The sequence below is a fragment of the Gabonibacter chumensis genome, from assembly GCF_024741215.1.
GTDB lineage: Bacteria > Bacteroidota > Bacteroidia > Bacteroidales > Marinifilaceae > Gabonibacter > Gabonibacter massiliensis.
Window position 1 is genome coordinate 1,153,426 of sequence record NZ_JANSKB010000001.1, and the last position, 57,671, is coordinate 1,211,096.

The following is a 57,671-nucleotide window of genomic DNA, read 5'->3' on the forward strand; positions in this document are numbered from 1 at the left end:
AACCTGCTTTTCCCCAAGAACTGTGCGAATTGATGTTCCGTGAGGTAAGAGTTAGTGAAGCTCTTCATCAACCGTAAATGCTTTTCAGCATCGTACTGTTGGAATAACTTCATAACCTCTCTAAAGAGATCATGCTGGCTCGTCGCTCTAAGGTCTGTTTTAAAACCGTCAGTAAACGTGCACAAGTTACAACATACCTTATTCTGGAATCCAATAGCGACACTAAACCTTTCTGCCACTTTCTTTGAATAAAGGTTCTCCCTGTTATACGCTCTCACGCCTGTAATACATAAATTCACCCTGTTACCGTCTATCGTTTCATAAATGGTAGGTATCTCAAAAGCGAATGCCATTCTCTCGTAATAGATCGTCTTGTCACTTTCTAACAGTTGAGCTACTGGTTTATGTATAGCTTCTGGTATCCTTCCCTTTATAACGTGACTTACCATTATATCTGGTTCATCTATACTTTCCCCTTTAAACAGCTCACTCGCCACCTTGTGTACCGTTTCAATGAATGCAGGATGAGATATTGTCATCTCGTTGTCCTTGCTGAACACTGGCACGATGCAATCACTTTTTAAACGGATCATGTCAATGGGTTCCGTGTTAGCTTCAATGAAATGTTTTCTCCTTTTGTCCTTCCTAACAGGTTCATTCACTACCTCATAAGGAGTAGGCTCTTCTTGCTTGATATTATTACTGCCAAATAAAACTGGCAATAACCCTTCATTTTGACTTGGAATTAATGTTGACGTGTTCATAATCTAATCTATTTAACGGTGGTGGAAATATTTGAAATTTCAGTTTATATATGGAATTGATAAATTTCCCACCAACCCAAGTTTCTAAAGTTCATAATTACTTTTACTTGTTTTATTCATTTTCTAGCTTCAAGCCAGTTGAAAAATTGAACTGGAAGTATGTTTACTGTTTAATTGCCAATAGTGGTGAAAATTATCTCCCTTGCAAGTTATATATACCAATACAGCCAAAAATTCACCAACTCCAATTTCTAAAGTTTACCGTTATCTGAATAACTGTAATAGTCTTCCTCGTAATACAAGATGTAATCCAGTAAATCTATATCCACATATGAAAATGCAATCTTCACCTGTTCAACCAGTTCATCATCCTGTTTAGTGGGTTCAAGATCACCAGAAGGTTGGTTTATACAAATGATCACTCCTTTACAATTAGAAAGTATTGCCAGTTGCAATATAAACCTTACATCTGTAATATTGTAAGATAAGGCGCCTTCACTTATAGTAGATACTCCCAGTACCCTGTTACCGCCATTTAATAGAATAACTCTTGTAGAGATATGATGCTCTATTGTATCTTTAAACGGGGATACCAGTAACTCGTAAGCGTCCCTTGCGGATTCAACCTTGTACTTTTTAGCGGGATCCCTCTTGTACACCAGTTCTACCACTGGTAATTTCACTTGCTCGTTCATGATCTATTTACACTTTAATCACGTTGTCATTTTAATAATTCAAGCTCACGTTAGCTTGTTGGGTTTGGCAAGGGAAGAGAAACTTCGTGTTCCTATATTACCTGCTTGGAAAGCCTGAATGACTTCCCTCGCTTCAATATCGAAACCTCGTTTCCCTCCCCTGTGCGCTCTCTGTCCCTGTATCTTTAGCTACTCTTCCACTAGAGCGAACTTCTTAACGAGTAATTTTGCCCTTTGACCACGATAAACGGCTGGTGTTTCAACCTGACCGCATAACACGATCTTCTTGTCTTTAAGCGTGGTGATAAGGGCGTCTAGCATCATGTTTCTGGCAAAAGAATAGATGAATTGTAACTTTTTACCGTACTTCTTTTCAACGATAGGATCGCATGGAATATCGTTAGGCGTGACATCTCCCGCTTGGCTAGTTCGTACGAGTTGAGTGTATTTAATCTCCCTCACCTCTTCCTCTCCCAAGGCGCATACAACTTGTAACTGTTGCGGGTTCTCCCCCTTAAAGTCAATGACGGTCATTTCATCGCCTACTTTCATCGGGGGTGGTATTACTGCCACCTGATTTTTAAAATGTTCTAGCAAGGCTGGATTGATCTCGATAGAACTGGAAGGTCTTGTTTCCTCCCTGTTTTGAATGTAAGTTTTTAAGTCCATAATTGAATTGATTTTTAATTAATTAAATTGGTTTTTATCTGGCTTGGGGTAGGGGTATTACGAGGTCACACTACTCTTGTATAGAACACACTTGTATATATTGCCAACCTAAAATTAGAGGGGAGGGGGGAAGGAGAGGTATACATCTGACATTAACAGTCTAGTTGGTGGAGAATTTATGAATAGTATATACTGGTTAGAATTTTGTATTTCTCTACCATGTAATAATAATAATGAAATATTGTTAGATATAATTATTTATATTAATTTGCAGCTATATAATATCAATAACGGTTATGGAGGAAACAACACATTCATTTAGACGTGCATCTGAACTTATAGATAAAAGTCTTCGTGATATAAAAAGAGAGGTAAAATGGATACTTGTGAAATTCCAATTGGTAGAGATTACAAATTATTTTAATGTTTAGATAATGTATTATGGAGCCTGTAAAGAAGTCTTTAGAGGAAAAAATTAAGATGTTACAATGTTCTAGTAATTTCGTTGACCTATCCGATTTAAAGATAGCTATTTTTAAAGAAATGTGCGCTGTCCCAAATGAACCAATAGATAATAAAAGAAGATATTTTGAAAACGAAGAAATTATAACGATTAATCAAATTGATCGTAGGTCTAATGGTAATGGTATTCTTCGTTTTAAGCATGATGATAACCTAGAGATATGGTATTCCCAGTTACATCGAGAACTATGGGATGAACATGGAGCTATCATGCCATGTATTTTGAAAATTAATGGGAAAGAATATAACGTATGTGAGTTACCTATTAGAGAATTTGAAGGACTTGTCTTACATAAACCGCTTAAAGTTAAATATCAAGAAAGATGCTATTATTATATGGGCAAATATGATGAGGAAGAACAACTTCGTATATTGACATGTTTCCGCAACGAGGAATTTAAGAAAATAGCAAAACGTTATAAAGCTCGAAATTTGTATCGTTTTGAAGCTGTAAGTGAATAATCTGGATTAAATGGTTTGAGATTTTCGTGCGTGTAATTTCCTTGTATGGTAAAGTTGGAAATAGAATGCCAAATCAATATATTATTATAGATATAAATATTTGATATTCTGATACATTTACTTGGTGCTATCCTATTCAACAAGTATCTTTGTACATGTGAATGATTGACCTGATGTTCTTTCCTGAATTAGATACTCTTTTGTTTGTTAGAAAAATTTATTCCTATGAAATTACGTAAGAAAGGAAAAACCTCCAATTCAGAATGGTTTGGTGTAGAACATTATCGAATTTTCCATGAAATGGATTTATTCAGGTATGTAAACATGGAGAGATTAAAAATGTTATATCCTGATATTTTTGGAAATCCCAAACCGAAGCTTCTCAAGAAAAGACAGCGCAACTAAATGATTTGAAGCCAGTACCTCATATGTCCTTAAGGTGCTGGCTTTTTTATTTGTTGGTGGAAAATTTATGAATTGTATATAGAGATCAAAATTTTACATTTTTCCACCAAATGGATTTACTGCTTAATATTATTCTTGTAGTAATTGTTCCACTTCATTTTTCAAACAGGGAAGGTGGTTAACAACAATACTCCAAAGAATATCAACCGAAAGACTATCATAACCGTGTATGATATAGTTACGAGCGTCCACGATCTTACGAGCGTTAGTGATGGCTATATCCTTGTTCTCTTTTAGTATCCTGTTCATCGCCTCACCTATAATTTCAATACACCTTTCTATCGCCCTTTGCAAACGTATATCTCGACAAAATTCTTCAAATAATTTCGGTTGTCCCTCGAAGAATGTTTCGATGTCATCAATCGCATTAAGTATATCTTGCAGGTGTTTCTTGGTAAAGTTATCCATATATTAACGCTTTGGTTTGCTCGATATTTTCTTTCAAGTAATGGTTACGAATGGCGTGTTCTTCCAGTAAATCAACTTCTCTTCCCAAAATATCTTCTAAAGCGTATTTCAGATCAAAGAAATTACTAAAATAATCTGTTACTTGTGCTTTGTCGAAATTAACTATAAAATCAACATCACTCTCTTTGTTGAAACGATTCGTGAGGATAGAACCAAACACGAATAATTTACTAACCTTGTACTTCTTGCACAAGGCAATTATTTTATCCATATTTAATTCAACCAGATTCATGTAGTCATTCTTCTTTCTGCAAATATAGTGATTGTTGAAGACAAAACAAAAACGTTGGGGATAACAGCTTGTAAAGTATTGTTGAATCCCGTGATAAAGATTTTATCAAGTGGATTATCGGGATATACACGTAAATAATATAGAAAGACTTAAAGTTTAATAGATAGAAAAGCCTGTACTCTAAGATATATGAGGTACAGACTTTTCTGTTTAATATCCTTTTATTCCTTGTTTTCAGCTTCCCAGATCGTGTTTAATACTTGTTGGAAGTTATCAAGCGAATAGACTTTATTTAGTTCCAAGTCCTCTCCTGTTATCGTGTCTTTTATGTAATAGCGGGGGCAATGCATCTGGTAAGGATTAAACATGTCACCGCCATAAAAACTAATATCTGTTAATTCATACTTTTGGAATCGAATAGTGTTCACTGGTTCTAGCTTGTCATTGAAGAATCCAAGTAATACAGATTTCGTGTTCGTGTAAGTGAAGTTCTGCCACTTGTAAATACCGACTACAATAAAACAGAAAACGTCCGTCATGTCCCACATGGAAAGTCCCCACTTTACGACGCAAGTTTTCAAGTTCTTGCTCAGGTAGATACAGTAACATTGTGGTAGGAATGAATCACTAATTGTCATTCTTAACTCTCTAAGGGATTGGAAAAATTCTGGATACTTCATAATTATATATTGTTTAAAATTTATACCTGGTAGTAAATTTGAAAATTTCACACTCTTATACCTTTTGAAAAATTTTCCACCAACTCTGGTTTCATGGCAACAAGTCTATACGCCCCACCGTTAGCGTTGGAAACCTTGAACTCGGGGTAATAATCCTCTATCGTTTTGTCGGTTAAGGTGAAATATACCTTCTCCAGCCTTGTTTTTACCCCGTACTCTTTAAAAGGAATACCGTGAGCCATGAATATCACTCTTAACCTCTCCCGAATAACTTTATTGGGAATGTACTCTCCATTGTTCATTTCTTGTTCAAACGCCTTGAACACGTCACGCACCACATCGGGAGAGAAACGTTGCTCGTGGGCTTTTTGCTCGTGGAACGCTTTTATCATCTTGTCAATCTCTCCTTTCTTGTAGTCGGCTTGTTCAATGGCAGCCTTCCCGATAGTGTCGTACGCTTTCATGATATATCCAGCGTCCTCGAACTCTCGCAGTATTTCAATGTCGGGAGTGATGTCGTGATCGGGATTTTGTAATACTAGCTGTTTCAATCTATCCAAGTGATTGACAATCTTTTTCCAGAGTTGTTTCTTGCTAGCTTTTCTCATCGGTATGATGTCATCCTCTCCAATTCTACCAGTATCATTGATAAAATTGATATTGAAATGTCCCGTTCCCTCGTACGCCTCGTGCAAGTTTCGGGCAGAAGTGTAATATCCCTTCACTCTTTCCTCGTTATAGAGGTTATCAACGGAGAAATAGTTTATCTCTCCTTCCTCGTCCAGTAACTCCGTGTACCTCACCTTTTCCAAGTCTTTCAATATGGCTTTCTTTTCCACCTCGGTCGTGGATTCTTCTAAACGTTGGTTTAGATTCTGGTACGTGGTTTCAAATTGCTGTATCATGGTGGAAATCTCCTCTCCCGTCATCACTTCCATTTCCTCGTTAATGTTGGATATAACGGTTAGAGAGTTGTAAGTATTCCCGTCACTGTATTTATTCCTGAACCTTCCCTGTGCCTGTATCACTTCCGTGTAGGGATCAACGATAGAGTGGGGAATGTTACAATCGGATAACACTAGAATGTCTGGTTTCGTTACAGTATAAATATCAACGGCAGAGAAGAAACGGCAGGTGAAGAAATTAATCCTCGCTAGGGGTAAATCCAAGTTCTCGTGGCTGTTCTTGAAATTGCACTCTTTCAACGCTTTCACGCTCTTGTTGGAACAATACACCTTGTAATCTTCCTCTTTTATCAAGTTATTATTTAAAAGGTAGGTAATTACCTTGTTTATTCCCATCGTGGAATTGAAGAAGATGCACAGGCATTGACTGTTCTGGATTAGTTCTCTTAAACGTCCCGTCATGGTGCGGTTAAAACTTCTTGTCACTATTAACGTCATGTCCTTCTTGTAATCGAAATTAGGAGTGACTTTCCAAATCTTGAAATTCTGGTGTTCCAACTCTGGATGACGCATTTCTAGTGGTGTGGCGGATACCATGGCTTTTCTCTCGAACTTGAAAAAGTCATTTATCGGTTGTGATATTCTCGGTCTGTAATCAACATCTTGGGTTATCTTCTCGCACTCGTCAAACAGGCAGAAAAATTCTTTATAGATGTCTATTCCCAATTCCCGTGCGGCTTTTCTTATCTTCTCGAATCCCTCTGGCGTGGTTAATAGTTTCTTGTTAGTAATGGACTTGTTCTTTAAGAAATTCTTTACTTGTGTTTTGGTACACAGGGCGTACACCGCTAAAGAATTATCAACCTTTTCGACTTTACCGATAATAACAGGCACGTTAGGCTCTATAATAATAGAGGGACGTTTAGCCAAGTGTAATTCCCAGTAGGTTGCCCCTATACCCGTTAATGTCTTGTCTATAATAACATTGGTTTCAATCTCTTTAATTCCTTCACGGGCGAAAGCCTCCACTAGTGTTTCGTTTCTTTCAATCAGGTAATCTTTAGTTCTCATAACATTATCTGTTTACAAGATACAGGAATCCCGTCTGGTAGTAATTTTGAAAATTTCATCTTGTATATGGTTTTCAAAAATTTTCCACCAACCATGAAAAACAGGCTAGATTATTACCTCTAGTCGCTTTTCAGATTCCAAACTTTGCTTTCAACACTGCTGAAAGCTTGCAGACAATCTTGAATGAGGTGCGCACCGTCAATTGATTGATTTGTCACAAAACTACCGCTCCAAAGAGGGCAAATCCATAAAGAATAAGAGCTGTTTGACGTCCTATTCTTTAGAAAATCATAACCTGTCAGAACTCTCGTTTCGTGTTGCAAACTAACTTCAAATCGAGAGGTTAAACCATAAAGAATGGAGATCATTTAGAGGTCTATTCTTTAGACTTGCTCTCTTTTATCACCTGTTTGCAATGGTAAAAGTGAGGTAATTGAAGAGGGTAATCCATAAAGAATGAAGCCTGTTTGGGATTGTATTCTTTAGATTGCTGTTTAATAATACAATATGACGTTTAATGACAAAAAAATCCCTGTCACGTTGGATTGTAACAGGGAATATAGCTAGTAACAGGATGATCTACCATAGGTGACCCGTGAGGTTATTGGGAGAGGTCTTGTACTCGCTGAACGGTTTCATCTCCCATTTAGGTTGATAACCTTGTTTTTCGAGATAGGCTATTTTGCTCCCAAGGTTGTTCACGTCATCGTTTTCTTCCTTTAATCCTAGCATGAAAAGAAATTCAATGGTTAGTTCCCTTGCCTTGCTTTTAGATTTGAATCCCGCCTGATCAATTAACAGGCGATAAGTACCCATCATGATTAAATCATGCAAGACGGGAGATTTACGTCCCTTGGGATTGGCATATATGGTGTTTAGTTCTTCTTCCGCTTCCTCCTTGGTTTCTATTCCTAGATAAGTGTGCAAGTAATCTTCTAGCAAGCTAGTGAGCCAGAAAGCGGTGTTGTCTATCTCTACCCGTTCCATACCACATTCTATTCTTATTGGTTTCGGAAAAAGGGCTTCTGATTCCTTCGGCAGATCATCCACTCGTGGGCTATCAAGGGCAAGGCTTACTGGTACCTTCTTCTTCTGGCTGATTCGTCCCTTTAACAAGGTTAGTAACTTTAGCATTTCTGGTCTGATATGCTTGAAGTAATTGTTTGCCTCGTCCCAAGATTCCAACTCGTCAATGGTCATGCTGGAAAAATCTTTGGTCACGTTCAGTTTCTCGTGCTTGCGGTATAGTATGGCAAGCATCCAGAGCGTGTGAAATATCTCTCCTTGATTAGTGAAGGGGGCGAAAGGTTTGAACACGGAAACAAGTTCTTTAAGTAAAGTCGTGTTACTCTCTTCAAAGTATATACTTGGTAAATTGTTTAACTCCCATGTAAGCTTGTCCTTCTCGTTATCTTGCCAACCCGTGGTTTTCTTGTAATCTCCCAGCGTCTTGTAGATACTTCCGAAGCTTTTGTCTATATCAGTTTCGATCATGTTTCTGTTGTAGGCGAAATAGGTCGTCAGCCACGGCTCTATCTCTAAAAGAGTTGAAACAGGAAAACGTGTATCAGTTGCGGTTATCATAGTCAGTCGATTTTAACAAGTTCACGAGGATAAAGGTAAAAAAAATACCACCTCCCCGAATCGAGGAAGTGGTGTAAAGTTTCAAAATTTCGAACCTTGTATGGAAACGTGAATATTTCCACCAACTTATAGCAAGTTACTCATGGCTGCGTCCATTTGCTTGTTGTCGAAGCTGTCGAGGTAGATTTGGGTTGTCTTTAAATCGGTATGCCCTAACATCTCGCTGATAAGAGAAATGTTGACACCCGAGTTCTTTAATATCGTGGCGAATGAATGCCTTGCGACGTATGTTGTCATGTCGGCTTCGATTTCGAGTTCAGAAGCGAGAACTTTCAATTCTCGATTGACTTTTGCGAGTACCTTGTGAACCCTGTTCTTTTTCTGCACGGGTGTTTTATGTACCTTGGCGTCGAAAATCGGGAACAAGTAACGAGCCTTTTTCTCGTGATACTTGTTGATGATCTCTCTCGCTTGGTCGCATAGTTTCAATTTTATCTCCCCGTGCGTTTTCTGTCGTGTATACTTTAACTTCCCGTTGCGGATATTATCCACCGTGAGGTTCGCTATATCTACAAACGATATTCCGCCACACAAGTAAGAGAACGTGAAAACATCACGGGTTAAGGTTCTTAATTTCGTTGCGTTTATGGTTTCCGTGTAGATAATTTTCATCACCTCTTCTTTGGAAATGGCTCTTTTCTTGGTCTTCGTGTTAAACTTGCTGACCTTGTACTCGTCGAAAGGGTAAAACTTCTTGTTAGCGACACCCGCATCAATGGCTTTGTTATACGCACTTCGTAACGTTCTGAATTGTAAACTTATGGAGGTTTCTTTATTCCCCTTGTCCTTCTGCCATTGCTCGTACTTTTCTAACCACTTTTTGTCAATGTTACTGAAATAGAAGTCTAACTTGTTCTTGGTAAACGCTTTCAAGGAGTTAAGTGAATCCGTGTATATACTAGTGTTACCCGCCTTTCCATTCTTTTTAAACTCTTCAATTAACTCGGAGTAGAATTCTTTCACCGTTTTAGGTTTAAGTTCCTGTTCCGTGCTTTCCACCAAAGAGGCTGCCGTGTATTCCTTTTGCTCGACCTTTAATTCAAGGATTTGCTTGTTATACTCGGCGATCTTGTCCGCAATGATCTTGTTAATAAGTTCTTTATTCGGGCACGTTTTCTTCGGGCAGTTCTTTGAAACGTCCCACAAGTTCGGGTGAATCGAGATACCGATACTCACGAGTTTACGTTTACCATTTTTGTAAACACGAAGCATTAACGGGTGTTCCCCGTTAGAAAGTGTCTTGTGCTTGTAGTAAACTACTGAAATAGAGGTTTCCATGTCAAATTTTTGGTTGACGCCTCGGTTGACAATTACTGTTGAAAACCCACTAAAACCGCTAGAATGAAAAAAGCACCTACAATCGTAAGTGCTTTAAAATGAGAGCGGAAAACGGGACTCAAACCCGCGACCCCCAGCTTGGAAGGCTAGTGCTCTATCGACTGAGCTATTTCCGCAAATATAAGTTCCTGTCCCGTGTGGATGACCTCACTTTGTTCGGCGATCCTTCAGGGGAGAGACCTTACTGATTTTTGATAGCGAAAGACGAAGTCTTTCTTGTTGATTGAAAAATATTTAACCTTACAAAGGTGGACTTTTGACGGTAAACTTTTTTCAATCACGGATACTTTCAGCATCCGCTATTAAAAATCCGTGGGCAGTGATGGATTCGAACCACCGAAGGCTAAGCCAGCTGAGTTACAGTCAGCCCCATTTGGCCACTCTGGTAACTGCCCTTGTTCAAAGAACGTTTGCTTGTCGTTAGCGGGTACAAAGATAAGTAGTTTTTCGGATAATCCAAATGAATGAAAGGAAAAATTACAAGTGGACGGTCATGAAATATTTCCGAATGGATGGTTTTACGAGTCTTGTAAATGTCGGAATGTCATGTTATTTATTGTAGAGGAGAATAAAAGAGCCGCCCAAAATGTCGGACGGCATATGCACCTTTTCGTCAATTATGAGTTTATTTTCGGGGACGATAGGTTATATCAAAATGTTCTTCTCTGTCAAAACCTTTATACCGTACGCGAAGCTGGACGGAGTCGTCCGTCTCGTTGAAAATTTTGTTTAAGGGGAATGCGACGGCGCTATTGAGTTTATAACGATCCGGATCGTTATTGGCATTGTGATGAAATTCTAACAGTACTTTCCCGTCTTCCGTCAATCCCTGATGTCGCGTTAAATTAATCATGTGTTGCACAAGTCCTCCGGCGAAGAAAAATTCGATCGTGAGAAAATCTTGAGCGATCCAATAATCGTTCACGATAACGGGATCATTTCCCAAGCTATCTAAAATCTCTTCCGAATAGGGAAGTATATTTTTGGTCAAAATCTGTTCAATTCCATTGATCCTTACATAATAATCGAATTTGCTGCCGGGTGTCGCATCCTGAAGAATAGTATAATCAACCAATAGACGCGTGCTGTCCTGTAAATTTTTGGTCGGGACATCGGAGTAGGATGGATATATAACAGAACCGTTATCCAATTTTACGGTATAGTTATCCTCGGTTGATTTATGGATAACTCCGTAACTAACCCAAAACTTGCTCAGGCTGTACCCGTCGTCATCACAAGAAGCAACGACGAGAACGGCAATGATAAATAGTACGGTCAGACGTAATATTCTTTCGATTTTCATATCCTGTTTACTTGTCGGTTTATGTTTAATAGATGAGTGGAAAAATAAAAGGTTGCGTGTGAAAATCTTAAAATATAAAAAGGAAGTCTGAAAAATCAAAACTTCCTTTTTGCTTCGAGGTGCATACGTGGGATTCAGAAAAGTTTTTTCCGTAAGGAGAAGAGGAATTCCAAACCTCCTTCTTTTCTGTTTTTTGCGGATATTTCTCCTTTATGGAATAACACGGCGTTCTTTACGATAGAAAGTCCTAAACCCGATCCTCCCGTTTGGCGGCTTCTTCCTGCGCATACGCGGTAGAAACGTTCGAAGAGTCTGTTCAAGTGCATTTCGTCGACTCCTTGTCCTGTGTCATAATAAGAGAAATAGCAAAATTCCTGATCGTTTGTATAGTTGTCGATAACGATGATAATGTGATCTCCCGCGTAGTTGATGGAGTTGTCCATTAAATTACGGAAAATAGCGTAAATCAAGGTTTTGTTTCCTTCGATAAACAAATCTTCTTTGATATGGTTTTGCACGATGATGCTATGGGAGGTAAGCGCATCGTTCAGGTCTGTGATAACCTCTTGTATGGTCGTGTATATGTTAACTTCTTCTTTTTGGAAAAGCTCCGAAGCTTCTTCCGTTTTGGTGATTAAAGCGATATCTCGGATCAGGTCGGAAAGCCTGACGACTTGGGAATAGGTTCGCTCCAGGAAAAAATGTTGTTTGTCGGGAGTAATATCCGGTTGTTCCAATAAGGTTTCGATATAGCCCCGAATGCTGCTTACGGGAGTTTTCAGTTCGTGTGCGATATTATTTGTCATCTCCTGTTTGAGTAATCTGTTTTTTTCATTGTCGGAGATGTTGTTCAGGGTAATCTCGTAACTGTTATCCGTAAACAAGAGTAATTTGAGGGCAAAGTGTTTTCCTCCTTTGGAAAGTTTGCACTGAAACACGGGTATGGTATGCGCGTTCGGATTGACAGGCGTATTATTTTTTAAGAATTCGTTCAGTTTTATAAAATCGGGTTGCTCCAGAATCCCTTCGAGGCGGAATGTAGGTTCGTCCAATAAGGTGTTCAGGTATTGAATAAAGTGGGTATTGGCGTATATTTTTTCTCCGTTAGCCGCGAATATGGCGATTCCTTCATCCGAGTAATGGAAATGGCGCAGCAGCTTATCCCGTTCGACATTGATTTGGCGGTTACTCTCTTCAAGCAATTGGTAGTTGCGAATGATTTTATTGCCGATCTCTCCGAGTTCCGTATGGGGGAAATGGATATGGTTGTAATCCACCTTGTGATGGTCTGCCGAAACGATGAAATCCTTTAAACCGGAGATGGCTTTTCCGAATCTGTCCGATAGGTAAATGAGGGATATCAGGGCGATGAAAAACAGTAACGTGATGAAATACAGAAAAATATTATCTGTTTTTAGAAAATTTTGAACTTCAATATCATAGGGTAGTGCGACGCGAATAAAAAAATGAGGATACGCTTTTGCATAGTAGTAGTATTCTATACCCAGGGTAGTGGAATGGCGAACAGCTGCTCCCGTGGAGTGTATTAACGCTGTTTGGATCTCGGGACGTTGCAAATGATTTTCGATCTCTTTATCCTGCTCTATGCTATTATCGAATAATACTTTTCCCGTGCGATTAAGCAAGGTTACCCGTAGATTATGGGGAAGAATTTGTAATATATTCTGGATGGAATCGATACGATGATCCCGTACCAGCTGCTTCGTATCGATATATTGGGCAAGAATCGTCGCGTAGTCGTTGAGCGTCGTGCGTAAATTTTCTGTTTTATACGCTTTTTCTCTTTTTTGTTGGAAAAAAATAATTCCTATCGTGAAAATGGAAAATACGACAAAGAAATATAAAAATAATTTTTGTTTATAAGAGAGTTTCATCGAATGATGTTTTTAATGAGTTAAATTTCAATACAATACCCGTAACCGGAACGGTTCACGATATAGTGTCCTTGTTCCCCGAGTTTTTTTCTCAGGCGGGTGATGTGTACATCTACCGTGCGTTCTAAAACATAACCGTCATCGGCCCATACGTTACGAAGGATAGCTTCCCTCGAAAAGATTCGTCCGGGGGCTTTGGCTAACATATACAATATTTCGAACTCTTTTTTGGTAAGAGGAACGGATTGCTTGTTGACAATAACTTGTTTGGTCACCGCGTTGATAAGAATCTCGCCGACCTCTATCTGTTGTTCCGGGGTAGTGGCTACTCGCTTCAGAACGGCTTTTACCCGTGCGCATACCTCTTTGATGGAAAATGGTTTTGCAATGTAATCGTCTCCGCCGATACTGAACCCGGTAAGCATGTCATTTTCCGTATCTTTGGCTGTAAGGAAAATGATAGGTGTCGTGTTGTGAAGTTCTTTGCGAAGCCTTTCTGCCATTTTGAATCCGGAGATTCCCGTCATCATGACATCTAACAAGATCAATTCGTGTTCTTTCGTTAATATTTTTAAGGCTTGTTCCGCTGATTCGGCCGTATCGACAATATAACCCTCGTTTTCCAAGTTGAATTGCAGGATTTCTCGTAAGTCCGCTTCATCGTCGACGACTAAAATTCGTTTCTTTTCCATAGTTTTATTCGATTGGGGGGTTCAGAGTATCTTCGTTTTTATGTAAATGTTTTGCATTCTTCCCTTCCATTAAATAGATTGCCGCTTCTGCGATATTCGTCGCGTTGTCTCCTATCCTTTCTATATTATAGGACATGCCGCTTATGGAAAGAGCGTCTAACATATCCTGTTCGTTGATCGTTTTACCGACAAAGCAGACCGGAATACCGTGGATGATTTCTTTATGATGGAAATCCACCCTGTCATCCGTTTGAATGACTTTTTTTGCCAGTTCGGTATCTTCACAGGTGAAAGCAAAGATAGCATTTTGTGTCATTTTTTTTACTATGGCAAGTTGTTCCCGTATTATTTTTTCATGGGTCAGGAAACATTTGCCGTTTCGATCGGTCTCTTTTAAAAAATCGGCAACATTGAGAATGAGATCTCCGATTCGTTCCAGATAGGCTGTCATATCGTGGTAGGACATGATCTTTCGGGAATCGGTAGCTCTCGGGGAATAAAGGACGATAGAACGAATCACTTCATCTCTGATTTTTACTTCCATGCCGTCGATAATCGTTTCGTTATGTTCTATTTCCGCATGTATTTCGGGATTTTTATTATCTACCGTAAGTCGGTTGATATAGTCCATTTGAAGGAATACGATTTTGGAGAGTACTTCAAAATCTTCTCTTATTTTTTCTAAATAGTTTTCTCTGATGGTATTCATGTCGTAATGATTAAATGGTCTGACTCTCGTGATTGATTAACCGAATTGTCCGGTGAGGTATTCTTCGGTCCGTTTGTCTCGCGGGGCGGTGAACATCTTTTGAGTTTCATCGTACTCGATTAATTCCCCCAAATACATAAACATGGAGTAATCGGAAATTCGGGCAGCCTGCGACATGTTGTGGGTAACGATCAGGATCGTAAATTCTTTTTTAAGTTCCAAGAGTAACTCTTCAATCCGGTTGGTAGCGATGGGATCCAATGCGGAAGTCGGTTCGTCCATTAACAAAATTTGCGGTTTTAAAGCCAATGCCCTGGCGATACACAGGCGTTGTTGCTGTCCACCGGAAAGGAAAGTTCCTTTTTTATAGAGAGAGTCTTTGACTTCTTCCCATAATCCGACATTTTGCAGGCTTTGTTCGACGATCTGATCTTTTTCTTTGCGAGGTAAACGAATTCCGTTCAGTTTATAACCGGAAATGACATTATCATATATGCTCATGGTCGGAAAAGGATTGGGTCTTTGGAAGACCATTCCGGCCATGCGCCTGACTTCCATGGGGTTCGTCTTTAATATGTTTTTCCCGTTTAAAAGGATTTCACCCGTAATGCGGATATCCGGATAGAGTTCGTGCATTCGGTTTATGGCTCGTAAAAGAGTACTTTTTCCGCAGCCGGAGGGCCCCATGATGGCCGTAATCTTTTTTTCTTCGATATGGGCATTCACGCGATTGACGGCGTTTTTGCCGGGGGTGTAGGAGATCGAAACCTCTTGTAGTTGTAATATGGGATTTTCTGTAGATACCATAGGTCGTTATTGATTATATTATTGATTTCTCCATTTATTGGCTATATGTTTGGCTATTAGATTGAGCGATAATATGAGTAACAGGAGAAAAAGCGAGGAGCTCCAGATCATATCGATCAGGTTGGGATCGTTATAAAACTCCCAAATTAAAAGGGGAACGGCACTGGTCGGAGCTGTGACATCCCAATTGACGATCGTGCTTCCGAGGGCTGTCAGCATCAATGGAGCTGTTTCTCCCATGACACGGGAAACTGCTAATAATATACCTGTGAACAAACCTCCGAAAGCAGACGGGAGGAGTAGTTTTAAAATTACGCTCGTGTAAGAGGCTCCGAGCGCGAGTCCGGCTTCTTTTAACGAACCCGGTAGCATTTTTAATGTCTCTTCGGTGGATCTTATGATCAGGGGAAGCATCATGATGCTTAAAGCGACGCTACCCGCTAAGGCCGAGTAACTGCTCAGCGGCTTTACGATCCAACTGTACGCGATAATACCGATAACGATTGAGGGACTTCCTTGGATCAGGTCGGTAAAGAAGCGGGTAGTGTTTGAAAATAGGGTTCTGGGTTTTTCCGAAAGATGAATTCCGGCCATAATGCCAACCGGTATGGCAATGACGGTGGCCATCCCTACCATAAGCAAGGTTCCGGTGATTCCGTTGGCGATACCCCCGGGAATGATTTCTCCCGTGCCTTTGGCAAGCATGGCGTCTAAGGTGCTGGGTGCTGTTTCGGTAAAGAAATTCCAGTTGATCTGTTTGTATCCTTTTTTTATCAATTCCCCGATAATCATGAATAGGGGGATAGCGGTCAGGGAGGCTAATGAACAGATGGTATAGAAAAATATCCTGTCTCTGATCGTTCTGTATCTTATGGATGCCATCTTTTTAATGAAGTTTTTTGATGATGAGTTTGGCTATCATGTTGATGATAGCGGTAATTAAGAATAGTAATAAGCCAATGGCAATGAGAGAGCTGAGTTTGATTCCGTCGGCCTCTCCGAATTGATTGGCGATGATACTCGCCATCGTGTTTCCCGTGTCTCCCAACGAAAGGGGAATGTTGTTGGTATTTCCGATCAGCATGGTTACGGCCATGGTCTCTCCGAGGGCTCTTCCGAGGGCTAAAATGTAGCTTGCGAAAATACCGGAACCGGCAGCCGGGAACGTGACTGTCCGGATAACGTCATAGCGTGTCGCTCCTAAACTGTATGCCGCTTCTTTCAGTTCGTTGGGGACCATGGTAATAAATTCCCCGCTGAGGGAAGAAGCGTAAGGAATGATCATGATCGCTAATACGATGGAAGAGGTGAGAATGCCGAATCCCTGTGAATTGATGCCCCATTCTACCATCAGCGGACGGAGGGTATAAAATCCCCATAGACCGTAGACGATAGAAGGAATCCCCGCTAATAGATCGATGGTGGAGCTGATAAAGACGGCTATTCTTTTGCCTTTGAAATATTCTCCGGTAAAAAGGGCTACGGGCAATGAAAACGGGATGCAGAACAGTAACGCTAAAAATGAAGTAAGTAAGGTCCCTGTAATAAAGGATAAAGCTCCGTAAGTTTCGTTGTCTGGATGAGGATTCCAGTCGGCCGTACCGATAAAGTTGAAGAATCCGTAATGATGAAAGGCAGGGAAGGCTCCGCTAATGAGGGAATAGACCATTCCTGCACATATTAAAAGTATGAAAATACAGCAGATGATTAGTAGACGTTTGAATAGAAAGTCCGACATATCATTAAGTTTAATGTAAGTCCTGTGGCGATGTATCATCGCCACAAGATTTTAGTATTACTTCATCGTTTTTCCGTTGAACGTGACGGATTTTAAAAGGGCCTGTGCATTTTTAATAGCAGATGCAGGAAGGGGAGAGTAGTGTACTTTTGTGGTTAAGGTCTGAGCCTCGTCGCTTAGCATCCAGCTCAACAGATCGACGGTGGCTTGTGCTTGTTCTATTTTCCTGTCGTTGTAAGATTGTTCTTTGTAAAGAATAATCCACGTGAAACAACTGATAGGATAAGCATCGGCGGCGGGAGAGTTGGTAATCATAGTACGGGTGTCGGCAGGTATGTCTCCGGAAGCGGCCGCAGAAATGCTTTCCGTTGTCGGACTAACGAAATTGCCGGCCTTGTTTTGTAATTGGGCCATGGGGATTTTAAGAGAGAAAGCATACTCCGATCCCACGTAACCGATCGAGCCTGCTGTTTGACTGATCACTCCGGCTACTCCGGGATTTCCCTTGGCAGCAATGCCTGTCGGCCATTTCAACGATTTGCCGGTTCCTACTTGTTCTTTCCAGTCATTACTGATTTTTGTCAGGTAATCGCTGAATACGAATGTCGTACCGCTACCGTCGGAACGGTACACCGGGTTGAGCTCTTTGTCGGGAAGAGCGACTCCCGGGTTAGCGGCTTGTATCCGACGGTCGTTCCATTTCTTGATTTTTCCTAAGTAGATATCGGCAATGATTTCACCCGTAAGTTTCAAATCTTTTACTTCCGGTAGGTTATAAGCCATTACCACGGCTCCCATACAGGTAGGAATATGAATTGTTTCATAAGGCATCTCTTTTAGCTCTTTTTCGGAAAGAAAAGCATCTGTCCCGCCGAAATCTACGATTTTATCTTTTAGACTTCTGATTCCTCCTCCGCTACCGATTCCTCCGTAGGTAACAGTGGTCCCGTTTTTTTGCTGATAAGTTTTAAATGCCAGATTATAAAACGGAAGGGGGAAGGTGGCTCCGGCTCCCGTAACCTTTTCTTTTTTGTTTGCCGCGGCACCGGCGGGGATTGCATTGCCGGAGAGCGTTGTAGAAATGATAAGAATACTGATGAGTAATAGATTTTTCATGTTTTTCAAATTATGTTTAACACATTCTGTACTTTTTTAGACTTTACAATATTACGTTGATGTTATGACACGTTTGTTACGCGTTTGTTACATTTTTGTTAAGCCTGAACGGAAGAGTTGTTAGAGTTTAAATTCGATATTCAAATAGCCGAAAGCCGTTGATTTTCCGGAATAAGGATTCCATGAAGTGAAATTGGGAGCGATCTTTAAATATTTGATCGGGGAATACTGAATACCGGCAAGTATTCTCTGGCCGTCGGCATTGCTCCAGTCGTCTTTGGATGTCAGGTTGTCGTATCTTCCGAAGAGGTTGAATTTGGAAGCCAATTTAACGGAGGTATAGATGGAATAACCGGATTGGTCCCGATCTTTCTTAAATTTCGTGTTATACATTTTGTTGAATTCGGCTCCTAAGGAAAAATACTCGTGTTTGTAACCGGCGAAAAGAGCTAAGTTCTGTTGATCTTTGGTCCCTTCGCCTTCGATGTTCTTGTTAGATATGTCATAATATCCCCTGATCGTTAATGATTTGACCGGATTGAGAGTGACTCCCAAGCCATAGCGGTACTTGTTGTCGTTATTCAGTTTCTTGTAACCTTCTCCGTTGATAAAGGTAATGTCGGCCCGGAGCCAGTCGGCAAACTGGTATTTTCCGATAATTCCCATGTCTGCACTGGATCCGAATTTGTACTCGTCCTGGAATGATTTCATAATGTAACGGTATCCCCAGAACTTCTCCTGAACATTGAATTGTTCGAGGCCGATCAGACCGAAATCGAGAGTGAGGTCTCCGGTTTTCCAGCTTAACATCGCGTTTTTTACGTAGGCGACTCTTTCCAGATCTGAACCCGATACTTTAGTCGATCCGATATCGAATACCAATTTTCCGCTTAATTTCGGGGATAGGCTGAATTGGTAGCCGAGATAGGAACGGTCCAATGCGAATCCGGATTCTTTGTTTGCGCGCCCTAAGCCCACATGATAGTTTGCAAAAACGGTAACAATCGGTGAACCCGTAATTTTTAATTTGTTTTCTTTTTTTTCTTCTTGTGCAAAACTGCCGATAGATAAAGCAGTTAAAACGATAATTAATAAAATCCTTTTCATCTTGTCTAATTTTAAGGTTCTTTTTTTCGAAAGCGAAAGTAGACTGAAAAGGTTTCTTGAATATTAACGTTTAGTGACGAAATTATTAAGGATAGTTATTTTCTGAAAAGGGAAAAATTTACACTACCGTATTGCCGATGTTCGAGAAAATGCGGGAAAGAAGAAAAGTCCACCGTTGCGGGGTGTTCTATGACAGCAATGCCGTCGGGGGAAAGTAGGTCGTTATCGAAAATAGCCGCGGGGATCTCTGTGATATTAGGTAGATCATAGGGGGGATCGGCAAAAATGAGTCCGAAATGTTGTTCTTTCAATTTTTTGCAAGCTATAAATGCGTCTGTTTTATATATGGCGATATTTTTGAAACCTAATTGTAGGGCTGTTTTTTTAATGAAAGAGAAGTGATTGTAATTTGCTTCTACAGAAACGATCTTTTCAGCGCCGCGGGAAGCTAATTCGTAGCTGATGCTACCTGTTCCGGAAAATAGGTCTAAGGCACGAATGTTTTCAATATCGATATAGTTGTTGAGCACGTTAAATAAATTCTCTTTAGCGAAGTCCGTGGTCGGTCTGGCCTTAAAGTTTTTATCCGGGAATAGTTGTTTCCCTTTGTGTGTACCGCTTATAATCCGCATCTATGAAAGTTTAACAAGTGAATGAAATAAGAGTTATTGAATTCCTTATCTTGGAGAAGAGTGTTTAAGATCGGCTCCTGCGGATAATAGATATGCGGGATATAACTTTCGAGTACCCCTCTGAATTTTTGATCCTTTACGAGTAAACCTGAAATGGAAAGCTGTACGTTGTCTTTTTCCGCGCCGGATTCTCTAAGTACATTCAGGATAAAGTAAACGATATCTGTCTGGTGCTGGTAATGAAATGAATTGAAGAGCAGCAATCGGGTATCGCGAAACAAAAGGAGGTCGAAATAGCGATCCTGAATGTCGACGAATAGTTGCTCCATCTGACGAATAGTTTTGGTACTCGCCTGTTTTATAAGATTATAGGCACTATTGACTATCTCTATTGCGGGATAATGTTCTCGAAGAAATTGATGAAACTTGTACGGGATACCCTCTACCAAGTAAGCATCGATACGTTCGATATGGTGATATATAAGCTCTTGTTCCGGGTCCGTTTCCTGCTGGATACGGTAGAGTAAACTCAGTTTATCCGTTTGGAAAAAATCGGAAGGGATCAGACTTTTGGCTTTGTTGCAAGGAATGACATAAACCTGTTTGAATTTTAAATTTAGAATGCGGTCGTTGACTATGTAGTTTTCCACTTTTGCCATGACCGCGTCCGAAGAATCGACTTGAAAGGGCTGGTGTGCGAAAACAACCAACTGGTCTTTTTCGTCATGAACGCAAAATGAAAATCCATCCGTTGCGTAACGGATGGATAATATCGATTTTACAGAAGATTCGTAAATATAATTTTTGTCTGTATAATAAACTCCTTGCATGGAATTAAGATTTTACGGATTATTCCCAATTCCCCACGTTATTGTTAGCCTCTTTTACACTTCCTACTTTTAATCCGGGATATTTATGTAATCTGATTCTTTCTCCGTTTTCTTCTAAAACAGCATCTCTGAAATCTTCCATTTTATCGTCAAAAATAGTCATGTTGGAAGTGCTGGCTTCAAAAACAGGAACATCCAAGCCTGCTTCTGTCGGAATGATATCCGCTTTTAGAGAAAATTCATATTTCCTATTGGTAAAGGGAACGTAACGAATGTCGTCGATAGGATAATTTTCTCCGAAGAGCTCCTGTAAGGCGGCTACTCTGATGGTATCACGGATAATAAGGCCTTTTTTTAGGGCCTCTTGTTCGGTTATTCCTGCTTCAAGCTGATCATCTGTCAATTCGCCGATAGCGCGAACGGTCTTTAGGGAATCGTGTTTCACGAAATAAATAAGAGTATCGAAACTACCTGTATATCTACCGTAAAGATTCTTATAAGATTCCTGAGCGGTTCTGATATCTTTCAGACGTTGAATGATTCTACTATATCTTTGGTCTTTTAACTTTTGGAATTCCAAAGGATTGTTTACGCTTTCGTAGCATTTGTATGCTAAAAAAATCGCTACAAGAGCTAAAATGACTTGAATAATAATCTTTTTCATTTTTTTTCGTCAGTATATTATTAATACGTTAAACAAGTTAGTTCTTTCTGTTTATGATGACGTTTTTATCTATCTTTGCATAGTTAAAAACGGCACAACACCTACACGATGAATGCGGTAGTGTCCGCAAATATAAGAAAAAAAAGATTCGTAGCCCATTTTTATACATTGAAATTTTGCTATGATTGCAAAACATTTTGAAAACATTGTATTAGAGAAGTTTGGGTTTGATTTTTCCCCGACTCAACAACAGGCGATGGACTGTTTTCTCTCTTTTTTCTTTTCTCGGGAAGAAGAGAATTTGTTTTTGCTGAAGGGATTTGCCGGTACCGGGAAAACTTCATTGGTTGCCGCAGTCGTAAATACGTTATTGCAGTTGAAGTGTCAGGTGGTTTTGTTGGCCCCGACCGGAAGGGCGGCAAAGGTGTTTTCGAGTTATTCGGGGCAGCCTGCTTTTACGATCCATAAAAAGATTTACCGGCAAAAATCAGCCCAGGAAGGAATCGGGTATTTTAATTTGGGATTTAACCCGAATGCCAATACTCTTTTTTTCGTGGATGAGGCTTCTATGATTTCTACTGCTTCTTCGGATAGTAATTTCGGTTCGGGTTCCTTGTTGGATGATTTGTTCGAATACGTGTATAACGGTCGGAATAATCGCTTGGTATTGATAGGGGATACGGCACAGTTGCCTCCGATCGGTTCGACTGTCAGTCCCGCTTTGGAAGCGGAACTGCTGAGCCGTCAGTACGGGGTGAATGTGTATGAGGCTCGTTTGACCGATATCATGCGGCAATCTGAAGCATCCGGAATATTGTATAACGCGACGCGAGTCCGGGAGATGATAGATGCCGCGGGAAAATCTTTTTTGCTGAAGGTTGACGAATTCCCGGATGTCACTCGAATAAGCGGGGGGAACCTGTTGGAGGAGTTGGATAGCTGTTACGGTCGTTACGGAGTGGATGAGACGATGGTTATTTGCCGTTCCAACAAAAGAGCCAATCGGTTTAACGAAGGAATCAGAGCCAGAATCCTTTATCGTGAAGAAGCTTTTACCGGGGGGGACAAGATCATGATCGTGAAGAATAACTATTTTTGGGGTGCGGAGTACGATCATGTCGATTTTATTGCTAACGGCGATATTGCTACCGTGGAACGAATCGGTAAACACAAAGAGTTGTATGGTTTTCATTTTGCGGAGGCTCGTTTGAGTATTTACGGGTACGAGGAGGAGATTACGGCATGGGTTATGCTGGATACGTTGACTTCGGAACAGCCTGCCTTGAGTTATGAAGAGTATAAACGGTTATACGCGGCGATAGAGGAAGATTATATGAATGATATCCCTTCCAAGCAAAAACGTTTTAAGAAGATTCGTGAAAATGAATTTTTTAATGCCTTGCAAATTAAATTCGCCTATGCGGTGACAGGGCACAAAGCGCAAGGAGGACAATGGGATGCCGTGTTTGTCGATCCGGGGTGGATAACGGACGAATTGCCCGACGACGAGTATTGGCGCTGGCTGTATACGGCTATCACGAGAGCAAGGCAAAAAGTTTTCCTGATCAATTTCAGGGACGATTGGTTCGAGACAAGAGGATAGAATGGAGGTGAATTGAAATCGGAAACAACGGCTTTTTCGGTTACTAAATTTATACTAACAAAATAAGGAGATTGAATGATTCCATTAAATTCAATCTCCTCATCTTTTCGTTGACCATTGTAGCTTGTCAATCGTTCTTCGTCAGCTCTTTTGCGATCTCGTCTATTCTTGCGTTTGCCTGTTGCTGTGCTTTTTCGAAATTGTGAATATCCTTCATCTGTACTTTCGCTTCAAAATAGAACTTGATTTTGGGTTCGGTACCTGAGGGACGGACTGAAATTTTACTGCCGTCGGCTAAGAAGAATTGGAGGACGTCGCTCGTCGTGCTGAAATCCAGGTGTGTTTTTTCCCCGCTACGGAGATCTGTTGCTTCTAAGGTAAGGTAATCTTTTTTTATCACGATATCGCTACCCGCGATTTGTTTCGGGGTATGATGGCGCAACTTTTCCATCATAGCTTTGATCTCTTGAGCTCCGGATAATCCTTTGCGAACGATGTAAATCATTTTTTCCTGTGAGAAACCGTATTTTGCGTAAATCTCTTTCAGGAAAGCGTAGAGAGATAATCCGTTCATTTTCGTCCAGGCGGCGATTTCTGCCATAAGAGAGGTTGCGGAGATGCCGTCTTTATCTCTGGTGAACGAACCCGGCATAAATCCGAAAGACTCTTCTCCGCCTCCGATGAATTTCCCGGCATCTTTTTTACGGATCATATCGGCAATCCATTTGAACCCGGTATATACATCGTAACACTCGATGTCGTTTCTTTCAGCAATTTCTTTGATCAGCTCCGTGCTTACGATCGTTTTAATAGTATATTCTCCTCCTTTCAGAAGCCCTGATTCTTTTTTTCGACGGATGATGTATTCCGTGAAAATAATATTGGTTTGGTTCCCGTTTAACAAGATCCACTCTTCCCGATCATTTTTTACGGCAATACCGATACGGTCTCCGTCCGGGTCGCACGCCATAGCCAGATCGGCATCGACTTTTCTTGCTAAATCAAGAGCCATTTTAAAGGCGGCGGGTTCTTCCGGGTTAGCGGAGGCTACAGTCGGAAAATCTCCGTTCGGGATGCTTTGCTCGGGCACGGAATGGATGTTGGTAAATCCCCAGTTCCGGAGAGATTCCGGTACTAATTTGTAAGTGGTTCCGTGAAGAGGGGTAAAAACGATCTTTAAATCGTGTTCTTTCCGGATGGCTTCCGGTGAAAGACTTAAAGTTTTTACCTTGTCCAGATAAATACGGTCGAAATCTTCGCCGAGTATTTTAATCTTTTCGGTGACTTTATCGAATTTGATATCACCGACCTTTACTTTTTGGACTTCTCGAATCACGTTTTTGTCGTGGGGAGGAACTAATTGGGAGCCGTCGTTCCAGTATGCTTTGTACCCGTTGTACTCTTTGGGGTTGTGAGATGCGGTAATGATGACTCCCCCTTTGCATCCTAACTCGCGTATGGCGAATGATATTTCAGGTGTAGGGCGCAGGTCTTCGAAGAGATAGACGTAAATGCCGTTGGCTGAAAAAATATGGGCGACGGTTTCTGCGAAATAGCGGGAGTTGTGGCGGCAATCGTGTCCGATACATACCGATTTTTCCTCGTTCGGGAAAGCCTGATTGATGTAGTTGGCAAATCCCTGGGTGGCGGCACCGACGGTATATATGTTCATCCGGTTACTTCCGACCCCCATAATTCCTCGCAATCCTCCGGTTCCGAATTCCAAGTCGTTGTAAAACGAATCGATCAGTTCGCCGGGATTTGTATCGTTTAGCATGCGGGAAACTTCGGTGCGGGTCGTTTCGTCGTAGTTTCGGTCCAACCATTTTTCTGCTTTTTCTTTTGCCGTTTTTATGATATCCTTGTTGTTCATATCGTCATTGTTTTTAGTTCAGATAACAAAGTTATGATATTTTGCGTTAATAAAAAAGGCCTTGCATTGCAAGGCCTTTTTTATTCTGTAAGCATGAATTAAAATCTCTTTTCTTTAATTTTTGCTTTCTTACCGGTAAGTTTACGGAAATAGAATATTCTGGACTGTCTTACGGCACCTCTCTTGTTTACCTCAATCTCTTTGATATAAGGAGAGTTCAGAGGGATAATACGTTCAACTCCGACGTTACCGGACATTTTTCTCACGGTAAAAGTTTTCGTGGAACCCGTTCCACTGATTTGGATAACGATTCCTTTGAATACCTGTACACGCTCTTTGTTTCCTTCCACGATTTTATAGTGTACACTGATGGTATCACCTGTGTTGAATGAAGGAATTTCTACTCTGTTTTCATTTGCAAAAGCTTCCTCTGCAATTTTAATTAAATTCATCGTTTTAATTTTATAAAGTTCATTTATCGAACGCAGTATTACGACCAGAGTCTTTTTTGTAAGAGACTACGTACGTTTTTAATTCGAGCTGCAAATGTAAGGAAAAAAATAAACTCTGCAAATAATTCGAGGTTTATCCTTCGTAAAACAATTCAAGCTCCGATTTATAATTTTATTCAATCACTTCCAGTTTGTTTCCGGTCTGTTTGATCAACATGCGCAAGAACCAGTCCGGAAGAGGTTTGTTTTCCACTTTGGGATTTTTTTCTCCCGGAACGGCTGTTTTAATGTTACCATCCATGTATTTGCAGAACAGATAACCGTAGAATTTTCTCCATTGGTCGACTAAATTGTTTCCCGTGTTGCAAGAGAAGTCCGTCAGGAATTGGACTGCTGTCGCTTTGTCTTTGGCCAACATCTCTTTGGCTCCGGCATCGGCGATCTGAACAAAGTTTTGATATTGCGTTTCCAAGCCTTTTTGTTTTTCCCGGATTTCAGGGTGAATCAGGTCGTAGCGTGTGTAGGCAAAATTGCTGACCTGACTGAATACCCAGAAGGCTGCTTCGTTCGTGAACTCCATCATGCTCCCGTTTCCTACGGCGTAGGCTTCCGGAACGGCTGTAGAAGAGGAGTACATCGGGAAATAAACGGTATTGGCCGCATCGTCCACGGCAAACCAGAGTATGCCTCCGATTTCGTCCGGTAACCAGCTACGGCTTTGGGTTACGAAAGTGAATCCGGTTTGTTGAGTAGCTGTCGTTCTCTCGTGTACATACTCTTTTCCGTCTACTTTCCACTGCATGGGACGCCATCTGTAAGGACACCCGTAAGGACCGGCACCCAAATCTTTGCTCATATCCAATTCCGTGCCTTCCAAATGGTCACGCATGAAATCCATGGCATCCAGAACGTCTAATTTGCGATTGGGCTTAATCCATAACGGCATGCGGTTGGTTGCGTAACCTTTGGAGTCTTTCATGATGTTTCTTCCGGTCGCGTAGTCCCAGTATTGGGCCATGTCCGAGCTTACGGCATTGAAGAAGGCCCATACCCGGATTTCACAGAAACGGGCGGCACCGAAATCTACCGGAGCGTAACTGTCGGAAAAGCTGAAATCGGAATTTTTAGCATCTTTGGGGTAAAATCCTTTTTCTTTGGCAAAAGAGATTACGTCTTTTGAATAGACCGTAGTTACTTCCGGATTATAAATCTTATTCATTTTATCGGAAGAGATGGATGTTTTCCCTTCTAACGGGAAGGTGGTAATACGAGCTTGATTTGCATGAGCGGATACGTATCCGTCCGGAACCATTCGGGCTACCCAAACGGCACCTTTTTCTCCTTCTCCTTTGCCGATAATCTCTAAAATCCAGACTTCATTGGGATCGCTGATAGAGATGGATTCTCCGGAACTGGCCCAACCGTATCGGGTGAAAAGGTCGGTCATAACCACGATAGCTTCGCGTGCGGTTTTGGCTCGTTGGAGAGTCAGATAGATGGCACTCCCGTAATCGATGATAGCTCCGCTTTGGGTCTCTAACTCTTTACGTCCTCCGAAAGTCGTTTCGGAGATGGCCAACTGGTGTTCGTTCATGTTACCTACGACATTATAAGTATGGGCTACCTGGGGAATTTTTCCTAAAAATTTACCGGTATCCCACTCGTAAACGTCCACCATGCTACCGGCTGGCCAATCTTGAGCGGGCCAATGGTAGAGCTCTCCGTACAATACGTGTGAGTCGGCGGAATAAGTGATCATGGTTGAACCGTCTTTGGTAGCTCCTTTCGTGAATAGAAAGTTCGTACAAGCCATAGTGTATGACGTGCAACATAAAAATGCTAACGTGACAAGTAGGTGAATTTTTCTCATATTCGTTTTATTTATTTTGTGAAAGAATTAACGGATCCGATCGTAAGATTTTAAAAGCTTTATATCTTTTACGATGCCTCGTATGGCCATGTATGTGAAAATGATGCATACGACAGGAAGAATAAAGCTGAATTTATACAATACCGTTGCATCAGCTCCGAATTGCCGGATGTGGTACCACATCAGAATGCCGGCCCCGATCAACAGAATGATCTCTACGATGCAAAGCCTTAATTGTAAAAAGCGTTTTTTATACAGAAAGATCGTAATCAAAGGCAATAAAATGGTGAACAGGCTTAAAATGAACAAAGCCCAATAATAACTTACGAAGGAAGTTTCTGCGCTTTTTTCTACTATACCGTATGCGAAAAAGTCGTAATTCGTATCGTTGGGAACCACGACCCGGGCGATGGGAACACATAGGGGCAATGCCATCAAAATGCCTATTACAAACAGGTATACGGATTGAATTCTTTGTATCATATCAAATAGCTGATTAATATTAACGTGTCAGTTTATCTAAAGTGTAGTTTACTAATTTTTCCATGTAAGGTTTATAATCGGGAGAGGCGTCGCCGGTGGCCCGGTTGGCAATGATCAGGCAGATGGTGGCCGCATGGTGTCCCATGAGGGCAGACAGGCCGGCAATAGCAGCGCTCTCCATCTCGTAATTTACGATTTTATGGCCGTTGTAACGAAAACGGGCGATTCGGTCGTTTATTCCCGGCATTTGCAGCGGCAAGCGGAGTACGCGTCCCTGGGGACCGTAAAATCCGTTGGCCGTCAGTGTTACGCCCTTTACGGTTGTGCCTTCCGAGTGTAATTTGTTGACCATCTCCGGAGATGAGCTTACGGCATACGGGCGGGCGGCTTGCGGGGTCCATTGGCATTGATTGATGAATGCATCTTCGAATGCCGCATCGCATATTTTTTCGTTATCCTGATAAAAACGCAGAACCCCGTCAATGCCCACGCTCATTTCCGAGATAACGAAGGCGTGTACGGGAACATCTGCCTGTACGGAACCGGAAGTGCCGATCCGTACTATATTCAATGCTTTTTTCTCCGGTTTGATTTGTTTGGTATCCAGATCTATGTTGGCTAAAGCGTCCAATTCGTTCACTACAATATCAATATTGTCCGTACCGATTCCCGTCGAAATAACGGATAAGCGTTTTTGACGGTAGGTCCCGGTAATCGTGTGAAATTCCCGATTACCGCGTGTCAGTTCGATCGAGTCAAAACGGGAAGCGATCATCTCTACCCGAGAAGGATCGCCGACAAGTACCACGTTATCCGCTAAATCTTCAGCGTGCAAGTGAAGATGGAAAATCGTTCCGTCTTCGTTCGTGATGAGTTCCGATGATTTTATTGCATTCATAACCTTATTTTTGAGCTACCAAAAATAGTGATATTCATACTACAAACCAATAGAGACGTTGCAAAAAGCAAAATATCCGGTATAAATCTTTGTTTTTCCTTGATGTACATGTTGAAAAATGACCCGCGGGAATGACGATATATGCTATTGTTTTATTCTCAAGTAAAATTTTATAAAAAAAGCGAATACTCTGTTCCCCATAAAAACGACTTTTTGTGTTATATAAAAAAGGATAAAACGATCATATGCTGAAAATAAAATTAGAAGGAATGTGATAATTTGAATAGCAGATGTTTATGGTTGAATCTGAAAGACGTGATTGTTTATTTCAAACTGTTGTTTTCTTTGTTTCCTGTATTTTAGTATACCGGATGGAACTATATCTGGAGAACACTCTGATTTTCTTTTTTTTAACGTGTGTGGTGGTTCTGGGATTGACCTCTGTTTTGATGCGGGAAAGAAAATTTGCCGTGACGGGAATGGATAAAATCGTACTCATTTATGTTATATGGAAATTGTTTCGTTACTTTCACGGGTTGTTTCCGGTGGATTGGTTCGATGTTTCAGTGACGGTTATTTTATATCTTTTTTATCTCTTTGCAAGAAATACAAGGGGATTTTCGATCGGAATGTCCTTGTTCATTTCCGGTATTCTGATTACCTGTTGGGGTTTTATGCAGGTAATGGGTATTTTACCCTCCGGTCATCTTTTCTTTCGGTTCACGGGATGTTTCTCCAACCCGGGAATAACCGGAGGATATTTGGCTCTTGCTATTTTAGGAGGAATTTTTCAATTCGGTAGAATTGCGGGAGCCAAGGGTAAATGGTGGATATTGTCGGGCATCTTTTTGTTATTTGCGGGTCTCCTATTTTCCCGGTCACGGGCGGCATGGATCGCTTTGGGATCGGGTTGGGGGTGGTTCGTCTTGTCGGATGGGGAATACAGGGAGGCTTGTAACCGTTTCGTTCGAAACAATCCGGTAAAAACTGCCTGGGGAATTGTACTTGGTTTAACCGGACTTTTCCTGCTCTATATCGTTCGTACCGATTCGGTTTCTGCGCGATGGCTTATTTGGAGCGTGTCGTTCGATATTTTTCAGACTTCTCCTTGGATCGGGCATGGGGTACATTCTTTTCAGGCTTTGTATATGCCGTTTCAGGCGGAATGGTTTAAACTTCATGAAGGTTCCGGTTGGGAGATGATCGCCGGTAATAATCGATACGCTTTTAACGAGTACGTGAAAATAGCTTGTGAAACGGGGATAATCGGCTTGTCATTGTTTCTCATTCCGATGGTTTTGTTATTGAGGAAAACGGTAAATGCAACCGTTTCGGTTCGTTTTGCCGGAAGTGTCCTTTTAACATTTGTCGTGTTCTGTTTGTTCAGTTACCCTTTTTCGATTCTCTTGTTCCGCTTGATCTTGGTCGTGACAGTAGCTTTTATCGTGAATGAGGCTGGATATGAAAGGAGGGAGATGGTGTTGCCGGATTTGTTGCGTTGCGGAATGTTATTGTTTTGTGGTGTTATGCTGTTTGTCGTTGTCTGGGGTACCGGTGTGAGACGGGAAGCGGAAAGCGCATTAAAAGATATACAATCGGGAACAGGGGTGTTTCCCTCTTTTGCATCATCTTCCGAAGCGTTCTGGCTGCAATCTTCTCCCGATTTTGTATTGGCTTACGCTTATCTTCTTTACCATAAAGGAGACGGGGACGAATCTTTGTTTTTTCTCGAGCGGGCTTTCAGGGTATGTCCCTCTTCCGAGATTACCCGAGATCTGGGCCATATCTACCGAAAGGGAAAAAGATACGAGGATGCGGAGGAATTGCTATGTCTGGCAACACATATGACCCCGGCTTATGTTTTACCTCGTTATGAACTGTTCTTGCTTTACCGGGAAATGTGTCGGAATGAGGAAGCCGTAGCGATGGCTCGAAAGATCCTGACGATGCCCGTGAAAGTGGTCAACACGACGGTATTGAGAGTAAGAAAAGAAATAAAATATTTTTTATTGTATGAAACATCGTCTGTCAATAAAGAACGTAGGGTTCCGGAATAAATTCTGGACGATAGCGTTTCTTTCGTGTTCAATCGCCTGCTCGGACTCATTGCCTCCTTTGGAGTACGCTTTGCAGAGAAGTGGGGAGAATCGTCCGGAGTGGGAAAAGGTGTTAAAACATTATTCCGTTCTGGCTACCGATAGTCTGAAATACAAGGCGGCTTGTTTTTTAATAGAGAACATGCCGGGACATTTTTGGTACGAGAGCGACGAGTTGAGTAAGACGGAAAAATACATTGATTCCGTTTATAGGGACACGAGCGATTTGATAAAGATTTTGTTTCGGGAAACTCTTATGGGACGGGGTGATTTAGCCCGTTCTTTCACAAAGCGGGAAGATATAAAATCATTAAATAGTGATTTCCTGATTTCGCATATCGATTATGTTTTTCGGGAGCGGGAACGGCGACCCTGGTTAAAGGAGTTGACTACCGGACAGTTTTTCGAACACGTTTTGCCTTATCGGGTCGGACGGGAAGTTCCTCGTTTACGGTCAATGGAAAGGGATACTATTTTCATGCGGGAAATGGCGGCTCTATTGGTGTATGATAATAGCAGATATTATCCTTATCAACTATATCGACGATGGATTCTACCAGTTCGTTTAAAATGGTATATGGATTTGTCGGTCGGGGATAGTAGGGTGAGGGTAAATACGCAGGCGTGTGCTTTGCAGGCTTTGACTAATCGTTGGCAATGTTGGTTGCGTATGTTGCCTCTTGTGACGGATTTACTCCCGGCGTATCCGGATAAAAACGGAAGACATTGTTGGACGAGTGTGGTCGACAATCGATACCCGGGCAGGGGCGAACCGGAAACGGGACCGGTACGTACCGGAAAGATTTATCGGGAGACGTTTGCCCGAAATCGAATTCCTCTTTTTACGGGTAGGGAGTATATCCCTCCCTTCTTTCGTAACCCTTTCTACGAAGATGTGACGTCATTGTATACGACCGTGGCCGACGTGAACCTTTGCCCGGAGGTATCCGGAAAGGAAAGATATCTCTATCTGGCTGTTTTTAACGATCTGAGCTGGAAACCGGTGGCATGGGGGGAACGGCAAAGCGGGAAGGTTTGTTTTAAGGATATGGGAATCGGCGTTATTTATTTGCCTGTCGTTTACCCGGACGGAGAGCCGACAGCCGTTGGATATCCTTTTTTTCTGCTTGCTGACGGGCGGCCTTGTTTTTTAAATCCGGATACGATTCGAAAATCGGCTATCCGACTGTACCGGAAATATCCTTCCGATGCCGACCATTCGCTTATCAATCGTGATTTTATACAATGTCTTTTGGAAGCTTCCGATGATATCTCTTTTCAACGAAAGGAGGTGGTTGGAAAGATCGAGGCGATCGATCATTTGCAGGAAGCCCGTATTCTGGTCGAAACGGACCGGGCTTACCGCTATTGGCGGATCGTTCATCCTGCTTATTACGTGGAGATAGCCGAATGCAGGCTTCATGATAAAGCCGGGAGACGTTTATACCCTGTTGTCTCCCCGGGAGAACCGGCCGAGATGATCTTCGACGATCGGGCTCTGACCTATAATGTCCCGGCCAGATCGGTCGCCTGGGATATGGGGAAGTCGGTCGCTTTATCTTCCGTCTGGTGCTTGTTGCGCAATGATGGGAACAACGTGTGGTCGGGCCATTGGTACGAGTTGTTTTATCATTCCGGAAAACGATGGGTATCCCTGGGAGTACAACGGGCTGAAAAGGATTGGTTGGAGTTCGGGAAAGTTCCTTCCGGCGCTTTGCTTTGGTTAAGGGATTTGACGGAAGGAAAAGAAGAAAGAGTATTCACTTGCCGGGACGGGGAGATCCGTTTTTGGTAAATCATAACACGCGAAAGGAGGTGTAAGATCAGAGAATGGAAGATGACAAAAGCCAATAGGGGGTAATTAGATAAAAAGTTATTAACCCGATTAACCAGTAAACTTTATGAAGAAAAAGTTTTGTTTTTTAGTAGGACTTGTTCTTTTGTTTTTAATTTATTATTCTTGTACGGATGATGAAATTTATGTGCGGGACGATCGTTTTTCCATACAGTTCAGCATCGATGATGCAAAAGCGTTCTTTGAAATGAATGCCGCGGATTTGTCCCCGCTTCGGACGTTCTCGGGAGAAGTTCCCTTGGCTCGAAGTGCAAGTCCGCCGGTCACGGAGATGATCCCCGAGTGGGATAACGCTTTGGTTTCCGGTCACGAGGGTGTTACGTTAATCGAGATCCCCTTGCGAACCTTCTCTACCGCGATAGTGAGAGAACAGGTACACGTGGAGGGAAAGCCCGCGGTGTGTAAGAATACCCGTGTGACTCGACGCTTGGTGATCGCCAAGCAGGCCGCAGGTACGGTAGATATGTTCGTGGTGACGATCGTACCCGATGTGTTCTCGGATTGCAAGGGAAATGATTTCCGTTACCTCGGGGGAGGGAATTTCACGGGGAAGGTGTTTTGTTCCACGCTGGAAGGGCAGTTCGTGAAGGCCTTTGGTTACCGGGACGGAAATCTTAGCGGCCGGGTGGCTGTGGTCCCGACGGGGGTGTTGACGGAAGAGGATCGTTCCGGTTTGTCGGATTTTTTTTCCCTCTCTTTCGGTGAATTGGAAGGTCCTCAGGCTCGAAGCTATTCTTTCGGTGAGGGGTTTGGCGATGGAGGTACCACCCCGGGAGGAGGTGGGAATAACTGGCTTCCGGAAGTCACGGTGACGGTTTGTCCCTATTGCCATACCCGGGACGGATGTTGGTGTCCCCGCTGTTTTTATTGCGGCAAGATTGAGCCCAAGTGTTCCTGTCGGCGATGTCTCCGGTGTCAAAAAAAGACGCAAGAGTGTACCTGTTACCAGTATCCCCCTCCCGGTGGTGGCGGAGGAGGAAACGTGGGAGGGGGAGGGGGAACTCCTCCTGGAGGAAATACTCCTCCCGCATCCAAAATTGCTCGTGTAGAATTGGAAAAGTCAGTAAAAATAGCAGTAGATTCTATGCTAAAGAAGATGGGAGAAGCTGCTGCTGCTTGTAATTACGGCGTTCAGGTTGTTTTTAACAGGCATTTCAATACGCGTGAACTGAATAATAAGCGAGCGAATGATATGGTAGATCATTGGGAAGCTCATCCTGAAAAATGGGAGTCGGTAGAAATGTCACAAGCCCAGCAATTGGCTAATGATGGCTATTTTGTCGTCGCGGGATGGAAATCTGCACCGGGAAAGAGCGGACATGTTGTTGTTATTGTTCCGGGAGAAATGAAGTATTCTGGTAAATGGGAATGTAATGTCCCAATGTCAATGGATACTGGTGCAAAAATGAGAGTTGTATCACAGCCTCTTAGCCGTAGTTTTGGTTGTAAAATAAAAGATAGTGTTAAATATTTTAGATACAGATAGTATGAAAAATGCAGGATTGTTTATTTTGTTATTCATTGGAATTTTGTTCAATGTAAATGCACAAGAAAGAGAGTCAATTTTTTCTTTTGAAGGAGGTGAAATTATAGAGAAAGGAAGATTTCTTGATTCATTATATATAGGTAGAAATTTAGATAATATTACTTATAAATTGGTTGGCAACGTTTTTGTGTCAAATCGAGAACAAGAATTGAGGGTGATTTTAGGATCTTATTTCGAGGGGGAATTAGAAGATTTTAATGAGATTATGTTACGAACGGATAATGATACTATTCCTATATTGAAAATAAAACAGATTGACGGGTGGGTAAAAATACCGAAAGAATTTCGGACGTATGCAACAAATGACTTTTTCATTCCAATATACGTGAATAATACGACTGTAGCTCTTGTGTTTTTTGGCTGCGTTTATAATAGTGAACCACCCTTGTTAACCATTGTGATTATTCATAATGGAAAAGCTAAGATGGTGTTTAATAAACCATTTATTGTTAAAGAAATAAGAGAGATAGAGGGTAAAACCTATTTTTTGTTGTATGATCGTTTTTTTGAATATGTTAGCGGAGACGAGCCGGTAAATGAAGCCGTGATGTATGGAATCTGGAATGAAAATGGTGTTTTATATTTTGGAGGACCGTACGGAACGACAAAACAATAAAATGGAATACCGTTGATGTGAATATCGTGTGGGGACGGTTATTGTGGTTGACTTTAATTTATAAGAACCGTCCCTGTAAATCATAAAATTTTAAATGATGAAAATAAATAAATTATTAATTATATTTATTTTGATTGTTTTGGGAATTACAAACCTTAACGCTCAAACTCTTTATATTTCAGGAAGTACGGTTGAGAGTAAAGATGTTACTTATTCTTGTATTTTTGTTAATAATAGAACGTTGATAAAAATATTTAATATCAATTATCGTGATTCTACTTGGCTAAGTTATTATAATGATCGGCGGATGGTTGATGAAGATGACGATTTTGTCTATCGATTAGGGCATGATAGATCTGACCTTTATAAAGCTTGTAGAGAGATGTTTACCTCTTCGGAGTTGGATATTTAAGGAAGAATAATCGTTTTGTTTTTATGCGAGTGGTAGCGGATAGTAATGGTAGCACGACGGAAATCTACTTTACAATTCATCGAGAAGATAGTTTGTTAGGAAATCTTGATCCGGATCGCCTCTACTTGTTGGAACAGAAATTTAAAAAGATTTTGAAACTTGAAGCAACTCCGAAAGTTCGTTCTATTCAAAATAACAAATATGTCGCATCAATTGAATTTTCAGAAGTTCCTTGACTCTTAGAGGTTACCCGGGTGTACTGGGTAACCTTGTTCAAAGGTTAAAATAATGAAACCACAAAATTGATTAATCATTTTTATTTTGTTTGAATAGAGTAACCTAATACGCATGAGCTGAATAATAAGCGAGCGAATGATATGGTAGATCATTGGGAAGCTCATCCTGAAAAATGGGAGTCGATAGAAATGTCACAAGCCCAGCAATTGGCTAATGATGGCTATTTTGTCGTCGCGGGGTGGAAATCTGCACCGGGAAAGAGCGGACATGTTGTTGTCGTTGTTCCGGGATCGGAACAAGCTGGATGGGATACAAGGGTTCCTGTTTGTATGGATACAGGGAGTAATAAGAAAACTACATCTCAAAAATTGAGTGCAAGTTTTGGAAAAAGTAAAAAAAGTGGTGTGAAATTTTTTAAATATAAATAGTTGTGAAAAAAATAATATGTTTGATCGTTTTTGTTTATAGTGGTGTGTACTCTTTAATAGGACAGACAAGCGAACCGATAGTTCGGATAGCGGGAGATTCTATCGTGACTAATGCTAAATTTCTTAATCCGCTTTTTTGGGATTATCAAAATGCATCCTTTTCTTTATATAAAAGTTTTGATGTTCCTATTGGAAATGATACCTATCAAGTTAATTTATCCGATTATGATGTGGCGAGAGGAGATGGAGGATTTTTTAGAATTATCGATATTATTAAAGATAATAAAATCATACTCCGTGTACCTCAATCTGATGGTTGGGATTCTCTCTGCACGAAGGAGATGCAAGATGATGTTTCAAATAAATATTTTATGACGATACATTTATCCGCAACTTCAGTGGCTCTGGTATTTGTCGGTTATTTTTACAATAGCGAACCACCTTTATTAACCATTGTGATTATTCATAATGGAAAGGCTAAGATGGTATTTAATAAACCATTTATTGTTAAAGAAATAAGAGAGATAGAGGGTAAAACCTATTTCTTGTTGTACGATCGTTTTTTTGAATATGTTAGCGGAGACGAGCCGGTAAATGAAGCCGTGATGTATGGAATCTGGAATGAAAATGGTGTTTTATATTTTGGAGGACCGTACGGAACGACAAAACAATAAAATGGAATACCGTTGATGTGAATATCGTGTGGGGACGGTTTTTTAATCGTAAAATCACCCACAGTGACGGTTCTTGTGGGATAAAATCGCTCAAGAGAACCGTCCTCGCGGGTGATTTGGTGATATAAAAAAACTACCCGGAACTTCCGGGTAGTTTTTATGTGTGATCTATTGTTTAAATAGAAAAGTTATTTTGCGTAGTTGATGGCCCGGGTTTCTCGGATGACGGTGACTTTTACCTGTCCGGGATAGGTCATCTCGTCCTGGATGCGTTTGGCGATATCGTAAGAGATCTTTTCTGCTTCCGTGTCTGAAATTTTTTCGCTACCCACGACTACCCGAAGTTCGCGTCCGGCCTGGATGGCATAGGTCTTAACAACTCCGTTGTAGGAGAGAGCCAAGTCTTCCATCTCTTTCAAGCGTTTGATATAGGATTCCACCACTTCTCGTCTGGCCCCCGGACGCGCACCTGAAATAGCATCGCAGGCTTGTACAATCGGTGCGATAAGGGTAGTCATCTCTACCTCTTCGTGGTGAGCGCCGATGGCATTGCAAATATCCGGTTTTTCCTTGTATTTTTCCGCTAATCGCATTCCCAATATAGCATGCGGCAGTTCCGGTTCATCGTCGGGTACCTTACCGATATCGTGCAGGAGTCCGGCCCGTTTGGCTTTCTTCACGTTGAGTCCCAGTTCTGCAGCCATGATCGCGCATAGATTGGCTGTTTCACGGGCATGTTGCAATAAGTTCTGTCCGTAAGAAGAACGGTATTTCATCTTACCTACCAAACGGATCAATTCCGGATGTAAGCCGTGAATACCCAAATCTATGGTGGTACGTTTTCCGGTTTCTATGATCTCCTCTTCGATCTGTTTTTTTACTTTGTTAACGACCTCTTCGATGCGTGCCGGGTGAATGCGTCCGTCCGTTACCAATTGGTGAAGGGAGAGACGTGCGATTTCGCGGCGTACCGGATCAAAACCGGATAATACGATGGCTTCCGGAGTATCGTCCACGATGATTTCTACTCCCGTAGCAGCTTCCAATGCCCGAATGTTCCGGCCCTCGCGACCGATGATCCGTCCTTTTATTTCGTCCGAGTCGATGTGGAAGATGGAAACTGCATTTTCCGTTGCCGTTTCTGTCGCGACCCGTTGAATGGTTTTGATGACTACTTTTTTAGCCTCCATATTGGCTGTCATTTTAGCCTCTTCCATGATTTCATTCACGTAAGAGATCGCTTCCGTTTCAGCTTCCTCTTTCAGGGAGTTGATTAATTTTTCTTTGGCCTGATCGGCAGACATTCCGGATATGGCTTCGAGCTGCTCTATCTGTTGTTTCTTTAATTTTTCTAACTCGGCATGTTTCTTTTCCCACAGCTCTTTTTGTCCTTCGAGAGTCTCCTGTTGGGTTTCGGCCTCTTTGATTTTCCGTTGACACTCCTCTATCTTACGGGCTAATTCGGCATCCCGTTGTTTGAGTTTGTTCTCGGCAAGTAAAATTTTGCTGTTTCTGGCGTTGACTTGCTTTTCGTGTTCCGCTTTTATTTGTAAAAATTTTTCTTTGGCTTGAAGGATTTTATCCTTTTTGATCACTTCCGCTTCCGCTTCTGCTTCTTTGATGATATTCTTGCTTCTGTATTTAAGGGTCATGTTGATCAGTAAATATCCGATCGCCAATCCGACCAACAAAGCAATAACACCCGTAACTATTGTTGTTATCATATTTCGATAATTAGATTTGATGTTAATTATATATTGATTGGTTTTCTATTTTCATAATAAAAAACCCGCACTATTTCTCTTTAAAAAAACCCCTGTTAGACACGGGTAGAGCTGCCGTCAGATTCAGATGTCCACTGTCCCGAAGGAACTCCGAAGAGTTGAGGCCTATCTTGTGCCGACTAAGCTTTGCTCTAATTGGTTAAGTGTTGAGTTTTCCAATTAAATACGAAATAATGCGGGTATATCTATTTCTTTTCAAAGAACGCTTTTTCACTCTTTTACGAATTCGTCTAACCTTTTGTTCACTTTTTCTATTTCATTCAATATCGGTTCGACATCGTTCCGTTGCTCGGCTTCCAACATTTTGGCTGTAAATTGCAGGGCCGTGGCGACTAAAAAATCCATGGGGTCAATATTTGAATATTTCTCCCTATATTGAGAAATCTTACCATTAATCAATTGTGCCGCTTTTCTGATTTGCTCCTCTTCCTCTCTCTCTATCGTCAACGTGCAAATCCGTCCTGCAATGTTCACATTAATCGTAAGTTTATCATTCATATTTAGTTATTCAAAAGAGCAATACATTTGTCAATCTCCCGCACCAGTTGGCTGATTCTTATTTTGGCCTCAGAGCTTCCATCTCCGGTCGAAATAGCATTAGCCACTTTCAAAGCTTTTATGTTCTCGTTTAATCTGTTGTTCTCGCCTTTCAGCTGCTCAATCCGGTTTCTGAGAGCTTGGATCTCCGCTTCCAGATTTTTGTTTTTGTCCAGCGAGGATATATATCGTTTTATTAGTTGTTCAATTTTTAAGTTTAGCTCTTTTATTATGTTTTCTTCTTTTTCTGTCATAACCTAAACTTTACACCACAAAGATAGGACAATTTCTTTTAAATACCAAGAGTGTTGTTATTTTTGCAACGGTTTTGTCATTTTTAGTAGCCGGTATGATATTATGAAAAAAGGAACGGTCATGATTGCGGGAGTTTTACTCCTTTTAACGTCAGTCGCTTGGGGACAATCGTCCGGGTGGTTAAATCCTTTACGCGTCGAGCCCTTGTTGAGTGGTAATTTCGGAGAATTGAGAGATTCGCATTTTCATTCCGGATTGGATTACAAAACGGAGGGCCGGGAAGGATTGCCGGTAATATGCGTGAAAGACGGGGTGTTGGCCCGGGTGAAGGTTTCAGCGACGGGTTACGGAAATGCATTGTATATCGAACATGCTGACGGATACACGACGGTTTACGGGCATTTGCAACGTTTTGTTCCCCGGGTGGAGAAGATCGTTCGGGATATGCAATACGCGAAAGAGTCATTCGCTATCGACGAAAATTTTAAAGCGGAAGCGATTGTATTCAAAGCGGGAGATACTATTGCTTATAGTGGAAACAGCGGTTCTTCCATGGGACCTCATTTGCATTTCGAGGTGAGAAGCTCTCGGGACGAACGCCCGTTGAATCCGTTGCTCTTCCTGAAAATAGAGGATACCATGGGACCGACTCTTCGGGCTCTTTATCTTTATGGGTTTTCAGAGGAGGGGGTGCTGTCGGGGCGTAGTCGCGTCGAGGTAAAAAATACGGGAAGCAGGAATTACAGTGCCGGGAGGGTACGGTTTCCTGCCGGAAAAGTCGGTGTCGGCGTGCAGGCTGATGATTACATGAACGGATCATGGAATAAATTGGGATTGTACGAGTTGAAGTTGTGGGTCGGAGGGCGGTTGATATCCCGAATGAAGATGGATACCACCTCTTTCGATCAAAACGTTTTGGTGAACGAGGTAAAGGATTTTCAACTTTATAGGGAGAATAAGGTCGTCTACACGACGTTTGGAAATTACCGGGATGAATTACCGGGAATTTTTACCTCGCTCGATCGCGGGTTTATTACGCTGTATCCGGATACTATCCGGCAAATCCGTTTGGAGTTGCGGGATATGAACGGTAATGTTTCCCGACTTTCCTTTGAGTTGATCGGGAAAGAGAAGGAACGTGAGATCGAAAGTTCGGAGCGCGTGATTTGGGATAACCGGAAAGAGCATCGGATGGTTTGTGAAAATTATGTGCTGGAGTTGGAACCGGATGCCTTACCGTATCCGGTATCGGGTAAACCGCAACTCGTTTCTTGTCATAAAGACAGTATTGAAACGATGGAGGTGTTTTGTTTGGCAAGAGAGGAGTGGCCTTTGTTAAAGAAAGGAAAATTGCAGGTGACGGGTTCATTTCCGGAGAAAAGCGTGCTATGTATGGTCGGAAAAGGGAATAAGTTATTGCCGATGAAAACTTGGCGGTCGGAAACGGGACTTTTGGCTTATCCCCGCGTGTTGGGACGTTATACGGTGAGCCGGGATACGGTGGCTCCTCAAATCGATTATTTGGGAAAGGTTGCCGGGAAAAGAGTGCATTTTAAAATAAAGGATGAATTGACGGGTATTGCTTCTTACCGGGTTGAGGTGAACGGGAAATGGTGTCTGTTCTCTTATGATGCTAAAAAGAATATGCTGGAGGGGCGTTTGAGCGAGCCTGCTTTTACAAAGGGAAAAAACAGGCTCGTGTTAAAGGTGGCGGATGGCGTGGGAAATATTGCTACCTTTGAAACCCATATTATAAAATAGGAGTATTAGTTAGTAAAAAGTATATATATGAATACGATAATAGAAAAAGCCAGGGAGCTGGCAAAAGAGAAGAAAACGGAAGAGGCTGTTGCCTTGTTGGAAGAACAGGTGATCGGAGAAAAAGAGGGGCCGGAGGAGATATTGATGGAGTTGGGAATTATTTATAACGGCAAGGCTGATTTTACTCGGGCTTTGAACTATTTCAATGCGGTATTGCGTTTGAATCCGGATAACGGTAAGGCTCGTACTTACGTGAACATGATCAACGGTATTTTGGATTATTATTGCAAAGATCTGTTGAATCCCTGATCGTATCGCATGGGTAAAAACAGGGAGGGGGATAACACGGATGCGGTAAAATGGGTAAAGACAGGTTCTTAAAAGTAGATTTTTATTTCGTGCGTTGTAATTCTCGATTAATTCATTTACCTTTGCGGCAGTTTTCGAATGGTTAAATTTACGTTTCAATCCGCTTGAAAGGGGGTGGTCGATTATTTTTGAGATAAATAAATAATATGATATTCGGTAAGAAAGAGGACACGCGATGGTGTCGTCGGTTATTTTTTTAGTAATTAAATTATTCATTTTTAAAAATAAAAGATCATGATTATAGTTCCATTGAAAGAAGGCGAGAATATTGAAAGAGCGTTGAAAAAATTCAAAAGAAAATTCGAGAAAACCGGTGTTATTAAAGAATTGAGAGACCGTCAAGCTTTTACCAAACCTTCTGTGAGAAATCGGATGGCTCGTATGAAAGCTGCTTACCGTCAATCGTTACAGCAAGCAGAAGAATAAAAGATTTACATAATGTTGTTTTTCAAAAACAAAAAGCGTAATTTAGTTACGTCTTTAAAATTTTGAAAATGATGCAACTCCAGGCTTTTTTGAATTATCTCAGTCGTGTAAAAAGATATTCTCCTCGCACGATAAAAGCATACCAAATGGATTTGCGTCAATTTTTTGATTATTGTAAGTTGAGCGATTCGGAGGAGGATATTTTAAAAATAACTACCAAGTTAGTGAGAGGATGGCTTATGGCCGAGATGAGCGGGAGTATGCGGAAAGTAGAGACCGGGGAGAAACTGAAGGGCACTTCCGGGAAGCGAAAGTTGAGCAGTTTAAAAGCTTTTTTTCGTTTTTTACTGAAAGAGGGAGTGTTGGAGGTAAATCCGGCGGAGGGGATTAGCGGCCCTAAAACGGCTAAGCGGTTGCCTGTTTTCGTGAAAGAGGAAGAGATGGCTGCGGTGTTGAATGTGGAAAAGGAGGATTTTCCTTGCCTGCGCGATTGGTTGATTTTGTTGATGGCCTATGACACGGGGATGAGGCGTTCGGAAATAGTCGGGTTGAAGGTGTCGGATGTCGATTTTTCCCGGCGATGTATTCGGGTGACGGGAAAAGGGAACAAGCAACGGGAGATTCCGGTCGTGAACGAGTTGGAGAAAGCGATGGCGTATTATTTGGAGAGGAGGCAGGAGGTCGTAATTCAGGAACACGGTTTTTTTTTCGTGACTGACAAGGGGTTGCCTGTTTACGATAAATTTGTTTATCGGCTGGTTACCGAGAAGTTGTCGAAAAATACCACTTTGTCCAAGAGGAGTCCGCATGTGTTGCGTCACTCTTTCGCCACTCATTTGTTGAATAACGGGGCGTCCATAGAGGGGATCCGGGAGCTTTTAGGGCATTCGAGTTTAGCTGCCACCCAGGTCTACACGCACAACTCGGTAGAGAGTATGTTGAAGATTTTTAAACAAGCTCACCCACGAGCATAAATTATAGGAGGAAACGGTATGGAAATTAGAATTAATCCTGTAGGTTTTTCAGTAAATCCGGTTTTGGAAGAGTTGATCAATAAAAAATTCTCGAAACTGGAAAGGTATCACGATGGCATTATCGCGATTGTGGTGACGTTGAAATTGGAAAAGGACGACAATCTTGAAAACAAATTGATGGAGGTGAACGTTGACGTGAAGGGACAGGATGTTTTCGTAAAGAAGAATGCTAAAACTTTTGAGGAGACGGTGGATGAGTTGTATGACGTGTTGAAGCGTCAGTTGACGAAGGCGAAGGAAAAGAGAGAAAATTAAAAAAATGATCTCATTTATTGTGAGATATGATTTTTAATTTGTACATTTGCAAGCCAAATTAAATGGATTTTTCTCGTTTGGACTGGTTAACATTCAGTCGTTCAGGGAATTTTCTATGGTATGTTATAGAGTTTTTGTGATAAATTGTTTAATAATAAAATTGTTTTAGAGTTATGGCTAAAGAACATTTTGACAGGTCAAAACCACACGTAAATATTGGTACTATTGGTCACGTTGACCACGGTAAAACAACCTTGACTGCTGCGATTACGACAGTTTTGGCAAAAAAAGGTCTTTCTGAATTGCGTTCATTCGATTCTATCGATAACGCTCCGGAAGAAAAAGAGAGAGGTATTACCATTAATACTTCGCACGTAGAATATGAAACTGCAAATCGCCACTATGCGCATGTTGACTGTCCGGGACACGCCGACTATGTAAAGAACATGGTTACCGGTGCCGCTCAGATGGACGGTGCTATTCTGGTTTGTGCCGCTACAGACGGTCCGATGCCCCAAACGCGTGAGCACATCCTTTTGGCTCGTCAGGTAAACGTACCGAGAATGGTCGTTTTCTTGAACAAAGTGGATATGGTGGATGACCCTGAAATGTTGGAATTGGTTGAGATGGAGATGAGAGAGTTGTTGTCTTTCTACGGATACGATGGAGACAATACTCCTATTATTTTAGGTTCTGCCCTCGGTGCTTTAAATGGAGAGCCGAAATGGGAAGAGAAAGTAATGGAGTTGATGGATGCAGTGGATTCTTGGATTGAACTTCCGGAACGTGCTGTAGACAAACCGTTCCTGATGCCTGTTGAGGACGTATTCTCTATTACCGGTCGTGGTACTGTTGCTACCGGTCGTATTGAGACGGGTACCGTTCACGTGGGTGATGAGTTGGAAATGATCGGTTTGGGTGCTGACGGGAAAAAGACCGTTTGTACCGGAGTTGAGATGTTCCGTAAGATTCTGGATGACGGAGAAGCCGGTGATAACGTAGGTTTGTTGCTTCGCGGTGTCGATAAAAACGAAATCAAGCGTGGTATGGTTTTGGCAAAACCGAAATCAGTAACCCCGCATACGAAATTCAAAGCCGAGGTTTATATCCTGAAAAAAGAAGAAGGTGGTCGTCACACTCCGTTCCACAACAGATACAGACCGCAATTCTATATCCGTACATTGGACGTTACCGGAGAGATCACTTTGCCGGAAGGACGCGAGATGGTAATGCCTGGTGATAACTTGACCATCACGGTTGATTTGATCACTCCGGTTGCTTGTTCGTTAGGTTTGCGTTTCGCTATCCGCGAGGGTGGTAGAACCGTGGGTGCCGGACAGATTACCGAAATCTTAGGCTAAGATGATTTTATGATTTGGTCGATTCGCTCTGGAATCGCTCGGTCATGAATCCAAGATAAATGGAGTTGACTTCGGTCAACTCCACATACGGGAGTGGCTCAGTTGGTAGAGCATCGGTCTCCAAAACCGAGGGTCGGGAGTTCGAACCTCTCCTCCCGTGCAATTTAAAAAGAAAGAAACAGATGAGAATTAAGAGTTATATATCAGACGTTTACAACGAACTGGTAAATAAAGTATCCTGGCCCACATGGTCTGAACTCCAGAGTAGTGCAACGATTGTGATGATTGCTTCCGTTATCATAGCTCTTTGTATATTTGCGATGGATTTCTCGTTCAGACACATAATGACAGGTATATATAGTTTGTTTTATTAAAAATCTTGGAGGTCTGACACATGGCTGAAATAAAAAAAAGATGGTATGTACTTCGAACAATTGGAGGCAAGGAGAAAAAGGTAAAGGAGTACATCGAAAATGAAATTGCCAGTTTAGGGCTTCAGGACTATGTTTCACAGGTTTTGGTGCCGGCCGAGAAGGTTTATCAAGTACGTAACGGGAAAAAATTCAGTAGTGAACGGAATCTATACCCGGGTTATGTATTGATAGAGGCTGCTCTTGTTGGTGAAATTCCCCACATGCTTCGTGATATTACGAACGTGATTGGCTTCCTGGGGGAGACCAAGGGAGGAGATCCTGTGCCGATGCGTCAAGCGGAGGTGAACCGGATTTTAGGTACGGTGGATGAACTTGCGGAACAACCAGAAGAAATAAGTGTTCCTTATTTCGTGGGCGAGTCGGTTAAAGTGACCGACGGGCCTTTTAACGGTTTTACCGGCGTGATAGAGGAGGTGAATTCGGATAAGAAGAGATTAAAAGTAATTGTTAAGATCTTCGGACGGAAAACGCCACTTGAACTGAGTTTCATGCAGGTAGAAAAAGAATAACAATTATTGATTAAAAAAAATCATGGCAAAAGAAGTTGAAGCAATTATCAAGCTACAAATTAAAGCCGGAGCAGCAAATCCTTCTCCTCCAGTAGGTCCTGCGTTAGGTTCAAAAGGGGTCAATATCATGGACTTCTGCAAGCAATTCAACGCAAGAACTCAGGATCAGGCAGGAAAGATTATCCCGGTGATTATTCAGGTGTACGGTGATAAGTCATTTGATTTTATCACGAAACAACCTCCTGTTGCGGTTCAGCTTTTGGAAGTAGCCAAATTGAAATCCGGATCTGCCGAGCCTAACCGTAAAAAGGTGGCTTCTATTACTTGGGCTCAAGTAAAAGAGATTGCAGAGTCTAAGATGAAAGATTTGAATGCTTTTGAAGTAGAAAAAGCGATGAGTATGGTAGCTGGTACTGCCAGAAGTATGGGTATCACCGTTGATGGTGAAAGACCTTTTTAATGAATTTGTAATACTTCAAACGTAATGAGTAGACTGACAAAAAATAAGAAGTTAGCTTTAGAAAAGATCGAAGGTGGAAAAGTGTATTCTATCGACGAGGCTGCACAACTTGTAAAAGAGATTACTTTTACCAAGTTTGATGCGTCAGTAGACCTGGACGTTCGATTAGGAGTGGATCCGCGTAAAGCCAATCAAATGGTTCGCGGTGTATGTACTTTACCTCATGGTACCGGAAAAGAAGTAAAAGTGTTGGTTTTGTGTACGCCTGACAAGGAGGATGAAGCTAAGGCTGCCGGTGCGGACTACGTGGGATTGGATGATTATATCGAGAAGATCAAAGGCGGTTGGACCGATATAGATATCATCATTACGATGCCTTCCGTGATGGGTAAAGTGGGTGCTCTTGGTAGAATATTGGGTCCTCGTGGATTGATGCCTAACCCGAAAAGCGGTACGGTAACTCCGGAAATCGGAAAAGCTGTTACTGAAGTAAAGCAAGGTAAGATCGACTTTAAGGTTGACAAATTTGGTATTATTCACGCCTCTATAGGTAAAGTATCATTTGATGCCGTTAAGATTTTAGAAAACGCGAGAGAATTCTTGAACGTGATCAACAAATTGAAACCGGCAGCCGCGAAAGGAACCTATGTTAAGAGTGTGTATCTGTCAAGTACGATGAGTCCCGGTATTCAAGTAGAACCAAAGTCATTACTTGATTAATTTTGTAACCTTAAAAAGGACCTCAGTAGTATGAAAAAAGAAGAGAAAAAAGTCATTATAGACAGCTTGACGGAGCAGGTTAACGAATATAAGCATCTTTATGTAACCGATATTGCGGGTTTGGATGCAGTCGCCACTCAGGCGTTGCGTAGGGCTTGTTTCGATGCTAACATAAAGCTTATACAGGTTAAAAACACCTTGTTGAAAAAGGCTCTTGAGAACGCTAACAACAATTACGAGGAGATCTTCGTTTCTTTGAAAGGAAGTAGTGCCGTAATGTTGTGCGAAACAGGTAATGCGCCTGCCAAATTGATCAAAGAGTTCCGTAAAGATAAGGATAAACCTGCATTTAAAGCCGCTTTCGTTGAGGAATGCGCTTATGTAGGCGAAAATCAATTAGACGCGTTGATCAATATTAAGTCTAAGGAAGAGTTGATTGGAGATATCATCCTGATGCTTCAGTCTCCGATGCAGAACGTTATTTCTGCTTTGCAATCCGGACAAAATACGATCGCCGGTGTTGTTAAGACACTGTCTGAAAAAGAATAATTTTTTAAGTTAAGTAACAAACAATTTTAAATTAGTATAGAAATGGCAGATTTGAAAAAACTTGCAGAAGAGCTAGTAAACCTTACCGTAAAAGACGTAAAAGAATTAGCTGATATTTTAAAAGAAGAGTACGGAATTGAACCTGCAGCTGCTGCTGTGGCTGTAGCTGCTCCTGCTGCTGGTGGCGCCGGTGCCGCTGCTGCTGAGCAAACGGAATTCGATGTAGTTCTTAAATCAGCTGGTGCCGCTAAATTGGCTGTTGTTAAGTTGGTAAAAGAGTTGACCGGTCTTGGTTTGAAAGAAGCTAAAGAATTAGTTGACAAAGCTCCGGCTCCATTGAAAGAGAAAGTTTCTAAAGAAGAAGCTAACAGCTTAAAAACTCAACTTGAAGAAGCAGGAGCTGAAGTTGAACTTAAATAAAGAATAAAACCGGTAGGTTTTGGAGGTTAAGAGTCTCATGTGGACTCTTAACCATTTTGTTGTTATGATTGTTTAGGTTCAAAAAAATTAATAGATGTCTTCATATAATTCAAACAATAGAATAAGCTTTGCGTCGATAAAAAATCAGTTGGATTATCCTGATTTTTTGGAGGTGCAATTAAAGTCGTTCAAAGACTTTTTTCAATTAGGTACCACGCCTGAGAACAGAAAGAATGAAGGCCTTTACACGGTTTTCAAAGAGAATTTTCCTATAACAGATACACGTAATAACTTTGTTTTAGAATTTTTGGATTACTTTATAGATCCGCCGCGTTATACCATTGACGAGTGTTTAAGTCAGGGCTTGACGTACGGAGCTCCGCTGAAAGCGAAGTTGAAGTTATACTGTACTGATCCGGAACATGAAGATTTTGATACGGTTATTGAGGATGTGTATTTGGGGAATGTTCCTTATATGACACCGAAAGGTACTTTCGTGATCAATGGAGCAGAGCGTGTCGTCGTTTCTCAGTTACACAGGTCTCCCGGTGTATTCTTCGGACAGAGTATTCATGCGAATGGTACGAAGCTTTATTCAGCCAGAATTATTCCGTTTAAGGGGTCCTGGATCGAATTTGCCACGGATATCAATAACGTGATGTATGCGTACATCGACCGGAAAAAGAAATTGCCCGTGACGACCCTGTTAAGAGCCATCGGCTTTGAAACGGATAAAGATATTCTCGAAATTTTCGGGTTGGCAGATGAAGTGAATGTTTCCCGGACGGGATTGAAGAAAGTCATTGGTCGTCGTTTAGCTGCTCGTGTTTTGAAATCTTGGGTAGAAGATTTCGTGGATGAAGATACCGGAGAAGTTGTTTCCATCGAACGTAACGAGATTATCGTGGATCGGGAAACGGTACTGGAGCCTGAGCATATAGATGCGATCGTTGAATCGGGAGCGAAAACGATCCTTCTTCACAAGGAGATTCAGAATCTGGCTGATTATGCCATTATATATAACACGTTACAGAAAGACCCCTGTAACTCGGAAAAAGAGGCTGTCATGCATATTTACAGGCAATTGCGTAGTTCGGAACCACCAGACGAAGCAACGGCCCGTGACGTGATCGACAAGCTCTTCTTCTCGGATAAACGTTACGATTTGGGTGACGTGGGGCGTTACAAGTTAAACAAGAAGTTGAATCTTTCCACGGATCCGGATATTCGGGTTTTAACGAAAGAGGATATCATCGAGATTATCAAGTATTTGATTCGCCTGTTGAATGCTCGTACGGATGTGGACGATATCGACCATTTGAGTAACCGTCGCGTTCGTACCGTGGGAGAACAGTTATATAACCAATTTGGAGTAGGGCTTGCCCGTATGGCCCGTACGATCCGGGAAAGGATGAACGTTCGGGACAACGAGGTGTTTACTCCGGTGGATTTGATCAATTCGAAGATTTTATCTTCCGTGATCAACTCTTTCTTCGGAACCAATGCTTTATCTCAGTTTATGGATCAAACGAATCCGTTGGCAGAGATCACGCACAAAAGACGTATGTCTGCTTTGGGACCCGGAGGTTTGTCCAGGGATCGTGCCGGATTTGAGGTTCGAGATGTACACTACACGCATTATGGCCGCTTGTGTCCGATCGAAACCCCGGAAGGTCCGAATATCGGTTTGATCTCTTCTCTTTGCGTTTATGCTAAAATCAATGACCTCGGATTTATCGAGACTCCTTACCGGAAGGTAAATGACGGGGTGGTGGATTTGTCCGACGAGGGGGTGAGGTATTATTCGGCAGAGGAGGAAGAGGGGTTGGTTATAGCGCAAGCCAGTTCTCCGGTAAACGACGAAGGTCTATTCTTGGATAAACGGGTAAAAGCCAGACAAGATGCGGATTTTCCGATGGCAGAAGGAGAGAGCGTGGATCTGATCGACGTGGCGCCGAATCAAATTGCCTCGATTGCCGCTTCTTTAATTCCTTTCTTGGAACATGACGATGCCAACCGCGCTTTGATGGGATCCAACATGATGCGTCAGGCTGTGCCTATCATTTGTCCGGAATCTCCGATCGTGGGTACCGGTTTGGAGGCAAATCTGATCAAGGATTCCAGAACGCAGATCGTTGCGGAAGGACCGGGTGTGGTGGATTATGTCGACGGGCGTAAGATCGTGATCAAATACGATCGTACGGAAGAGGAGGCTTATGTGAGCTTTGACAATGATACGAAAGAGTATTATCTGCCTAAATATAAACGTACGAACCAGAGTACGACCATGACCTTGAAACCTATCGTAAGAAAAGGCGATCGGGTGGAAGAAGGCCAGATATTGACGGAGGGATATTCTTCCGAGAAGGGAGAGTTAGCCTTGGGACGTAACTTGAAAGTGGCTTTCATGCCGTGGAAGGGGTATAACTACGAGGATGCCATCGTTATTTCGGAGAATATCGTGCGCAACGACGTGTTTACTTCCGTACACGTGGATGAATATTCGTTGGAAGTGCGGGAGACCAAGCGCGGTTTGGAAGAGTTGACCGCCGATATTCCGAACGTAAGCGAGGAAGCTACCCGCGATCTGGATGAAAACGGTATTATCCGCATAGGAGCCCGTATTAAACCGGGCGATATCATGATCGGTAAGATTACTCCGAAGGGAGAATCGGATCCGAGCCCGGAGGAGAAATTATTACGGGCTATTTTCGGAGATAAGGCCGGAGACGTGAAGGATGCTTCGTTAAAAGCTTCTCCTTCGTTGAGCGGGGTCATTATCGACAAGAAGTTGTACCAACGCACGGTAGGGGATCGCAAATCCAAAGCTGCGGGAAAGAATCTGTTGGCAGAATTTGACGAACAATTCCAACGTAAAGTGGGAGATTTGACCTCTCTGTTGATCGACAAACTATTCGAGTTAGTGAACGGGAAGACCTCTCAGGGCGTGAAAAATTATCTGAACGAGGATATTGTTCCGAAAGGGGTGAAATTCTCTTACAAGATGCTCCAGAATATGGATTTCTTGCAGATCAATCCGAACAAATGGACGACCGATAAGCAGAAAAACGATATGATCCGCGACTTGTTGCATAATTACATCATCAAGTACAAAGAGATCGAAGGTCAAATCAAACGTAAGAAATATAATGCTACCGTCGGTGACGAGTTACCTTCCGGAATTATCAAGATGGCAAAGGTATACGTGGCTAAAAAACGTAAATTGCAGATCGGAGATAAGATGGCGGGACGTCACGGTAACAAAGGTATCGTATCCCGCGTAGTAAGAGTGGAGGATATGCCCTTCCTGGAAGACGGAACTCCGGTGGATATTTGTTTGAATCCGTTAGGTGTACCTTCCCGTATGAACCTGGGACAGGTATTCGAAACCGTACTGGGTTGGGCCGGAAAAAAATTGGGCGTAAAATTTGCGACTCCGATTTTTGACGGGGCTACTTTGGAGGAGATAAACGAGTACACGGATAAGGCCGGATTGCCGAGAAGCGGTACTACCTACCTGTATGACGGAGGAACCGGAGAGCGTTTCGACCAGCCCGCTACCGTGGGAGTGATCTATATGTTGAAGCTGGGGCACATGGTAGATGACAAGATGCATGCCCGTTCTATCGGACCGTATTCCTTGATTACTCAGCAACCTCTTGGAGGTAAGGCACAGTTCGGAGGGCAACGTTTCGGAGAGATGGAGGTTTGGGCATTGGAAGCTTTCGGGGCTTCTCATATCTTACAGGAGATTCTGACCGTGAAGTCGGACGATGTAATGGGTAGAACCAAGACTTATGAACACATCGTGAAGGGAGAACCGTTACCTACACCGGGTATACCGGAGTCCTTCAATGTATTGTTACATGAGTTGAGAGGTTTGGGATTGAGCGTTAACTTGATATAATTTTTGATTTACGATTTCGGATTTGGGACGGGTTGTATTGCCAGGATCTAAAATCTGAAATCTAAAATTCATAAATATGGCATTCAGAAAAGAGAATAAAACAAAAACTAGTTTTACAAAGATTGCTATTGGTTTGGCTTCTCCGGAAGAGATTCTGGAGCGTTCCAGTGGTGTGGTGTTAAAACCGGAGACCATAAACTATCGTACCTATAAACCTGAACGGGATGGTTTGTTCTGTGAACGAATCTTCGGGCCGGTGAAAGATTACGAATGTCATTGCGGTAAATACAAACGTATTCGCTATAAAGGGATTGTGTGCGACCGATGCGGTGTTGAGGTGACGGAGAAAAAGGTTCGTCGTGAGCGGATGGGACATATACAATTGGTTGTTCCCGTGGCACACATTTGGTATTTCAAATCTTTACCGAATAAAATCGGTTATTTGTTGGGATTGCCTTCCAAAAAATTGGATGCGGTGATTTATTACGAAAGATATGTCGTGGTAAACCCGGGAGTTATGGCCGAGTCCGGAATTAAAACACTGGATTTCCTTACAGAGGAGGAGTACCTTGATATTTTAGATAAGCTTCCGAACGAGAATCAGTATTTGGATGACGATGATCCCAATAAGTTTATCGCCAAGATGGGTGCTGAAGCTATCTCCATGTTGTTGGAACGTTTGGATTTGGATGATTTGTCTTACGAATTGAGAAATAAAGCCAATACCGAAACGTCTCAACAGCGGAAAAATGAAGCTTTGAAACGTTTGCAGGTAGTGGAGGCTTTCCGGGAAAGTAAAGATATCAATAAACCGGAATGGATGATCGTGAAGGTGGTTTCCGTGATCCCTCCCGAATTGCGCCCGTTAGTTCCGTTGGATGGCGGTCGTTTTGCCACGTCCGATTTAAACGATCTGTACCGGAGGGTGATTATCCGTAACAATCGTTTGAAACGTTTGATTGAGATTAAGGCTCCGGATGTGATTTTGCGGAATGAAAAACGTATGTTGCAGGAAGCTGTTGACTCGTTGTTCGACAATTCCCGTAAATCCAATGCGGTGAAAATCGAAAACAACCGGCCGTTGAAATCTCTTTCCGACAGTTTGAAGGGTAAGCAGGGACGTTTCCGTCAGAATTTGTTAGGAAAGCGTGTCGATTATTCGGCTCGTTCGGTTATTGTCGTGGGGCCCGATTTGAAAATGCACGAATGTGGTCTTCCCAAGGATATGGCGGCAGAACTTTATATGCCGTTTATCATTCGGAAATTGATTGAACGGGGTATCGTGAAAACGGTGAAGAGTGCCAAAAAGATCGTGGATCGCCGTGATCCGATCGTGTGGGATATCCTGGAAAACGTGTTGAAAGGTCATCCGGTTTTGTTAAACCGTGCTCCGACCCTGCACCGTTTAGGTATTCAGGCTTTCCAACCGAAATTGATCGAAGGAAAGGCTATCCGTTTGCATCCCTTGGCTTGTACCGGATTTAATGCCGACTTCGACGGAGACCAAATGGCAGTTCATTTGCCTTTGGGTAATGAAGCTATTTTGGAAGCTCAGATTCTGATGTTGTGTTCCCATAATATATTGAATCCTGCGAACGGAGCTCCTATTACGGTTCCTTCTCAGGATATGGTGTTGGGGTTGTATTATATCACTAAACCCAGAAAAGGCGCCCGGGGAGAAGGATTGAAATTTTATTCTCCGGAGGAGGTTATTATTGCCTTTAACGAAAGAGCGGTAGATTTACATGCAGAGATCAAAGTGAAGATCGACGACGTGGATCAAGAGGGGAATCCTATCCGTCACACGATAGATACGACTGTCGGTCGGGTGTTGTTGAATCAATATACTCCGAAGAATTATCCGTATATCAATACGTTGATTACGAAAAAAGCTTTACGTGACATCATCGGGGACGTGTTTAAGCGTTGCGGCGTGGATGTAACGGCCAAGTTCTTGGACGATATTAAGGATTTGGGATATCGGAAAGCGTTTGAGGGTGGTTTGTCCTTTAATTTGGGAGACGTTATCATTCCGGAAGAGAAACAATCTCTGTTGGAAGAAGGTTACAATCAGGTAGACGAGGTAATGTCGAACTATAATATGGGATTCATTACCAATAATGAACGTTACAATCAGATTATTGATATTTGGACGCACGTGAATGCTAATTTGACGGCTACTTTGATGAAGCAGTTGGCTTCCGATGACCAGGGATTCAATTCCATCTATATGATGTTGGACTCGGGAGCCCGTGGTTCTCGCGAGCAGATCCGTCAGTTGGGAGGTATGCGTGGATTGATGGCTAAACCTCAAAAATCAGGCGCAACCGGCGGACAGATTATTGAAAACCCGATTTTAGCTAACTTTAAAGAGGGATTGTCTGTATTGGAGTACTTTATTTCAACTCACGGTGCCCGTAAAGGTTTGGCCGATACGGCGTTGAAAACGGCTGATGCCGGTTATTTGACTCGTCGTTTGGTCGATGTGGCCAATGATATTACGATTACGGAAGAGGATTGCGGTACATTGCGCGGTATTACCATATCGGCGATTAAGAATAACGAAGAGGTGGTTGCTTCTTTGTCCGAGCGAATCCTGGGACGTGTTTCCGTACATGATATTTATCATCCGAATACGGGTGAATTGATCGTTGCTTCCGGGGAGGAAATTACGGAAGTCATTGCCGATATGATCGAGAGATCGCCGATCGAACGCGTAGAGGTTCGTTCCGTGTTGACTTGTGAGGCGAAAAAAGGAGTTTGTGCTAAATGTTACGGACGTAATTTGGCCACGAGTCGGATGGTGGAGAAAGGTGAGGCTGTCGGAGTTATCGCGGCACAGTCCATTGGAGAGCCTGGTACGCAGTTGACTTTGAGGACATTCCACGTGGGAGGTACTGCCGGAAATATTTCCAGCGAGAACTCTCTGAAGGCAAAATACGAAGGTTATGTGGAGTTTGAAGAGTTACGTTCCGTGGAACATACCTTGGATAACGGAACCGTATGCGATGTTGTGGTAGGACGTTTGACAGAATTACGTATTGTCGATAAGAATACCAATATAATATTGGTTTCTCACGCTATTCCTTACGGAGCGAAGCTGTTCGTAAAGGATGGTCAGGAAGTGAACAAGGGTGATTTACTTTGTGAGTGGGATCCGTTCAATGCATTGATTATTACCGAATATTCCGGAACGATAGGATTGGAAAATCTGATCGAAGGAGAGACTTATAAGGAGGAGTCGGATGAGACAACCGGCTTCCGTGAGATGATCATCATTGAATTCCGGGATAAAACAAAAGCTCCTGCTTTATGTATTAAAGATGCGGGAGAGAATGTCGTGAAGAGTTATAATTTGCCGGTAGGTGCTCACATCGTGGTGAAAGAGGGGGCACAGGTAACTGCCGGTAGCACGATTGCCAAAATTCCGAGAGCTGTCGGTAAGGCCGGTGATATCACGGGAGGTCTTCCGCGTGTTACCGAGTTATTCGAAGCCCGTAACCCGTCGAATCCTGCCGTTGTATCGGAAATTGACGGAGAGGTGACCTATGGTAAGATCAAACGCGGTAATCGAGAGATCATCGTTACTTCTAAGGCCGGAGAGGTGAAGAAATATTTGGTTTCTTTGTCTAAGCAGATATTGGTTCAGGAAAACGATTATGTTCGTGCGGGAACCCCATTGTCCGACGGAGCGATTACTCCGACCGATATATTGAATATCGAAGGGCCGATAAAGGTACAGGAATATATCGTAAATGAGGTGCAAGATGTATACCGGATGCAGGGAGTGAAGATCAATGATAAGCATTTTGAGATCATTGTTCATCAGATGATGCGTAAGGTATTGATTCAGGATGCCGGTGATACCAAATTCTTGGAGAGCCAAATCGTGGATAAATCCGAATTTATGGAAGAGAACGACGCCATGTACGGTAAGAAAGTCGTTCTGGATCCGGGTGATTCTGACCGGGTGAAAGCGGGACAGATTATTACGGTGCGTATGCTTCGGGATATCAATTCCCAATTGAAACGTCGTGATATGAAAGTCGTGGAGGCTCGTGATGCCGTGCCTGCAACATCTGCGCAGGTACTTCAGGGGATCACGAGAGCTGCTCTACAGACTGCCAGTTTCATTTCGGCTGCTTCTTTCCAGGAGACAACCAAGGTATTGAACGAGGCGGCTATTCACGGAAAAGTAGATCCTTTGGAGGGATTGAAAGAGAACGTGATTTGCGGTCACTTGATACCGGTAGGAACCGGAATGAAGGAGTTCAGAAGTTTGATCGTCGGTTCGAAAGCGGACTTCGAGAAAATAGAGAATAAATAAAAGAAAAAGGACCATCGGTTTTCCGGTGGTCTTTTTTTGTTCGATTCGGCAAGGCGATGATTGCGATAAGTTTTTAGTAGTTCTGAGATTGTAATTTCTGTTAATCATTATCTTTGCTTTCGAACTTAAACGAGAACGAAAAGTTATGGAAGAGAAAAAAAATCAGTTGGATATAGAATTAAGTCATGAAGTAGCTCAGGGAACTTACGCTAATTTGGCGATTATTTCCCATTCGAGTTCGGAGTTTGTCGTGGATTTTATCCGGATCATGCCGGGAGTGCCGAAAGCAGATGTGAAAAGTAGGATTATTCTTACTCCTGAACATGCGAAACGTTTGATGCTGGTGCTTCAGGATAATATCCGAAAATTCGAGCAGGAATATGGCCGTATAAATATTCCGGAAGGAGAGACCATAGGGCCGATGTTTCCCATGGATGTGGAACCGAAAGGACAAGCTTAATTATGGATTAAGGGATTTTGTGATTCTGTGATGGTGGCCGGAAGATTGTAGATAACATCCGGGGGGACGGGTGCAATGGGTTATTCAGAAAGTACGCGACTTTCTGAATAATTTTTTTATTATGCTGCTTTGATGAGACTGCGTCCCAACCAAACCAAGATGATGCCTAATAGGATGCTTAATCCGAGATAAAGAGAAAAATAGAGCCAATGTCTATTCTGGATCAGTAAAAACATATCGTCGGCAAAGGAGGAGAACGTGGTAAATCCCCCGCAGAAACCTGTGATTAAGAAGACATTCATGTTGGGTGAAATCAGATGGGCTTTTTCTGCTAACCCGAAGAAAATGCCGATTACAAAACTGCCGATAATGTTTACTGCAAACGTACCCCACGGAAAAGGTGAGGTCGTAACAAAATGAAATAATTTCCCTACCAAGAAACGCAGGCAGGTGCCGATAAAGCCTCCTATTCCTGCAATAATCATCGCTTTGAACATAGTTTTCCTAATTTTAATTGTTAGACATATTTTCCTACTTATTTCGGAAGTTGTTTGAAAACCATCGGACCGACAATAGCGGTAATTACTCCTCCCAATATCAGGGTTCCGATGGCGACCATCAACACTAATTTTCCTCCTCCTAAATTCAGGAGAAGGGGTATAATAAAGGTGGCAATGATGGCTCCGAGTTTGCCCAGGGCAGAGGCGACCCCTTCGCCGCCGGCTCTCGTCTGAAGATCGTAAATTCGGCTGGGTAGTATGAAGGTCATCATGTGTGGCCCGGCATTTAAGGCTATTTCGAAAAGCATAAACCCGACGAGGATGACCCAGGCGGATGAATGGTATATATAGCCTAAGAGAACAATGAATAATCCGATGGCACTTACAAAAAATCCTAAGGACTGGTCTCTGATCGGGTTAATCTTGTTGATAAAGCTGATACCCAGTATAAAGCCGGCAATAACGGCAAAGTTAATATATAGCGTGATTTTCAGTGCGTCTGTTACCCGGTCGAAGGGAAGTGTTTCCGGGGAAATGAATCCCAGGGAAAGCAACAGGATCGGAGTGAATATTCCGATTCCGTATACGCCCATTCCCTCGCATCCCCAGGGAATTCCGCTTAAAATAATTTTTTTGATATTTCCCCGGACGAAAAGTTCCTTCCATGAGCTTTGAGGTTGATGCCTTATTTTAGATTTGTTCGCTAATTCTCCGATGTAGACATCGTTGCCCAAAAAGAAACGGACACTTTTTTCTGCTTCCTGAATTTTACCGTGAATAGCTAACCATTCGGGGCTTTCGGCAAAATGAATGCGGGAAAGAAAAGTAACTGCCGCAAAAATAGAGATGAATAGGAAAAGTTTGTTCCAAATTTCGGGATTGGCGGTATGTTTCAGTACGAAGTAAGCGACGATAATCATTATTATGTTACCGAGAGCCGAGGTAGCCTTGGATATTCCTAACATCTGTCTTTTCCATTTCTTGGGCATTGTTTCCGATACATAAGAAGGATCGAGAGCGTAACCTCCTCCGATTCCGAATCCGATGATCAGTAAACATATCGTCAGAATAAGTATGGATTGAGAGAAAAAAATCCATAAAGAGGCAAATAAAATGAGTAACGGGCATAGTCGGAAAAAAAAGAGGTAGCCG

At 42.2% G+C, this 57,671-nt stretch carries 56 protein-coding genes and 3 tRNA genes (2 of these 59 only partly in view); 26 read left to right on the forward strand and 33 right to left on the reverse strand.

The window, feature by feature from the left end; all coding sequences use genetic code 11:
- From NVS78_RS04925 to NVS78_RS04935, 3 genes are all read right to left on the reverse strand, one after another.
- Positions 1 to 764, reverse strand: the 5' portion of a protein-coding gene (locus NVS78_RS04925; protein WP_286358166.1) for a DUF3871 family protein. The gene continues 286 nt to the left of window position 1, outside the view; only the first 764 of its 1,050 coding nucleotides appear in the window; it begins with the start codon at positions 762 to 764; its stop codon lies off the left edge, out of view.
- A 251-nt stretch (positions 765 to 1,015) separates the two neighbouring features.
- Positions 1,016 to 1,459 carry a JAB domain-containing protein gene (locus NVS78_RS04930; RefSeq protein WP_286358167.1) on the reverse strand — a complete coding sequence of 148 codons (444 nt, stop codon included), beginning with the start codon at positions 1,457 to 1,459 and terminating at the stop codon, positions 1,016 to 1,018.
- Positions 1,460 to 1,648: 189 nt separating this feature from the next.
- Complete coding sequence (locus NVS78_RS04935; protein WP_151411495.1) at positions 1,649 to 2,128, reverse strand: hypothetical protein; 480 nt, start codon at positions 2,126 to 2,128, stop codon at positions 1,649 to 1,651.
- Positions 2,129 to 2,569: 441 nt separating this feature from the next.
- Here NVS78_RS04935 and NVS78_RS04940 point away from each other — a divergent pair, with 441 nt between their 5' ends.
- A complete protein-coding gene (locus NVS78_RS04940) occupies positions 2,570 to 3,112 on the forward strand; it encodes a hypothetical protein (protein ID WP_286358168.1) in 543 nt (180 codons plus the stop codon).
- 534 nt (positions 3,113 to 3,646) lie between these two features.
- Here the strand turns inward: NVS78_RS04940 and NVS78_RS04945 are convergent.
- From NVS78_RS04945 to NVS78_RS05040, 20 genes are all read right to left on the reverse strand, one after another.
- Positions 3,647 to 3,985, reverse strand: coding sequence for a HepT-like ribonuclease domain-containing protein (locus NVS78_RS04945; RefSeq protein WP_286358169.1), 339 nt, complete (start codon positions 3,983 to 3,985; stop codon positions 3,647 to 3,649).
- Positions 3,978 to 4,277 carry a nucleotidyltransferase family protein gene (locus NVS78_RS04950; RefSeq protein WP_353620714.1) on the reverse strand — a complete coding sequence of 100 codons (300 nt, stop codon included), beginning with the start codon at positions 4,275 to 4,277 and terminating at the stop codon, positions 3,978 to 3,980. Before NVS78_RS04950 ends, NVS78_RS04945 begins: the two co-directional genes overlap by 8 nt.
- Before the next feature lie 221 nt (positions 4,278 to 4,498).
- Complete coding sequence (locus NVS78_RS04955) at positions 4,499 to 4,915, reverse strand: hypothetical protein (RefSeq protein WP_286358171.1); 417 nt, start codon at positions 4,913 to 4,915, stop codon at positions 4,499 to 4,501.
- 89 nt (positions 4,916 to 5,004) lie between these two features.
- Positions 5,005 to 6,933, reverse strand: a complete 1,929-nt coding sequence (locus NVS78_RS04960) for a hypothetical protein (protein ID WP_286358172.1) — start codon at positions 6,931 to 6,933, stop codon at positions 5,005 to 5,007.
- Between the two features lie 579 nt (positions 6,934 to 7,512).
- Positions 7,513 to 8,517, reverse strand: a complete 1,005-nt coding sequence (locus NVS78_RS04965) for a hypothetical protein (RefSeq protein ID WP_286358173.1) — start codon at positions 8,515 to 8,517, stop codon at positions 7,513 to 7,515.
- Positions 8,518 to 8,643: 126 nt separating this feature from the next.
- Positions 8,644 to 9,855 (reverse strand): site-specific integrase, encoded by a 1,212-nt coding sequence (locus NVS78_RS04970; RefSeq protein WP_286358174.1) that lies wholly within the window; start codon positions 9,853 to 9,855, stop codon positions 8,644 to 8,646.
- Between the two features lie 103 nt (positions 9,856 to 9,958).
- A tRNA-Gly gene (locus NVS78_RS04975) sits at positions 9,959 to 10,031 on the reverse strand.
- A 197-nt stretch (positions 10,032 to 10,228) separates the two neighbouring features.
- Positions 10,229 to 10,310: transfer RNA gene (locus NVS78_RS04980), tRNA-Tyr, on the reverse strand.
- A gap of 230 nt (positions 10,311 to 10,540) precedes the next feature.
- Positions 10,541 to 11,218, reverse strand: a complete 678-nt coding sequence (locus NVS78_RS04985; protein ID WP_286358175.1) for a NigD1/NigD2 family lipoprotein — start codon at positions 11,216 to 11,218, stop codon at positions 10,541 to 10,543.
- Positions 11,219 to 11,352: 134 nt separating this feature from the next.
- Complete coding sequence (gene phoR / locus NVS78_RS04990; protein ID WP_286358176.1) at positions 11,353 to 13,113, reverse strand: sensor histidine kinase; 1,761 nt, start codon at positions 13,111 to 13,113, stop codon at positions 11,353 to 11,355.
- Between the two features lie 20 nt (positions 13,114 to 13,133).
- The gene (gene phoB, locus NVS78_RS04995) at positions 13,134 to 13,805 is read right to left on the reverse strand and encodes a two-component system response regulator PhoB (RefSeq protein WP_286358177.1); all 672 of its coding nucleotides are present in this window, start codon (positions 13,803 to 13,805) and stop codon (positions 13,134 to 13,136) included.
- A gap of 4 nt (positions 13,806 to 13,809) precedes the next feature.
- Positions 13,810 to 14,514, reverse strand: a complete 705-nt coding sequence (locus NVS78_RS05000) for a phosphate signaling complex PhoU family protein (protein ID WP_286358178.1) — start codon at positions 14,512 to 14,514, stop codon at positions 13,810 to 13,812.
- A 36-nt stretch (positions 14,515 to 14,550) separates the two neighbouring features.
- On the reverse strand, positions 14,551 to 15,321 hold the full coding sequence (gene pstB, locus NVS78_RS05005) for a phosphate ABC transporter ATP-binding protein PstB (RefSeq protein WP_286358179.1): 771 nt from the start codon (positions 15,319 to 15,321) through the stop codon (positions 14,551 to 14,553).
- Positions 15,322 to 15,339: 18 nt separating this feature from the next.
- Positions 15,340 to 16,203: a phosphate ABC transporter permease PstA gene (gene pstA, locus NVS78_RS05010; protein ID WP_286358180.1), complete on the reverse strand. Its 864-nt coding sequence runs from the start codon at positions 16,201 to 16,203 to the stop codon at positions 15,340 to 15,342.
- 4 nt (positions 16,204 to 16,207) lie between these two features.
- A complete protein-coding gene (gene pstC / locus NVS78_RS05015; RefSeq protein WP_286358181.1) occupies positions 16,208 to 17,059 on the reverse strand; it encodes a phosphate ABC transporter permease subunit PstC in 852 nt (283 codons plus the stop codon).
- 57 nt (positions 17,060 to 17,116) lie between these two features.
- A complete protein-coding gene (pstS, locus tag NVS78_RS05020) occupies positions 17,117 to 18,175 on the reverse strand; it encodes a phosphate ABC transporter substrate-binding protein PstS (RefSeq protein ID WP_286358182.1) in 1,059 nt (352 codons plus the stop codon).
- A 120-nt stretch (positions 18,176 to 18,295) separates the two neighbouring features.
- The gene (locus NVS78_RS05025; protein ID WP_286358183.1) at positions 18,296 to 19,282 is read right to left on the reverse strand and encodes a hypothetical protein; all 987 of its coding nucleotides are present in this window, start codon (positions 19,280 to 19,282) and stop codon (positions 18,296 to 18,298) included.
- Between the two features lie 95 nt (positions 19,283 to 19,377).
- Entirely contained in the window at positions 19,378 to 19,914 is a 537-nt protein-coding gene (locus NVS78_RS05030; protein ID WP_286358184.1) for an RsmD family RNA methyltransferase, read from the reverse strand.
- Entirely contained in the window at positions 19,902 to 20,744 is an 843-nt protein-coding gene (locus tag NVS78_RS05035) for a DUF3822 family protein (protein WP_286358185.1), read from the reverse strand. The genes NVS78_RS05030 and NVS78_RS05035 overlap by 13 nt, the downstream gene beginning before the upstream one ends.
- A 19-nt stretch (positions 20,745 to 20,763) precedes the next feature.
- Entirely contained in the window at positions 20,764 to 21,408 is a 645-nt protein-coding gene (locus NVS78_RS05040; RefSeq protein ID WP_286358186.1) for a hypothetical protein, read from the reverse strand.
- Between the two features lie 181 nt (positions 21,409 to 21,589).
- On the opposite strand from NVS78_RS05040, the gene NVS78_RS05045 reads away from it, so the two are divergent.
- Positions 21,590 to 23,011, forward strand: coding sequence for an ATP-dependent DNA helicase (locus tag NVS78_RS05045; RefSeq protein ID WP_286358187.1), 1,422 nt, complete (start codon positions 21,590 to 21,592; stop codon positions 23,009 to 23,011).
- 127 nt (positions 23,012 to 23,138) lie between these two features.
- Here the strand turns inward: NVS78_RS05045 and NVS78_RS05050 are convergent, their stop codons facing one another.
- The 5 genes from NVS78_RS05050 to NVS78_RS05070 all read right to left on the reverse strand — a co-directional run bounded on the left by NVS78_RS05050 (position 23,139) and on the right by NVS78_RS05070 (position 28,587).
- Positions 23,139 to 24,884, reverse strand: coding sequence for a phospho-sugar mutase (locus NVS78_RS05050; protein WP_286358188.1), 1,746 nt, complete (start codon positions 24,882 to 24,884; stop codon positions 23,139 to 23,141).
- A 98-nt stretch (positions 24,885 to 24,982) separates the two neighbouring features.
- Positions 24,983 to 25,336: a 50S ribosomal protein L19 gene (rplS, locus tag NVS78_RS05055; RefSeq protein ID WP_286358189.1), complete on the reverse strand. Its 354-nt coding sequence runs from the start codon at positions 25,334 to 25,336 to the stop codon at positions 24,983 to 24,985.
- A gap of 172 nt (positions 25,337 to 25,508) precedes the next feature.
- Positions 25,509 to 27,206, reverse strand: coding sequence for a dipeptidase (locus tag NVS78_RS05060; protein ID WP_286358190.1), 1,698 nt, complete (start codon positions 27,204 to 27,206; stop codon positions 25,509 to 25,511).
- 27 nt (positions 27,207 to 27,233) lie between these two features.
- Entirely contained in the window at positions 27,234 to 27,689 is a 456-nt protein-coding gene (locus NVS78_RS05065; protein ID WP_286358191.1) for a DUF4293 domain-containing protein, read from the reverse strand.
- A 19-nt stretch (positions 27,690 to 27,708) separates the two neighbouring features.
- Entirely contained in the window at positions 27,709 to 28,587 is an 879-nt protein-coding gene (locus NVS78_RS05070; RefSeq protein WP_286358192.1) for a nucleoside phosphorylase, read from the reverse strand.
- 296 nt (positions 28,588 to 28,883) lie between these two features.
- On the opposite strand from NVS78_RS05070, the gene NVS78_RS05075 reads away from it, so the two are divergent.
- The 8 genes from NVS78_RS05075 to NVS78_RS05110 all read left to right on the forward strand — a co-directional run bounded on the left by NVS78_RS05075 (position 28,884) and on the right by NVS78_RS05110 (position 36,451).
- Complete coding sequence (locus tag NVS78_RS05075; RefSeq protein ID WP_286358193.1) at positions 28,884 to 30,644, forward strand: O-antigen ligase family protein; 1,761 nt, start codon at positions 28,884 to 28,886, stop codon at positions 30,642 to 30,644.
- The gene (locus tag NVS78_RS05080; protein WP_286358194.1) at positions 30,601 to 32,478 is read left to right on the forward strand and encodes a hypothetical protein; all 1,878 of its coding nucleotides are present in this window, start codon (positions 30,601 to 30,603) and stop codon (positions 32,476 to 32,478) included. Before NVS78_RS05075 ends, NVS78_RS05080 begins: the two co-directional genes overlap by 44 nt.
- A 106-nt stretch (positions 32,479 to 32,584) precedes the next feature.
- Complete coding sequence (locus tag NVS78_RS05085; protein ID WP_286358195.1) at positions 32,585 to 34,024, forward strand: hypothetical protein; 1,440 nt, start codon at positions 32,585 to 32,587, stop codon at positions 34,022 to 34,024.
- A gap of 1 nt (position 34,025) precedes the next feature.
- Positions 34,026 to 34,700 (forward strand): hypothetical protein, encoded by a 675-nt coding sequence (locus NVS78_RS05090; protein WP_286358196.1) that lies wholly within the window; start codon positions 34,026 to 34,028, stop codon positions 34,698 to 34,700.
- A gap of 97 nt (positions 34,701 to 34,797) precedes the next feature.
- The gene (locus tag NVS78_RS05095; protein ID WP_286358197.1) at positions 34,798 to 35,112 is read left to right on the forward strand and encodes a hypothetical protein; all 315 of its coding nucleotides are present in this window, start codon (positions 34,798 to 34,800) and stop codon (positions 35,110 to 35,112) included.
- A gap of 23 nt (positions 35,113 to 35,135) precedes the next feature.
- A complete protein-coding gene (locus NVS78_RS05100; RefSeq protein ID WP_286358198.1) occupies positions 35,136 to 35,348 on the forward strand; it encodes a hypothetical protein in 213 nt (70 codons plus the stop codon).
- A gap of 141 nt (positions 35,349 to 35,489) precedes the next feature.
- Positions 35,490 to 35,777 carry a hypothetical protein gene (locus tag NVS78_RS05105; protein WP_286358199.1) on the forward strand — a complete coding sequence of 96 codons (288 nt, stop codon included), beginning with the start codon at positions 35,490 to 35,492 and terminating at the stop codon, positions 35,775 to 35,777.
- 2 nt (positions 35,778 to 35,779) lie between these two features.
- Entirely contained in the window at positions 35,780 to 36,451 is a 672-nt protein-coding gene (locus NVS78_RS05110; RefSeq protein WP_286358200.1) for a hypothetical protein, read from the forward strand.
- Positions 36,452 to 36,639: 188 nt separating this feature from the next.
- On the opposite strand, the gene rny is transcribed toward NVS78_RS05110, so the two are convergent.
- The 3 genes from rny to NVS78_RS05125 form a co-directional block, all read right to left on the reverse strand.
- Positions 36,640 to 38,175: a ribonuclease Y gene (gene rny / locus NVS78_RS05115; protein ID WP_041504182.1), complete on the reverse strand. Its 1,536-nt coding sequence runs from the start codon at positions 38,173 to 38,175 to the stop codon at positions 36,640 to 36,642.
- Between the two features lie 270 nt (positions 38,176 to 38,445).
- A complete protein-coding gene (locus NVS78_RS05120) occupies positions 38,446 to 38,733 on the reverse strand; it encodes a cell division protein ZapA (RefSeq protein WP_286358201.1) in 288 nt (95 codons plus the stop codon).
- Positions 38,734 to 38,735: 2 nt separating this feature from the next.
- Positions 38,736 to 39,026 (reverse strand): coiled-coil domain-containing protein, encoded by a 291-nt coding sequence (locus NVS78_RS05125; protein ID WP_286358202.1) that lies wholly within the window; start codon positions 39,024 to 39,026, stop codon positions 38,736 to 38,738.
- Between the two features lie 103 nt (positions 39,027 to 39,129).
- Here NVS78_RS05125 and NVS78_RS05130 point away from each other — a divergent pair, with 103 nt between their 5' ends.
- The 16 genes from NVS78_RS05130 to NVS78_RS05200 all read left to right on the forward strand — a co-directional run bounded on the left by NVS78_RS05130 (position 39,130) and on the right by NVS78_RS05200 (position 56,019).
- The gene (locus NVS78_RS05130) at positions 39,130 to 40,788 is read left to right on the forward strand and encodes a M23 family metallopeptidase (RefSeq protein ID WP_286358203.1); all 1,659 of its coding nucleotides are present in this window, start codon (positions 39,130 to 39,132) and stop codon (positions 40,786 to 40,788) included.
- A 27-nt stretch (positions 40,789 to 40,815) separates the two neighbouring features.
- Entirely contained in the window at positions 40,816 to 41,097 is a 282-nt protein-coding gene (locus NVS78_RS05135) for a hypothetical protein (RefSeq protein ID WP_286358204.1), read from the forward strand.
- 294 nt (positions 41,098 to 41,391) lie between these two features.
- Positions 41,392 to 41,583 carry a 30S ribosomal protein S21 gene (rpsU, locus tag NVS78_RS05140; RefSeq protein ID WP_041504187.1) on the forward strand — a complete coding sequence of 64 codons (192 nt, stop codon included), beginning with the start codon at positions 41,392 to 41,394 and terminating at the stop codon, positions 41,581 to 41,583.
- Between the two features lie 71 nt (positions 41,584 to 41,654).
- Positions 41,655 to 42,557: a tyrosine-type recombinase/integrase gene (locus tag NVS78_RS05145; protein ID WP_286358466.1), complete on the forward strand. Its 903-nt coding sequence runs from the start codon at positions 41,655 to 41,657 to the stop codon at positions 42,555 to 42,557.
- Positions 42,558 to 42,575: 18 nt separating this feature from the next.
- Entirely contained in the window at positions 42,576 to 42,872 is a 297-nt protein-coding gene (gene hpf, locus NVS78_RS05150) for a ribosome hibernation-promoting factor, HPF/YfiA family (protein WP_041504188.1), read from the forward strand.
- Between the two features lie 173 nt (positions 42,873 to 43,045).
- On the forward strand, positions 43,046 to 44,233 hold the full coding sequence (gene tuf / locus NVS78_RS05155) for an elongation factor Tu (RefSeq protein WP_041504189.1): 1,188 nt from the start codon (positions 43,046 to 43,048) through the stop codon (positions 44,231 to 44,233).
- An 87-nt stretch (positions 44,234 to 44,320) separates the two neighbouring features.
- Positions 44,321 to 44,393 (forward strand) — tRNA-Trp (locus tag NVS78_RS05160).
- A 22-nt stretch (positions 44,394 to 44,415) separates the two neighbouring features.
- Complete coding sequence (gene secE, locus NVS78_RS14175) at positions 44,416 to 44,607, forward strand: preprotein translocase subunit SecE (RefSeq protein ID WP_082027514.1); 192 nt, start codon at positions 44,416 to 44,418, stop codon at positions 44,605 to 44,607.
- A gap of 20 nt (positions 44,608 to 44,627) precedes the next feature.
- Positions 44,628 to 45,176, forward strand: coding sequence for a transcription termination/antitermination protein NusG (gene nusG, locus NVS78_RS05165; RefSeq protein ID WP_041504190.1), 549 nt, complete (start codon positions 44,628 to 44,630; stop codon positions 45,174 to 45,176).
- Between the two features lie 22 nt (positions 45,177 to 45,198).
- The gene (rplK, locus tag NVS78_RS05170; RefSeq protein ID WP_041504191.1) at positions 45,199 to 45,636 is read left to right on the forward strand and encodes a 50S ribosomal protein L11; all 438 of its coding nucleotides are present in this window, start codon (positions 45,199 to 45,201) and stop codon (positions 45,634 to 45,636) included.
- A 24-nt stretch (positions 45,637 to 45,660) separates the two neighbouring features.
- Entirely contained in the window at positions 45,661 to 46,356 is a 696-nt protein-coding gene (rplA, locus tag NVS78_RS05175) for a 50S ribosomal protein L1 (RefSeq protein WP_041504192.1), read from the forward strand.
- 30 nt (positions 46,357 to 46,386) lie between these two features.
- The gene (gene rplJ / locus NVS78_RS05180; protein WP_041504193.1) at positions 46,387 to 46,905 is read left to right on the forward strand and encodes a 50S ribosomal protein L10; all 519 of its coding nucleotides are present in this window, start codon (positions 46,387 to 46,389) and stop codon (positions 46,903 to 46,905) included.
- 42 nt (positions 46,906 to 46,947) lie between these two features.
- Entirely contained in the window at positions 46,948 to 47,325 is a 378-nt protein-coding gene (rplL, locus tag NVS78_RS05185) for a 50S ribosomal protein L7/L12 (RefSeq protein WP_286358205.1), read from the forward strand.
- A 94-nt stretch (positions 47,326 to 47,419) separates the two neighbouring features.
- Entirely contained in the window at positions 47,420 to 51,232 is a 3,813-nt protein-coding gene (gene rpoB / locus NVS78_RS05190) for a DNA-directed RNA polymerase subunit beta (protein ID WP_286358206.1), read from the forward strand.
- A 76-nt stretch (positions 51,233 to 51,308) separates the two neighbouring features.
- Complete coding sequence (gene rpoC / locus NVS78_RS05195) at positions 51,309 to 55,559, forward strand: DNA-directed RNA polymerase subunit beta' (RefSeq protein WP_286358207.1); 4,251 nt, start codon at positions 51,309 to 51,311, stop codon at positions 55,557 to 55,559.
- Positions 55,560 to 55,704: 145 nt separating this feature from the next.
- Positions 55,705 to 56,019, forward strand: coding sequence for a DUF3467 domain-containing protein (locus NVS78_RS05200; protein ID WP_286358208.1), 315 nt, complete (start codon positions 55,705 to 55,707; stop codon positions 56,017 to 56,019).
- 119 nt (positions 56,020 to 56,138) lie between these two features.
- On the opposite strand, the gene crcB is transcribed toward NVS78_RS05200, so the two are convergent.
- Both crcB and NVS78_RS05210 read right to left on the reverse strand, forming a co-directional pair.
- Positions 56,139 to 56,516 (reverse strand): fluoride efflux transporter CrcB, encoded by a 378-nt coding sequence (gene crcB / locus NVS78_RS05205; RefSeq protein WP_286358209.1) that lies wholly within the window; start codon positions 56,514 to 56,516, stop codon positions 56,139 to 56,141.
- A gap of 38 nt (positions 56,517 to 56,554) precedes the next feature.
- A protein-coding gene (locus tag NVS78_RS05210; RefSeq protein ID WP_286358210.1) for an MFS transporter crosses the window boundary here: on the reverse strand, positions 56,555 to 57,671 show its 3' portion. The gene runs 263 nt beyond the window's last position; only the last 1,117 of its 1,380 coding nucleotides appear in the window; the start codon falls outside the window, past its right edge — the gene reads right to left on this strand; its stop codon occupies positions 56,555 to 56,557.

What these genes read in the sequence shown, in the direction of transcription:
- NVS78_RS04930 (WP_286358167.1), bottom strand. Translation starts at nt 1,459, where the DNA reads ATGAACGAGCAAGTGAAATTACCAGTGGTAGAACTGGTGTACAAGAGG.
- NVS78_RS04935 (WP_151411495.1), bottom strand. Translation starts at nt 2,128, where the DNA reads ATGGACTTAAAAACTTACATTCAAAACAGGGAGGAAACAAGACCTTCC.
- NVS78_RS04940 (WP_286358168.1), top strand. Translation starts at nt 2,570, where the DNA reads ATGGAGCCTGTAAAGAAGTCTTTAGAGGAAAAAATTAAGATGTTACAA.
- NVS78_RS04945 (WP_286358169.1), bottom strand. Translation starts at nt 3,985, where the DNA reads ATGGATAACTTTACCAAGAAACACCTGCAAGATATACTTAATGCGATT.
- NVS78_RS04950 (WP_353620714.1), bottom strand. Translation starts at nt 4,277, where the DNA reads ATGAATCTGGTTGAATTAAATATGGATAAAATAATTGCCTTGTGCAAG.
- NVS78_RS04955 (WP_286358171.1), bottom strand. Translation starts at nt 4,915, where the DNA reads ATGACAATTAGTGATTCATTCCTACCACAATGTTACTGTATCTACCTG.
- NVS78_RS04960 (WP_286358172.1), bottom strand. Translation starts at nt 6,933, where the DNA reads ATGAGAACTAAAGATTACCTGATTGAAAGAAACGAAACACTAGTGGAG.
- NVS78_RS04965 (WP_286358173.1), bottom strand. Translation starts at nt 8,517, where the DNA reads ATGATAACCGCAACTGATACACGTTTTCCTGTTTCAACTCTTTTAGAG.
- NVS78_RS04970 (WP_286358174.1), bottom strand. Translation starts at nt 9,855, where the DNA reads ATGGAAACCTCTATTTCAGTAGTTTACTACAAGCACAAGACACTTTCT.
- NVS78_RS04985 (WP_286358175.1), bottom strand. Translation starts at nt 11,218, where the DNA reads ATGAAAATCGAAAGAATATTACGTCTGACCGTACTATTTATCATTGCC.
- phoR (WP_286358176.1), bottom strand. Translation starts at nt 13,113, where the DNA reads ATGAAACTCTCTTATAAACAAAAATTATTTTTATATTTCTTTGTCGTA.
- phoB (WP_286358177.1), bottom strand. Translation starts at nt 13,805, where the DNA reads ATGGAAAAGAAACGAATTTTAGTCGTCGACGATGAAGCGGACTTACGA.
- NVS78_RS05000 (WP_286358178.1), bottom strand. Translation starts at nt 14,514, where the DNA reads ATGAATACCATCAGAGAAAACTATTTAGAAAAAATAAGAGAAGATTTT.
- pstB (WP_286358179.1), bottom strand. Translation starts at nt 15,321, where the DNA reads ATGGTATCTACAGAAAATCCCATATTACAACTACAAGAGGTTTCGATC.
- pstA (WP_286358180.1), bottom strand. Translation starts at nt 16,203, where the DNA reads ATGGCATCCATAAGATACAGAACGATCAGAGACAGGATATTTTTCTAT.
- pstC (WP_286358181.1), bottom strand. Translation starts at nt 17,059, where the DNA reads ATGTCGGACTTTCTATTCAAACGTCTACTAATCATCTGCTGTATTTTC.
- pstS (WP_286358182.1), bottom strand. Translation starts at nt 18,175, where the DNA reads ATGAAAAATCTATTACTCATCAGTATTCTTATCATTTCTACAACGCTC.
- NVS78_RS05025 (WP_286358183.1), bottom strand. Translation starts at nt 19,282, where the DNA reads ATGAAAAGGATTTTATTAATTATCGTTTTAACTGCTTTATCTATCGGC.
- NVS78_RS05030 (WP_286358184.1), bottom strand. Translation starts at nt 19,914, where the DNA reads ATGCGGATTATAAGCGGTACACACAAAGGGAAACAACTATTCCCGGAT.
- NVS78_RS05035 (WP_286358185.1), bottom strand. Translation starts at nt 20,744, where the DNA reads ATGCAAGGAGTTTATTATACAGACAAAAATTATATTTACGAATCTTCT.
- NVS78_RS05040 (WP_286358186.1), bottom strand. Translation starts at nt 21,408, where the DNA reads ATGAAAAAGATTATTATTCAAGTCATTTTAGCTCTTGTAGCGATTTTT.
- NVS78_RS05045 (WP_286358187.1), top strand. Translation starts at nt 21,590, where the DNA reads ATGATTGCAAAACATTTTGAAAACATTGTATTAGAGAAGTTTGGGTTT.
- NVS78_RS05050 (WP_286358188.1), bottom strand. Translation starts at nt 24,884, where the DNA reads ATGAACAACAAGGATATCATAAAAACGGCAAAAGAAAAAGCAGAAAAA.
- rplS (WP_286358189.1), bottom strand. Translation starts at nt 25,336, where the DNA reads ATGAATTTAATTAAAATTGCAGAGGAAGCTTTTGCAAATGAAAACAGA.
- NVS78_RS05060 (WP_286358190.1), bottom strand. Translation starts at nt 27,206, where the DNA reads ATGAGAAAAATTCACCTACTTGTCACGTTAGCATTTTTATGTTGCACG.
- NVS78_RS05065 (WP_286358191.1), bottom strand. Translation starts at nt 27,689, where the DNA reads ATGATACAAAGAATTCAATCCGTATACCTGTTTGTAATAGGCATTTTG.
- NVS78_RS05070 (WP_286358192.1), bottom strand. Translation starts at nt 28,587, where the DNA reads ATGAATGCAATAAAATCATCGGAACTCATCACGAACGAAGACGGAACG.
- NVS78_RS05075 (WP_286358193.1), top strand. Translation starts at nt 28,884, where the DNA reads ATGGTTGAATCTGAAAGACGTGATTGTTTATTTCAAACTGTTGTTTTC.
- NVS78_RS05080 (WP_286358194.1), top strand. Translation starts at nt 30,601, where the DNA reads ATGAAACATCGTCTGTCAATAAAGAACGTAGGGTTCCGGAATAAATTC.
- NVS78_RS05085 (WP_286358195.1), top strand. Translation starts at nt 32,585, where the DNA reads ATGAAGAAAAAGTTTTGTTTTTTAGTAGGACTTGTTCTTTTGTTTTTA.
- NVS78_RS05090 (WP_286358196.1), top strand. Translation starts at nt 34,026, where the DNA reads ATGAAAAATGCAGGATTGTTTATTTTGTTATTCATTGGAATTTTGTTC.
- NVS78_RS05095 (WP_286358197.1), top strand. Translation starts at nt 34,798, where the DNA reads ATGAAAATAAATAAATTATTAATTATATTTATTTTGATTGTTTTGGGA.
- NVS78_RS05100 (WP_286358198.1), top strand. Translation starts at nt 35,136, where the DNA reads ATGCGAGTGGTAGCGGATAGTAATGGTAGCACGACGGAAATCTACTTT.
- NVS78_RS05105 (WP_286358199.1), top strand. Translation starts at nt 35,490, where the DNA reads ATGGTAGATCATTGGGAAGCTCATCCTGAAAAATGGGAGTCGATAGAA.
- rny (WP_041504182.1), bottom strand. Translation starts at nt 38,175, where the DNA reads ATGATAACAACAATAGTTACGGGTGTTATTGCTTTGTTGGTCGGATTG.
- NVS78_RS05120 (WP_286358201.1), bottom strand. Translation starts at nt 38,733, where the DNA reads ATGAATGATAAACTTACGATTAATGTGAACATTGCAGGACGGATTTGC.
- NVS78_RS05125 (WP_286358202.1), bottom strand. Translation starts at nt 39,026, where the DNA reads ATGACAGAAAAAGAAGAAAACATAATAAAAGAGCTAAACTTAAAAATT.
- NVS78_RS05130 (WP_286358203.1), top strand. Translation starts at nt 39,130, where the DNA reads ATGAAAAAAGGAACGGTCATGATTGCGGGAGTTTTACTCCTTTTAACG.
- NVS78_RS05135 (WP_286358204.1), top strand. Translation starts at nt 40,816, where the DNA reads ATGAATACGATAATAGAAAAAGCCAGGGAGCTGGCAAAAGAGAAGAAA.
- rpsU (WP_041504187.1), top strand. Translation starts at nt 41,392, where the DNA reads ATGATTATAGTTCCATTGAAAGAAGGCGAGAATATTGAAAGAGCGTTG.
- NVS78_RS05145 (WP_286358466.1), top strand. Translation starts at nt 41,655, where the DNA reads ATGCAACTCCAGGCTTTTTTGAATTATCTCAGTCGTGTAAAAAGATAT.
- hpf (WP_041504188.1), top strand. Translation starts at nt 42,576, where the DNA reads ATGGAAATTAGAATTAATCCTGTAGGTTTTTCAGTAAATCCGGTTTTG.
- tuf (WP_041504189.1), top strand. Translation starts at nt 43,046, where the DNA reads ATGGCTAAAGAACATTTTGACAGGTCAAAACCACACGTAAATATTGGT.
- secE (WP_082027514.1), top strand. Translation starts at nt 44,416, where the DNA reads ATGAGAATTAAGAGTTATATATCAGACGTTTACAACGAACTGGTAAAT.
- nusG (WP_041504190.1), top strand. Translation starts at nt 44,628, where the DNA reads ATGGCTGAAATAAAAAAAAGATGGTATGTACTTCGAACAATTGGAGGC.
- rplK (WP_041504191.1), top strand. Translation starts at nt 45,199, where the DNA reads ATGGCAAAAGAAGTTGAAGCAATTATCAAGCTACAAATTAAAGCCGGA.
- rplA (WP_041504192.1), top strand. Translation starts at nt 45,661, where the DNA reads ATGAGTAGACTGACAAAAAATAAGAAGTTAGCTTTAGAAAAGATCGAA.
- rplJ (WP_041504193.1), top strand. Translation starts at nt 46,387, where the DNA reads ATGAAAAAAGAAGAGAAAAAAGTCATTATAGACAGCTTGACGGAGCAG.
- rplL (WP_286358205.1), top strand. Translation starts at nt 46,948, where the DNA reads ATGGCAGATTTGAAAAAACTTGCAGAAGAGCTAGTAAACCTTACCGTA.
- rpoB (WP_286358206.1), top strand. Translation starts at nt 47,420, where the DNA reads ATGTCTTCATATAATTCAAACAATAGAATAAGCTTTGCGTCGATAAAA.
- rpoC (WP_286358207.1), top strand. Translation starts at nt 51,309, where the DNA reads ATGGCATTCAGAAAAGAGAATAAAACAAAAACTAGTTTTACAAAGATT.
- NVS78_RS05200 (WP_286358208.1), top strand. Translation starts at nt 55,705, where the DNA reads ATGGAAGAGAAAAAAAATCAGTTGGATATAGAATTAAGTCATGAAGTA.
- crcB (WP_286358209.1), bottom strand. Translation starts at nt 56,516, where the DNA reads ATGTTCAAAGCGATGATTATTGCAGGAATAGGAGGCTTTATCGGCACC.